This window comes from Paraburkholderia sp. A1RI_3L, assembly GCF_048957895.1.
Taxonomy (GTDB): Bacteria; Pseudomonadota; Gammaproteobacteria; order Burkholderiales; family Burkholderiaceae; genus Paraburkholderia; species Paraburkholderia kururiensis.
On record NZ_JARCHA010000001.1, the window covers coordinates 853,765 to 909,746 of the forward strand.

Below are 55,982 nucleotides of genomic sequence, written 5' to 3' on the forward strand. Positions count from 1 at the left end.
TCAGTCGACGGCAGGGTCAAGAACGTCGATGATGCGCGGCGCAGGATTCCGGCGGCGGCTCGATTGCGTCTCAGGCTCGCAAGCTTGGCGCTAACCGCCAGTGAACAAAGGGAGGATACGGTGCGCCACCAAGGAACGCCAGAAATACTTCCACGACCTGATGGGCCACGAACCATTCATCGGAGCGCATCGGGATGTTGCCCGCTCGAAAGACGAGGATCGTGCCATCTGGGCGCACAGGCGAAGGCTTATCGTGGAACCCTCTCCATCGTTCTCCGCCGAATTCGAAGCGCTCGATCATGCAGCTCACTCCGCCGCCGGCCATCTGCACGTAGTTTCCTGCATCGTCAGTCAATGACGCATAAGACGACTTGCCGTAGCTTCGCAGTGACTTGATCTCACGAGCGATCTGTGTGTACGTAGGCGCGATGATGGCCGCTTTGCCCTCGATGTCGAGTCTCATTCGTTGTTCAATCTCTTTTCTTCTCGATCAAATCAAAATCATACCAACGCCCAAACCCAACAGCGAATGACCGCTACCGAGAAAGTCAATGGACCGTTCCGGGTCGTTTCATGCCCATTGCATGAGAGGCCGCCTCCGCGACGATCACCCCGCTCGGTCGTCGGGCGCTGGCCGGCCAGAACGGGAAATTCGAAACCCCACGTAGATTGTCGACAAGCGACCCGATTCGTGCTAGTAGTGCCAAGTTGCGGGAAGCGAAATTTGCGTGCAGTTACGTTTGAAGTCCTTGTGCCGGCCAGAAATCCAAGAACTATGAAAAATTTCAAAGCTCAACTTTACGAAATTTGTGACGAGGTTTCTTCGCAGTTTTCTGGTTGGAGCTTTGTGTCCGGACAGTTCAAAAATCGGACTTTGAAGCACACAGATTTAGTTATACATCCTGGGTTTGGCTTTGAGCACGGAACGACGCCTGTGCAACCAAGCGTGTGTATCGACAACAAACGCGCGCAAAAGTTGTGCAAGTACCTCTTTGGGGTAAACGCGTCTACCTCGATTGTCAATCTCCCGACCGTTTCACATCTGCTCCAGCACACACCAGAAGTACTGGGCCTAGGATTTTGGATTGTGCAGGATCGAGAGGAATTTCTATCGATTGGTCGGCCAAACCAGATCGCTCAGAGCAGAATATTGGATATTGCGCAGGCACGCCCGGCATTGATTGCTATGATCCAAGATGGAATTGCATTCATTGACAACCACTACGAACTTGGTAGTGAGGATGGTCTTTTGAAAGGCTTGCCAGCGAAGTATACGACGCGCCATATCAATTCGCCTTACGATCAGATGGAAAAATTCAAGGGAGTGATGGTTTGTATCGCTCATATTCTCTACGGGGATTTTGATTTTGTTGAGCGCTATCGAAGCTGCGATTTCAACACGCTGTTTCCCAAGCGCACGGACGATCTCGATAAGATCATTGCAAAATTGCCAGATTTCAAGAAGCGTTTCGCCGAGACTGGGGCAGTCATTTAGGGACTGTGAACTCCTCCTAACTGGGCCAGGAGTGTCCGTTATCGGGATTGCTCAGTGTCTTTTGAGGGTCGGGTCACGCCTTTTGCATCGCGCGCACGCCCGCGACGATCGCCGCGCACGGTCGTGGGGCTCTGGTCGGCCACTATGTACCGTTCGACACCCTGAGGTAGATTGTCGCCAGTTACTGTGCAAGGAGCACGACGCATGGATAGTAGGCTTGTGCCCGTTGAACCACTGTCGCAGGTTGCATTTATCCACGACTATTTCCAGCTCGTTTTTCAGGAAGAACGGTTCACCGTCTATAACAAGGCTGCGATTGAAGATGGAGAAAATGTCATCCGGCAAGGAAGCGTAGGCTTCTGTGACAAACTCGTTGAGTTCATAGGCCAGTCCGTGGTCGCTGTCACGAAAACAGATGCTTACGTGCTTTGCCTCCGCTTTTCAGGTGGCGCGACGTTTCGGGTCGAGGCAAACCATGATCCGTCGTGGCCAGAAGCCTTCGACTTCATCGGCAGAAGCCAGTTCTGGCACACCGAACTGAACCGCTGAGTCGCCCCGCTGAACGTCTGCTTTGAAGAAATGCGAGTGGCCGTAACGGGTCGAGTTATGCCTTTTGCATAAAAGGCCGCGCCCGTGCCGATCGCCGCACTTGGACATGGGGCGATGGTCGGCCAGTTTCGGCCGTTCGACATCGTCTCCTGAATCGCTAACAATCAAGGTTTCGAAAACAGGCGGTAACCTAGCCGCCTCGTTTTGACTGGACATGCCGATGAACCGTGACGAGATGGACCGCGCGCTAAAAGCGCGTTTTGTTCCCGCGCTTCGCCAACTAGGGTTCAAAGGTTCTTTGCCCCATTTTCGGCGGCAACGAGATGATCGAGTCGATCTGTTGACAGTGCAGTTCGATCGCCACGGCGGAGGGTTCGTTGTCGAGCTATCTCAATGCGGCCCGGAGGGCATCACAACCCACTGGGGAAAATTCATTTCCGCGAGCACCGTTACGGCGCACGATCTACACCCAAGTCAGCGTCATAGGCTCGGGTCGCTTGGGCCGAATATTGACCATTGGTTTAGATTCGACGACGGCACTCAGCCGATGGCAGTCGCTGACTTACTATGTGCTCACATCGATGAAGCTGAGCGTTGGTGGGCTAGCCGCTAACCTAGCCTTCGAGGCGGTCAGGACTCTTCGGCCGCCTGCTGTCGGGTACCGGGCGGCGATCTTCGGAAGAGATGGCGCAGTGGTCAGTGGAGCGCGCATGAAGTGCGACCACGCCCCCGCGCGCATGTAAGTAGGGTGCTTCGCACCGGCAATACCGGCATCGGTCTGGCCGGCTGAGCCTGCCGGCAGACGTGGCGTGCCCGGCGATGGCACGAGGGCGAGCCGGCTAGCGGCGATCAGGCAACGGCGGTTGCTCAACGGAGCAGTAGTAACTGAGCGATGTCGTCGGCTCGCGACCGCTTAGTATGATCTCCCCCTGCACCCCCTCTGACTTCGCCATAGATATGTAACCTAACGACAGACAAAGCCACAACACCTAACGACACGTTCATCGAGGAAGAGCACGCCGAGGTGCGCGAGCGTAATTTCGCCGGGCTGCGGTGGATTGCGTCCTCCCACGAGCGCTGCCGCGCTCGACGAGTGATGTGGTGCGCGAAACGGGCGCTGCCGCCATTGCTGCGGCGAGAAGCCGACCATGCTCGACGACATGAGGGCGGCCGAACTGAGCGCTTCTTCGTCCGTCATGGGCGGCAGGAGTCCCGGCAAGCGTGCGGCCAGCATCGATTTGCCGGCCCCCGGCGGCCCGATCATCAACATATGGTGGCCGCCCGCAGCGGCCACTTCGAGCGCGCGTCGCGCGCCCCGCTGGCCGATCACGTCGGCCATGTCGGGTACGGCGCGGCAAGGCGTATCGGGCAGCGTCGGCGTATCGACGGGGGAAAGGCGGGCGTCGGCCGCTCCAGCCAGGTGTGCGCAGAGCGACGGCAGGTCCGCGGCTCCGAATACTGCGACGCCCGGTACGAGGGCGGCTTCGGCCGCGTTTGCCGCAGGCAGGTAGAGTTCGGGCGTCCGGCCCTCGGCATTGGCGCTGCCGCGCGCGGTGCCGCATGCCATCGCGAACGCGCCGCGCATGGGCCTCAGCGCGCCGGTAAGCGAGAGTTCCCCGGCGAATTCGCGCCCGGCCAGCGATTCCCCAGGAATCTGACCGCTCGCCGCCAGAATGCCGAGCGCGACGGGCAAGTCGAAGCGCCCCGATTCCTTGGGCAGGTCGGCGGGAGCCAGGTTGACGGTGATCCGGCGGACCGGAAAGTCGAAACCGCAGTTTTGAAGCGCGGCGCGAACACGCTCGCGGCTTTCGCGGACTTCGAGGTCGGGCAGGCCGACCATGGAGAACGAGGGTAATCCGTTGGCGAGGTGAACCTCGACCGTGACTTCGGGCGCGCGGCCAGCAGCCGGCGCGCGGCTGCGCACCACGGCAAGCGACATGTTTTCCTCCCGGTGAAGCAGCCCGGCGGCGGACGCCCGGGCTACCTCGAAACGCTGATGACTCTACGGCTCGCTTGCCGTGGCTCGGGTCTCGACTCGCGAGACCTTACGAGGACTGTGCCGTAGCGAGCTTCTGCTCGAGTTCGGCGACGCGCCGCTCCAGTTCTTCGAGCCGCGAGCGCGTGCGCACGAGCACCTGAGTCTGCGTATCGAATTCCTCGCGCGTGACGAGGTCGAGCTTCGAGAAGCCCTGCGAGAGCATTGCCTTGACGTTGCGCTCCATGTCCTTCGCGGGCGAGTTCTTCAGCAACTCCCCAATACGTGCCTGCAGATCGTTGAAGACGTCGTTCGGCTGTTTCATTTCAAACCCCTTTCTGCACAGAGACTGTGCAAGTTTCGTTGTGACTGTGCTGAGCGGCGCGCAATGAACAATTTTGGTGCGTGAAACACGAGTCACCTCACATTCATGGGCGCCTTTGGTGCGGGCGCTGCCCGGCCAACCGTGCGGACACTCTAGCAACGATCGCGTCGTGGCGCCACCCAGCGCGGCCCACGTTAGCCGTCAGGCCAGGGGCCTTGTTGCGGCGGGCGCAGAGGTGCGTTGGCCATGCGGCTATGCAAATTGGCATGGGAGTTGCTGTTACTGCCCCGCGCACCGAAAGCCGGCTCGCCGGCGGTGCATCGACGCGGTTGGGGAGTACCGCATGTCGACGGACAGGGCACGAAAAACGGGTTACGCAAAGGGTTACGCAACTTCAGCGAGGATTTCAATGAAACTCATTACCGCAATCATCAAGCCGTTCAAGCTCGATGAGGCGCGCGAAGCCTTGTCGGCCATCGGCGTCTCCGGGATCACGGTCACGGAAGTGAAGGGCTTCGGACGGCAGAAGGGGCACACGGAGCTTTATCGCGGCGCCGAATACGTCGTGGACTTTCTGCCCAAGGTGAAGATCGAGGCGGCAGTTTCCGACGACATCGTCGACCAGGCGATCGAGGCGCTGGAGCGTGCCGCGCGTACGGGCAAGATCGGCGACGGCAAGATCTTCGTCACGCCGATCGAACAAGTGATCCGGATCCGCACCGGCGAAACGGGCGCGGACGCCCTGTAAGAATACAGAGACAAGAGGAAACGAAGATGCGCAAAGTATTGATGTCATTGTTCATGGCCGGCTCGCTGCTGGCGGGCGGTATCGGCGCTGCACTGGCCGATGACGCGTCCGCGCCGGCGGCCGCTTCCGCTGCTGCATCGGAGCCGGCCGCAAGTGCCGCGCCCGACGCATCGGCGGCGGCTCCGGCGTCGGCACCTGCTGCAGACGCATCCGCAGCACCGGCGGCCAGCGCCGCCGCAGCACCCGACGCGTCGGCCGCTTCGGCCGCCGCTGCGGCTCCGGCCGCGCCCACCGCGCCGTTCTCGGTCGATTCGTCGAAGATCAATTCCGGCGACACCGCGTGGATGCTGACCTCCACCGCGCTCGTGCTGTTCATGACGATTCCGGGTCTCGCGCTCTTCTACGGCGGCATGGTCCGCAAGAAGAACGTGCTCGCGACGATCATGCAGAGCTTCGCGATCACCTGCCTCATCACGGTGATCTGGACGGTGATCGGCTACAGCCTCGCGTTCACGCCGGGCAACTCGTTCATCGGCGGCTTCTCGCGCGTCTTCCTCGCCGGCATGAACTACATCAAGGGCGACAAGGCGACGACGCTCACGGTGAGCCACCTCGCGACCACCATCCCGGAGACGGTCTACTTCGTCTACCAGATGACGTTCGCGATCATCACCCCGGCGCTCATCACCGGCGCGTTCGCGGACCGCATGAAGTTCTCGGCGATGCTCGTGTTCATGGCGCTGTGGTCGATCCTCGTCTACTCGCCGATCGCGCACATGGTCTGGGAACCGACCGGCTGGCTCGCATCGGCAGGCATTCTGGACTTCGCAGGCGGCACGGTGGTGCATATCAACGCCGGTATCGCCGGTCTCGTGTGTGCGCTCGTGCTGGGCAAGCGCGTGGGCTATGGCCGCGACGTGATGGCTCCGCACAACCTGACGCTGACGCTGATGGGTGCCGCGATGTTGTGGGTGGGCTGGTTCGGCTTCAACGCGGGTTCGGCAGTGGCGGCGGATGGCCGTGCCGGTTTCGCAATGCTCACGACGCAAGTGGCGACGGCATTCGCCGCGCTGGGCTGGATGTTTGCCGAGTGGATCGCCAAGGGCAAGCCCTCGGCGCTGGGTATCGCGTCGGGCGCCGTGGCGGGTCTGGTGGCTGTTACGCCGGCCTCGGGCTTCGTGGGTGTGGGCGGTGCGATCGTGATCGGCATCGCGGCTGGCGTGATCTGCTTCTGGTCGGCCACGTGGCTCAAGGGCAAGTTCGGCTATGACGACTCGCTCGACTGCTTCGGCGTGCACGGCGTGGGCGGTATCGTCGGCGCAATCCTGACCGGCGTGTTCGCGGTCAAGGACATCGGCGGCGCCGACGGCAGCGTGGTTCTGCAGCTCAAGGGCGTGCTCACCACCGTGATCTACAGCGGCGTGCTGAGCTTCATCCTGCTGAAGGTGATCGACATGGTGATCGGCCTGCGCGTCACGGAAGAAGAAGAGCGCGAAGGTCTTGACGTGGTGCTGCACGGCGAGCACGTCGAATAAACAGATTCGGGGCGGCCGCCCGGCCGCCCTCACGGAGTAACAAGCGCAGCGACTTTGGCCCGCCTTATGGCGGGCTTTTTTCTGCCTGCGCGTTTTTGCTCTTCGCTTCGGGATGCAGGCAATGAGGCGCCGCGCGCCTGCTTCCTTCCCCCTTCTGCCTATCAGGGCTATAGCCACAATGCATGCGCCCCCCGCTTGCCAACGGAGAAAGCGGCCCCAAATGCACAAGGCATTTGCTCTACAATCTTTTTTCTCCCGTCAGCGAGTGATCAATGGTTCCGCATCTAGTTACGGCGTTAAACGGCCCGCTGCTCGATCTCGAGCGGAAGATCCTCGACGCCACGCCGGCGATCGAACGCTGGTTCCGGCTCGAATGGCAGGAGCACACGCCGCCGTTCTACTGTTCGGTCGATCTGCGCAACGCGGGCTTCAAGCTCGCGCCGGTCGACACCAACCTCTTTCCGGGCGCCTTCAACTGCCTGCCGCAGGAAGTGCTGCCGCTTGCCGTGCAGGCCGCCATGGCGGCCATCGAAAAGATCTGTCCGGACGCGAAAAACCTGCTCGTGATTCCGGAGCGCCACACGCGCAACGCGTTTTATCTGGAGAATGTGGCGCGGCTCGCCACCATCATGCGCCAGGCGGGACTCAACGTCCGCTTCGGCACGCTCGACGAAACCATTGCCGGCCCCGTCACGATCACGCTGTCTGACGGCCAGAAGATCGTGCTGGAGCCGCTCGAGCGCACGCCGCGGCGGCTGGGGCTGAAGAACTTCGATCCGTGCTCGATCCTGCTCAACAACGATCTCTCCGGCGGCATTCCGCCCGTGCTCGAAAACCTGCATGAGCAGTATCTGCTGCCGCCGCTGCACGCCGCGTGGGCGGTGCGCCGCAAGTCGACCCACTTCTCGTGCTACGACGACGTGGCCAAGAAGTTCGCGAAGATGGTCGAGATCGATCCGTGGATGATCAACCCGTACTTCGCGCACGTCACGGGCGTGGATTTCGAACTCCGCACGGGCGAAGAAGCGCTGGCCGATGCGATCGACGGCGTGCTCAAGAAGATCGCGCGCAAGTACCGCGAGTACGGCATCTCCGAGCGCCCTTACGTGGTGATCAAGTCCGACGCGGGCACCTACGGCATGGGCGTGATGACGGTTCACGACGCCTCGGAGGTCGCGGCGCTTTCCAAGCGCGAGCGCACCAAGATGGCGGCGACGAAGGAAGGGCTGGAAGTGCACGACGTGATCGTGCAGGAAGGCGTCTACACCTTCGAGCACGTGGGCGACGAGGTGGCCGAGCCCGTGGTCTACATGATCGACCGGTATGTGGTGGGCGGTTTCTACCGTGCGCACGGCAGCCGTGAGCGCGACCAGAACCTCAACGCGCCGGGTATGCACTTCGTGCCGCTCGGTTTCGAACACACCGCGCTGCCCGACGCCCATGCGAAGCCGGGCGCGGCGCCGCCGAACCGCTTCTACATGTACGGCGTGGTGGCGCGGCTGGGGCTGCTCGCCGCGTCGGTGGAACTCGAGAAGACCGACCCGGAAGCCATTCAGGTGTAGCGCGAGGCGCGTCGCCGAGTTTGGGCGGCACGGCCGACGGCGCTCCTCACGGTCAACGCAAGTGAGGCGCCGCGCCACCGCGCCGCGGCCGCATGCTGGCGAGGTGCGCAGCGCGGCTGTCTGGCGCGGTACCGGGCGCCGCAGCGCCCATCAAAACATCAGGGAATTCATGAACATCCTTTTTATCGCCGACCCGCTGGACCGCTTCAAGATCTACAAGGATTCGACCTACGCGATGATGGCCGAGGCGGCGCGCCGTGGCCACACGCTCTACGCGTGCGAACCGAAGCACCTGGGCTGGGCGATGGGCGCTGTCGAGGCGACGGTGCGACGCTTTCAGATCATCGGCGACGGCGAGGACTTGCATCGTCATCCGTGGTACGCCGCTGAGGCGCCCGTGGCGCGTGAACTCACCGGCTTCGACGCCATTCTGATGCGCAAAGACCCGCCGTTCGACATGGAGTACGTCACGTCGACGTGGCTACTCGAAATCGCCGAGCGAGCCGGTGCGCGTGTGTTCAACCGGCCGCAGGCGATTCGTGATCACTCGGAGAAACTGGCGATCGGCGAATTTCCGCAGTTCGTGGCGCCGACGCTGGTGACGCGCGACGCGGACCGGTTGCGCGCGTTCCACGCCGAGCACGGCGACGTGATCCTGAAGCCGCTCGACGGCATGGGTGGCATGGGCGTATTTCGCGTGAAGCCGGATGGCATGAACCTGGGCTCCATTATCGAAATGCTGAGCCACGATGGCGCGCGTTCGGTGATGGCGCAGAAGTTCATCCCCGAAATCAAGGACGGCGACAAGCGCATTCTGCTGATCGGCGGCGAGCCCGTGCCGTATTCGCTCGCGCGCATCCCGCAAGGCAACGAGGTGCGCGGCAATCTCGCCGCGGGCGGGCTGGGCCGCGCGCAGCCGCTTACGGCGCGCGACCGCGAGATCGCCGGGACGCTGGCCCCGGTGCTTGCCGCGCGCGGGCTGTTGCTCGTGGGACTGGATGCCATCGGCGACTGGCTCACCGAGGTCAACGTGACGAGTCCTACGTGCTTTCGCGAAATCATGGAGCAGACGGGTTTCGATGTGGCCGCCATGTTCATCGACGCGCTGGAGCGTGTGGTCGCCTGAGCGCGGCCGCCCTGCGCGATACGGCGCAGGGCGGATGCGATGCAGGTGCGAGCCAGGAGCCAGGGCGGGCAGATGTTTGTTCAAAGAGCGAAAATGACCCTGCTACAATGCGCGCTCGCGCGGCGGGACAGTGGAAAAAACGCTGTCTATACAAAGGCTTTCAAACAGCCGACCGCGTGGTCCGACCCTTGCATCTCATGCGGATGCGAAGCTGAAAGGTCGGAGGTTTCGGTCCGGGCCGCGCTCCAGGGCCGTTATTTGCAGCAAGGCTGATATGGCAGGCATTCTGATCATCGCGCATGCTCCGTTCGCTACCGCGCTTCGCGAGTGTGTTGCTCACATTTACGGCGGGTTGCCCGCACGCATCGGTGTCATCGATGTGTTGCCGGACAGCGACCCCGCGCAGGTGGTGGCGCACGCCAACGCCGAGATCGACCGTCTCAGGGAAGAAAACGGCGCCCTTGTGCTGACCGACATGTTCGGCGCCACGCCGTCCAACATCGCGGCACGGCTTGCCACGCTCCCGCAGGTGCGGGTGCTGGCCGGCGTCAATCTGCCGATGCTCGTGCGCGCCGTCTGCTATCGAGCCACGCCGCTCGATACGCTCGTCGACAAGGCGCTCGCCGGTGCGACCAAAGGGGTTCAAGAGATCGTTCCTGGCGCGCCTGCGGTATCTGCTGCCGCAGCGGCTTCGGACTGTCTGACCGAAGCGGCCGTCACGCCCTGTGCGGCGCTGCCGAATAACGAGACTGTGAAGCCGGCTGGAGCGTAACGAAGCATAGACGAGCGCCTGACTTCACTACCTGTCTGTCCTACCAACCAGCGTTTCGGACCCACCCATGCTGCAACAAGAAACCACCATCGTGAACAAGCTCGGCCTGCATGCTCGCGCTTCGGCCAAACTGACGCAACTTGCCGGCAACTTCCAGGCGGAGATCTGGATGAGTCGCAACGGCCGGCGCATCAACGCGAAGAGCATCATGGGGGTGATGATGCTGGCGGCGGGCATTGGCAGCCAGGTGCTGATCGAAACCGAAGGTCCGGACGAGCAGGACGCGATGGACGCACTGCTGAAACTGATCGCCGATAAATTCGGCGAAGGCCAGTAAGCGCGCGACGCAATCCCGATGCGTGAAAACGCCGCGGCTTGCCGCGGCGTTTTTTGTTTGGCATGCCGAAAGCGGCTTGCGTACGGCATCGCGGCGGGTGGCGACCATGCTGCGCCGCACACCATCGATACGCGTTACGGAATTTATAATCACTATCGGGGTCCGAGGCATTGCAGCGGTTTGCCGCGGCATCACACAACTAGAGGAGGTGCGCGTGTCGTTCACGCTGCATGGAATTCCCGTGTCACGCGGTATCGCCATCGGGCGGGCCTATCTCATCGCCCCGGCTGCACTCGACGTCGACCACTATCTGATCGAGCCTTCCCAGATCGAAGGGGAGGTCGAGCGCTTTCGTACGGCGCAGGGCACAGTCCACGAGGAACTGGAGGCGCTGCGCGCCGACCTGGCTGCGGACGCGCCCAGCGAAATGGGCGCCTTCCTCAACGTTCACACGATGATCCTGAACGACGCGATGCTCGTGCAGGAGACCATCGACCTCATCCGCACGCGTCGCTACAACGTGGAGTGGGCGCTGACTGAGCAGTTGGAACGTCTGTCGCGCCATTTCGACGACATCGAAGACGAGTACCTGCGCGAGCGCAAGGCCGACATCGAGCAGGTCGTGGAGCGCGTCTTGAAGGCGCTGGCCGGTGGTTCACAGTCGGCGCTGGATGGCGTGCACGGCAGCTGCGACGAGATGATCGTCGTGGCGCACGACATCGCGCCTGCGGACATGTTGCAGTTCAAGACGCAAACTTTCCAGGGCTTCGTCACCGACCTGGGCGGACGCACCTCGCATACGGCAATCGTGGCACGCAGCCTTGGCATTCCCGCTGCGGTGGGCGTGCAGCAGGCGAGCACGTTGATCCGCCAGGATGACCTCATCATCGTGGACGGCGATCACGGCATCGTGATCGTCGACCCGGCGCCCATCGTGCTGGAGGAGTACACGTACCGGCAGAGCGAAAAGGCGCTCGAGCGCAAGAAGCTGCAGCGGCTCAAGTTTTCGCCCACGCAAACGCTGTGCGGCACGAAGATCGAGCTGTGCGCGAACATCGAATTGCCCGAAGACGCGCGTGCGGCGCTCGAAGCCGGCGCAACGGGCGTGGGGCTCTTTCGCACCGAGTTCCTGTTCATGAATCACAAGGAACAACTGCCCGAGGAAGAAGAGCAGTTCGCGGCGTACCGCCACGCGGTCGAACTCATGAACGGCTTGCCGGTGACGATTCGCACCATCGACGTGGGCGCCGACAAACCGCTCGACGCGGCGGCCGAAAGCTACGAAACCGCGCCGAATCCTGCGCTGGGATTGCGCGCCATTCGCTGGAGCCTCTCCGAGCCGCAAATGTTCCTGACGCAGTTGCGCGCGATTCTGCGTGCGTCGGCATTCGGCTCGGTGAAAATTCTGATTCCGATGCTCGCGCACGCGCAGGAGATCGACCAGACGCTCGACCTGATCCGCGAAGCGAAGCGCCAACTCGACGATGCCGGCCTCGCCTACGATCCGAACGTGCGCGTGGGCGCGATGATCGAGATTCCCGCGGCCGCGATCGCGTTGCCGCTGTTCCTGAAGCGCCTCGATTTCCTCTCGATCGGCACCAACGACCTGATTCAGTACACGCTGGCCATCGACCGCGCGGACAACTCTGTCGCGCATCTCTACGATCCGCTGCATCCCGCGGTATTGCATCTGATCGCGTTCACGCTGCGCGAGGCGAAGCGGGCAGGCGTACCCGTTTCGGTGTGCGGAGAGATGGCCGGGGACCCGGCGTTGACGCGTCTGTTGCTGGGCATGGGGCTCACCGAGTTCTCGATGCATCCGAGTCAGCTGTTGGTCGTGAAGCAGGAAATTCTGCGCTCGCACCTGAAGACGCTCGAAAAGCCGGTGGCCGACGTGCTCGCCGCGTTCGAGCCGGAAGAAGTGCAGGCCGCGCTCAAGCGCGTGGCGCAAGCCTGATCGAAGGGCTACTCATGCGGCCGGCACGTGCACGCCGGCTGCGCCTCACTCGCGATGCGCTTTGCCGCATACCGGGCAATCCGGCTGGCGCGCAATGCGCATCGTGTTCCATTCCATGTGCAGCGAGTCGAGCATCATGAGCCGCCCGACGAGCGGCGTGCCGATCTTCGCGATCACGCGCAGCGCTTCGGCTGCCTGCATGGTGCCGATGATGCCGACGGTGGGTGCGAACACGCCCATCGTCGAACACGCGACTTCCTCGAACGGCTGGTCTTCCGGAAACACGCAGGCGTAGCAGGGCGAAGCCGGATCGCGGAAATCGAACGTACTGATCTGGCCGTCGAAGCGCAACGCCGCGCCGGAGACGAGCGGCACGCCGTGGGCGACGCACGCGCGGTTGATCGCGTGACGCGTGGCGAAGTTGTCGGTGCAGTCGAGCACGACGGTGGCGGTCGGCACGGTGGCATCGAGCCATGCCGCGTCCACGCGTGCCGCGACCATGTCCACCTTCACATCCGGATTGATGCGCGCGAGCGTCTCGCGCCCCGACTCCACCTTCTTGCGGCCAATCGATGTGGTGGCGTGGAGAATCTGCCGCTGGAGATTGGTGAGGTCGACGGTGTCGTCGTCCACGAGCGTAAGGCGGCCGACGCCGGATGCCGCGAGGTACATGGCAGCGGGCGAACCCAGACCGCCGGCGCCCACCACAATGGCGTGCGCGTCCAGAAAGCGCTGCTGCGCTTCGATACCGAGTTCGTCGACGAGGATATGGCGGGAATAGCGAAGGAGCTGATCGTCGTTCATGGCAGGCGCGGGTTGAGGCGTCGCGTGGGTGCGGAGGATGCCGGTCGGGCGGACGGTCCGTGTGTTGTCGCTATTCTAGCCGCGCAAACAACTGAGCCTTCGCAGCGCGTGCTGCGAAGGCTCAGTTAGAAAGCGACTGATTGAAGCGGCTTGCGACCTTACTTCGGGCTGCGGCCTTACTTAGCGGCCGGTGCGGAGGCCGCACCCGGCGCCGACGCGCCCGGCGCGGCGGAGGCGCCCGGCGTGACCGGCAGCGCAGGCTTGACCGAAACAGGCGCCGAAGCGGACTGCGGCGGCTTGTTCTGCGCGAGGCGCCGCTCCATCGGCGACTTCGATTCGACAACCGGCTTGCCTTCCAGCTTGTTCAAAGCCTGCTGGAGCATGAAGTCGTCAGCGGAACCGAACTCGACCGGCTTGCGCTCGCGATCCTTCTCGCGTTGTTCCGGCGTCTTCTTGTCGTTCTGTTCTTCGAGCATGCGCAGTTCGTCCATGCGCATCTGCTCGCGCTGCTCCTGTTCCTTCTTCTCGTTCGGGTCCTGCGTGTTCGCGAGGTGGTTCGAGTAATCGACTTCACGCGTGACGAGTGCGTCGTCCGGATCGCCGTCGGCGTACTGATCGACCGGGATGTCAGGACGAATGCCCTTGTTCTGGATCGAGCGGCCGCTCGGCGTGTAGTAGTACGCGGTGGTCAGGCGCAGGGCCGTGTCGGCCGTCATAGGACGCACCGTCTGCACCGAGCCCTTGCCGAACGTGGTCTTGCCGACAAGCAGCGCACGATGCTGATCTTGCAGCGCGCCCGCCACGATTTCGGACGCCGACGCGGAGTACGCGTTGGTCAGCACGATCATCGGTACCGTCTTGAAGATGGGCGGCAGATTCTTGAGCGGGTCGCCGTCGAAGGACGGCAGCCGATAGTTGTCGTAGGTGTCGCGGTAGATCTGCTTGGAATCCGGAATCTGGCCGTTGGTGGAGACCACCACCGAATCCGGCGGCAGGAACGCGCCCGCCACGCCTACCGCGCTCTGCAGCAGGCCGCCGCCGTTGTTGCGCAGGTCGAGGATGAGGCCCTTCAGATTCGGTTGCTGACGCGCGATGTCCTGCAGCCGCGCCGCGAGATCGGGCGTGGTGCGTTCCTGGAAGCTCGTGATGCGGATGTACGCGTAGCCCGGCGCCAGAATCTTCATCTTCACGCTCTGGACCTTGATGATCGCGCGCGTAACGGTGAGCGGGAAGGTGCGGTCGTCGGTCTTGCGGAAGATGGTGAGCGTGACCTTTGTGCCCGGCTCGCCGCGCATTTGCTTGACAGCGTTGTCGAGTGTCATGCCGCGCACCGGCTTGTCGTTGATGCGCGTGATCAGGTCGCCCGGACGAATGCCGGCGCGAAACGCGGGCGTGTCTTCGATGGGCGAGATCACCTTGATGAGACCGTCTTCCTGCGAAATTTCGATGCCGAGACCGGCGAAGCGACCCTTGGTCTGCTCCTGGAGTTCGGCGTAGTCCGTCTTGTCCAGATACGACGAGTGCGGGTCGAGGCTCGACACCATGCCCTTGATGGCGGCGGTGAGCAGCTTCTTGTCGTCGACCGGCTCGACGTATTCATGCTTGATTTGCCCGAAGACTTCGGCGAAGAGCCGCAGCTGGTCGAGCGGCAACGGCGCGCTCGCGGGTTGCTCGGCCGACACGGAGAACTGCAGGGTTGCAAAAACGCCGGTGGCAAGGCCCGCGGCGATCAGGCCGATGTTTTTCAGGTTCTTTCGCATAGAGTCTGTTGCGGTCAGAAGCGCGTGGCAACGTCAAAGGGGAGAGCGACGGACAAGTATAACTGCACACCGCTACGCACTGTGCAGATGGCGGCGCGACGCCAATGGGACTTCGACAGGGGCCAGGCGGGCAGGTTCAAGGCGCGCCGGAGTGGACGGTATGCGCGGGCGGTGCAGTGCAACATCAAGGCAGAGGCCGACGCCACGCAGTAGCGAGACAACGGTGGGCGGCGATCGTATGCTCTTCGATCGCCGCCGGAAACTGGCTTGCGTCAGCCTTTCTTGCCCTGATTCGCGACCGCGGCTTGCGCCTTCGCGATGGCTTCGGCGTCGCCGAGGTAATAGTGCTGGATCGGCTTCAGGTTCTCGTCGAGTTCGTACACGAGCGGCACGCCGTTCGGAATGTTGAGGCCGACGATGTCGGTGTCCGAAATATTGTCGAGATACTTCACGAGCGCGCGGATCGAGTTGCCGTGCGCCGCGATCAGCACCTTGCGGTCCGAGCGCACGGCCGGCGCGATCGATTCGTTCCACATGGGCAGCACGCGTGCCACCGTGTCCTTCAGGCATTCGGTGAGCGGCAACTGCTCGCGCGGGACCTTCGCGTAGCGCGGGTCGTTGTAGGACGTGCGGTCGTCGGATGCGTCCAGCGCGGGCGGCGGCGTGTCGTAGCTGCGGCGCCAGACGAGCACCTGCTCGTCGCCATACTTCGCCGCGGTTTCGGCCTTGTTGAGACCGGACAGCGCGCCGTAGTGGCGTTCGTTGAGGCGCCACGAATGCACCACCGGGATGTACATCAGGTCCATCTGATCCTGCACGTGCCACAGCGTGCGGATGGCGCGCTTCAACACGGAGGTGTAGGCGATGTCGAAGGTATAGCCGGCTTCCTTCAGAAGCAGGCCGGCCTGCTGCGCTTCGCGGGCGCCCTGTTCGGTGAGGTCGACGTCGACCCAGCCTGTGAAGCGGTTTTCCTTGTTCCACGTCGATTCGCCGTGGCGGATGAGAACGAGTTTGTACATGGAGTGTGTGCCGGTCGGTAGTAAGGAAGCGGTAAATGGGTGCCGCGCGAGTTGCGGTGCGGGGGGGCCGCAAGCGTGTCGGTAGAAGGCCCTGCCGGAGCGGCGCAGGTTGCGTCGCCCTCGCGTCAAACGGTTATTTTATAATGACCGGATTGCCCGTTTCCGGATTCCCTTTCTCGTGACGTTCTTCTCCAATTACATCAACCTTGTACTCATTGCGATCGTCCTCATTTCCGGAGGGTTGCTCCTGTGGCCTTCGATCAGGCGGGGCGGGCGCGGCGGAGTCTCCGCCGCCGAGGCAACCCAGCTGATCAACCGGCGCAACGCGATCGTGGTGGACGTGCGGGCAGCCGACGAATTCGCCAAAGGCCATCTGCCTTCAGCGCGTCATGTCGAACTTGCCGAGCTGCAGGCAAAGGTCGCCCAGATCGCGAAGAACAAGAGCACCCCGGTGCTGCTCGTCTGTCAGACGGGGCAGCGGGCGAACAACGCGGCGCGTATCGTGCGCGACGCGGGTTACGCCGAGGTCCATGTGCTGGAGGGCGGCATCAACGCCTGGCAGCAGGCCGGCATGCCGGTCGTCAAACAAGGAGTCGCGAAGTGAACAAGGTTCTCATGTACAGCACGCAGGTGTGTCCGTATTGCCAGATGGCCGAACGTCTTTTAAAGTCGCGCGGCGTCGAGCATATCGAAAAGGTGCTGATCGACAAGGATCCGTCCCGTCGCGAGGAAATGATGACGCGCACCGGGCGCCGCACGGTTCCCCAGGTGTTCATCGGGGAAACGCATGTCGGCGGTTACGACGACCTTTCCGCGCTGGATCGCGCTGGCGGCCTGACGCCGCTGCTCGAAGCGGCCTGAGCCGAAGCGGGGCGCAAGGCAGCGCACGGCGCCTCGTGCGCATGCGCCCGCCCCGGCCGCTCGTGTCGAGCGCATGCGCCCGCCATATTTGCCGACTTGAGCGCCACAACCACACGCACGGCGGGCTAAAGCCCGCCGCCATCCGTTAATCAGGGAGCCCGCATTACCATGTCCGACGAGAACAACCAGCCGTTTTTCAACATCCAGCGCATCTACCTGAAGGATCTGTCGCTCGAGCAGCCGAATTCGCCCGCGATCTTCCTCGAACAGGAGATGCCCTCGGTCGAAGTCGAAGTCGACGTGAACGCCGCGCGTCTCGCAGACGCCGTGTTCGAAGTCGCGGTGACCGGTACGGTGACGGCCAAGGTCAACGACAAGGTCGCCTTCCTGATCGAAGCGAAGCAGGCCGGCATTTTCGACATCCGCAACATTCCGGCTGAGCAGATCGATCCGCTCGTCGGCATTGCATGCCCCACGATCATCTTCCCGTACCTGCGCTCCAACATCGCCGACGCGATCACGCGCGCGGGCTTCCCGCCCATCCATCTGGCCGAGATCAACTTCCAGGCGCTCTATGAGCAGCGCCTCGCGCAGATCTCGCAAGGGGACGGCGGCGCGCAGCAAAGCAACGCCACGCATTAATCTTCCTTGACGGTGCCGGGTATGAAGGTTGCCGTTCTCGGCGCCGGCGCATGGGGCACCGCGGTTGCCGCCCATCTGGCCGCGCGGCATGACACGGTGCTCTGGGCGCGCGACAGCGCGCTCGTTGCCGAACTCTCCACGACGTATGAAAACGCCCGCTATCTGGCGGGCGTGACCTTGCCGCAGAGCCTGCGTTACGACGCAGATCTGGCGGCGGTGCTCGACCACGCGCGCGACGACGCCTCGCTCGTCGTGCTTGCGGCGCCTGTCGCCGGGCTGCGCGGCCTGCTTCGCTCGATGCGCGACGGCGGCAAGGTGCCCGCGCATTTCGTGTGGCTGTGCAAGGGCTTCGAGTCCGATACGCAGCTCATGCCGCATCAGGTGGTGGGCCAGGAATTGCCCGATCATGCGAGCAACGGGGTGCTTTCGGGACCGAGCTTCGCGCGCGAAGTGGTGGAGGGTTTGCCGGTCGCGCTGACGGTGGCGAGCGCGTCGGCGGTGTGCCGCGAGCGTACGGTCGCAGCGTTTCATCATCGCGCCATGCGCATCTACACGGGCGACGACGTGGTGGGCGTGGAAGTGGGCGGCGCAGTGAAGAACGTGCTCGCGATTGCGACAGGCATTTCCGATGGCCTTGGGCTCGGGCTCAACGCGCGCGCGGCGCTCATTACGCGAGGTCTCGCGGAAATGTCGCGGCTTGGCGTGACGCTGGGCGGCCGGGCCGAAACGTTCACGGGTCTCACCGGACTCGGCGACCTGATTCTCACCGCAACGGGCGATCTCTCGCGCAATCGAACGGTGGGCATGCAGTTGGCCTCGGGCCGCACGCTCGACGACATTCTTGCCGCACTCGGCCACGTGGCCGAAGGCGTGCGTTGCGCGAAGGCGGTGCTTGCGCTCGCGCAGGCGCATGGCATCGAAATGCCCATTACGCAGGCCGTCTGCGCGGTGCTGTTCGAAGGCGTCGCGCCGCGCGATGCCGTGAGCGCTCTACTCAGGCGCGACTCCAAGGCCGAGTAGGCTCGACTCCGCTTTCGTTCAACGTCCTGCAATCGTGACGGGGTGCATTTCGCGCTCAGCTCACGCGCGCTTCACTCTCCTCCTTCGAATCCCGCTTGCCGCCACGCTTCGAACACGACCACGGCGACCGTGTTCGAGAGGTTCAGGCTGCGATTGCCGGGCCGCATCGGCAGCCTCACGCGTTGCTCCGCGGGGAAATGAGCGAGCACGGCATCGGGCAGGCCACGCGTCTCCGCTCCGAATACGAACCAGTCGCCTGGCTGAAACTGGTGCGAGTGAAACCGCCCTGAGCCGCGCGTCGTGAACGCGAACATGCGGGACGGGGCGGGCGACTCTGCTGCAATGAAGGCTTCCCAGTTCGCGTGCACGCGCATCTGGGCGTACTCGTGATAGTCGAGCCCCGCGCGACGCATCTTCGCGTCGTCGAGCGGAAAGCCGAGCGGTTCGATGAGATGCAGTGTCGCGCCTGTGTTCGCGCAAAGGCGGATCACGTTGCCGGTATTCGGGGGGATTTCAGGTTCGACGAGAACGACGTTGAACATATCGGAATGAATGGAAGACGGACAGCTAGTTTTTCGGCGTGCGCAGCGCGACGAAGTTCGTGACGCGGCGTGCGCCGGCGTCCTTGAGTATGCGTGCGAGCGCTTCGAGCGTTGCGCCGGAGGTCATCACGTCGTCGACGATGCCGACGTGCAACCCTGCTACGGGACTCGCAAGCGCAAACGCATGTCGCAAGTTGTGGCGGCGCGCTTCGAGGTCGAGTTGCGACTGCGGCGCTGTATGGACGACGCGATTGACGAGCCGCGCATCGCTGCGTACACCGAGCGCTTTGGCAAGCGGCCTTGCCATCTCCCAGGCCTGGTTGTAGCCACGCGTGGCAAGTCGTTTGCGCGACAGCGGTACGGCGGCGATCACGTCGGGAAGCTGGGCGGCGTCCACTGCGTCGCTTGCTGTCCGGGCCAGCCGTCGCGCGAATTCGCCGGCCAGTGCAAGGCGAGCGTTGAACTTGAGGCCGCGCGCGAGCGTATCGAGTGGTGGACGGTAGTCGGCGAGGGCAAAGGTCGCCTCGAAGGGCGGCGGCGAGGCCGTGCAGTCGGCGCAGCGGTAGGGCGTCGCGCCCGCCCGCCGTGGCCGGCGCACCGTTCTCGCGGTGGGCAGCGGTATCGCGCATGCCGCGCAGCGCAGGCGCGACTCGTTCCAGTAAGCCTCGTCGCAGCCCGCACAAAACACCTGCTGCGACATATTGCCGCATAACGCGCACAGATTCGGCAATGCGAACTGCGTAACGCGCGGCAACCATCGCCGGGCTTCCAGGTCCGCGGTCGTCCATAACCGATTCGCAAACCGGGCGACGCGGTTCTTCATGATCGGCACGAGGGGAGCAAAAGACGGGGCAGGCATGTCAAGGCCGCGCCGCGCGGGCGGCTACGCTGAATCGAGGGGAGCGACCGAGTATACTTTGCGCTCTTCTCCAATACGACCGCCATGTCCCCGTCTCCCGCAAAATCCAGCCGTCCGGCCTATGACGCCCGGCTGCTGCGGCGGATCTTCGACCGCCGCGCCGCGACCTTCAGCGACGTCGCGTTCCTTCCGCGGGAAATCGCCCAGCGTATGCACGAGCGGCTCGACTACATCAAGGCGAGCCCGGCCAGCGTGCTGGATGCGGGCTGCGGCGCGGGCGACGACCTTCCGGCACTTCGCGAGCGTTTTCCCGAGGCGCCGGTATTCGGCACCGACCTTTCGCACGGCATGCTGCTGCGCGCCCTGCGCCACGAGACCGCCGACACGAGCTGGCGGCGGTTTCTGCCGGCCGTGCTCGGCAAGACGCTGGGCACGCGGGGCCCGCGCTTCGCGCAAGCCGACTTCGGCGCACTCCCTTTTGCATCGGGCGCGTTCGACTTCGTCTGGTCGAATCTGGCGCTGCACTGGCATTCGCGTCCCGACCTCGTTTTCCCTGAGTGGCAGCGCGTCCTCAAGGTGAATGGCTTGCTCATGTTCAGCACGCTCGGCCCCGATACGCTCAAGGAACTGCGCGGCGCGTGGGCTGAAGTGGACGCGGCGCACGGTATTGCCACGCGCGCGCATGTGATCGACTTCGTCGACATGCACGATCTGGGCGACATGCTCGTGGAAAGCGGCTTCGAGATTCCCGTGATGGACCAGGAGACCTTGACCATCACCTACCGTTCGCCCGAGTCGCTCTTGAAGGACGTGCGCCGCTGGGGCGCCTACCCGTTTGGTCGCGATGCCGCGTCGTCGCGCATTTCGCGGCGCCTCATGAAGGCGCTGTACGCGGCGCTCGAAGCGCGCCGGCGCGAGGACGGCACGATCCCGCTCACCTTCGAGGTGATCTACGGACACGCGTGGAAAGCGGTGCCCCGGACCACGCCCGAAGGGCACGGCATCGTGCGCATCGAGGACATCGGACGCGGGCCGACGAGGAACCGGTAACGCGGTAAAGCGCCGGTTCGTTATGGCGGGAATCAGTGTTGCAAAGCGCGCCATGAACCTGCGACAAAAGGGCGCAGAGGCTTGTCGCATCTGGCTCCGAGGCCCGTGGCGCCTTGCTTGTGGCCGCCAGGGATCGCGCCTATAATGCGTCAGTTTGTCGCTCAGGGTCCCCACTTCTGAAGCGGCAGACCCAACGCTGAAGAGTGCCGAAGGCTCACATGGAAGAGCCGTTTAGCGGCAGCGGCGTGAGCAGGAGGCGACGATGCAGGTGTGCGATCTGCTGGCGAATCCGGAGACGGTTCTTCTCAAGGACTGGACGATCAGGCGCAACTGCTCGGTGTCGCCTCGGCAGTTCGTGGGTTTCTATGTATCGCTCGCGCTCGTGTCTTCGGCGATCGCCATCATGCTGCTCGTGAAGGGCGTCTGGCTGGTATTGCCGTTCACCGGTCTCGAGCTGCTGGTTGTCGGTGTCGCGTTCGTCGTGTACGCGCGCCATGCAGTCGATTACGAACGCATCAGGCTGTATCCGCACCGGCTGGTGGTCGAGCAGGTCAGCGCCGACGAGCTCACGCAGTTCGAGTTCAATCCCCGCTGGGTGCGAGTCGAAACAGGCGCCACGCCGCGCGAACCGGTCAAGCTGGTATCGCGGGGGCAGACGGTCGCAGTCGGCGTGCATCTTGCGCAATATCGGCGCGCGCAGTTTGCCGAAGAACTGCGCAGGTGGCTTGCCGGTTGCGGCTAGCAGCCGGTTGCGAAGCGCCGCCGCGCGAGGCAAGGGGATGCGCGGCGATGGCCTTGCGGCGGGGCGAGGGTTTGAATGGAAATTTTGGGTAAGGAAGCTATGAAAACAATCAAGCGAGCCCTCATGGGCGTGCTGGCGTGTAGCGGACTCTTGTTCGCCGGCGCCGCCCTGGCAGTTGGTGATAGTCCCGGCGGCCCCGCCGTCAACGAGATCAATCTCCAGCCGCCTGTGACACGGATCGCAGAGGAGCTCTACAGCCTCCACACGATGATGTTGATCCTGTGTACCGCGATCTTCATCGCCGTGTTCGGCGTGATGTTCTATTCGGTCTTCGCGCATCGCAAGTCGAAAGGACACAAGGCCGCCAATTTCCACGAAAGCACCACCGTCGAAATCATCTGGACGATCGTGCCGTTCATCATCGTCGTGCTGATGGCGCTGCCCGCCACCCGCACCGTCGTCGCGATGAAAGACACCACCAACGCCGACCTCACCGTGAAGGTCACCGGCTACCAGTGGAAGTGGGGCTACGACTACATCAAGGGTCCGGGCGAGGGCATCAGCTTCCTGTCCACGCTGACCACCCCGCGTGCCGAAGTGAACGGCCAGACGCCGATTAACGACACCTACCTGCAGGAAGTCGACAATCCGCTCGTCGTGCCCGTCAACAAGAAGATCCGCATCATCACCACCGCCAACGACGTCGTGCACTCGTGGTACGTGCCCGCATTCGGCGTGAAGCAGGATGCGATTCCGGGATTCGTGCGCGACACATGGTTCAAGGCCGAGAAGGTGGGCACCTATCGCGGCTTCTGTACCGAACTGTGCGGCAAGGAACACGCGTTCATGCCGGTCGTCGTCGAGGTGCTCTCGGATGACGATTACGCGAAGTGGGTCGACGTGCAGAAGAAGAAAATGTCCGCCTCTGCCGACGATCCCAACAAGACCTACACCATGGCCGAACTCATGGAGCGCGGCGCGAAGGTCTACGCGGCGAACTGCGCGGTGTGCCACCAGCCGACCGGCAAGGGCGCGGGCGCATTCCCGGCGCTCGACGGCAGCAAGATCGCCAACGGTCCGCTCGCCCAGCACGTGAGCCTCGTGCTGAAGGGCAAGAACGCGATGCCCTCGTGGGCGCCGACGCTGAATGACGTCGAGATCGCTTCGGTCATCACCTATGAACGCAACTCGTGGGGCAACCACACGGGCGACGTGCTGCAACCGCGCCAGGTCGCGGACGCGCGCAACGGCAAGCTGCCCGAAGGCGGCGACCATCTGACGGGCGCGGCGGCAAGCGACGCGCAACCGGCATCGGCCGCGTCGGACGGCGCAGCCGCACCGCAAGCCAGCCTGCCCGCAAGCGTCTACTTCGAAACCGGCAAGAGCGATCTGCCGGCCGACGCGAAGGCGGCCATCCAGGCCGCGGCCGACTACGCGAAGGCGCACCCGGATGCGAAGTTCACGCTGTCGGGCTACACCGACGCGAGCGGCTCCGCGGATTCGAACGCCGAACTCGCCAAGACGCGCGCCCAGGCCGTGCGCGATGCGCTGAAGGCGGCCGGCATCGCCGAAGACCACATCATCTTGAAGAAGCCGGAGACCATCACCGGCGGCAGCAACGCGAAAGAAGCCCGGCGTGTCGAAATCAGCCCGGCGGCCTGACGTGCCACTCGGACCGCAGCAGTATTCGTTTTAGGAGATTGTCATGTCTAGCATCGGACACGATGTAGTCGGAGGCCACGAGCACGTGCACGGCGACCATGCGCACGAGACGCCGCACGGCTGGCGCCGCTGGCTCTTCGCGACCAACCACAAGGACATCGGGACGCTGTACCTGATCTTCTCGTTCGTCATGTTCCTCTCGGGGGGCGTGATGGCGCTGATGATCCGTGCCGAACTGTTCGAACCGGGCCTGCAGATCATGCGGCCGGAGTTCTTCAACCAGCTGACCACCATGCACGGCCTCATCATGGTGTTCGGCGCGATCATGCCGGCGTTCGTCGGCTTCGCGAACTGGATGATTCCGCTGCAGATCGGCGCATCGGACATGGCCTTCGCACGCATGAACAACTTCAGCTTCTGGCTGCTGCCTGTGGCGGCGGTGCTACTGGTGGGTTCGTTCTTCGCGCCGGGTGGCGCAACGGCTGCGGGCTGGACGCTCTACGCGCCGCTCTCCACGCAGATGGGCCCGGGCATGGACTTCGCCATCTTCGCGATCCACATCATGGGTGCGTCGTCGATCATGGGCGGCATCAACATCATCGTGACGATCCTGAATCTGCGCGCGCCGGGCATGACGCTCATGAAGATGCCGATGTTCGCGTGGACGTGGCTCATCACCGCCTACCTGCTGATCGCCGTGATGCCGGTGCTCGCGGGCGCGATCACGATGGTGCTGTTCGACCGCCACTTCGGCACGTCGTTCTTCAACGCGGCAGGCGGCGGCGACCCGGTGATGTACCAGCACATCTTCTGGTTCTTCGGGCACCCCGAGGTGTACATCATGATTCTGCCGGCGTTCGGGATCGTGTCGCAGGTGATCCCGGCGTTTTCGCGCAAGCCGCTGTTCGGCTATAGCTCGATGGTCTATGCAACGGCGTCCATCGCGATCCTGTCGTTCATGGTCTGGGCGCACCACATGTTCGCAACGGGCATGCCGGTCACCGGCCAGCTGTTCTTCATGTACGCGACGATGCTGATCGCGGTGCCGACCGGCGTGAAGGTGTTCAACTGGGTTGCCACGATGTGGCGCGGTTCGCTCACGTTCGAAACCCCGATGCTGTTCGCGATCGGCTTCCTGTTCGTGTTCACGATGGGCGGCTTTACGGGCCTGATGCTTTCCATGGCGCCGCTCGACATCCAGTACCACGGTACCTATTTCGTGGTGGCGCACTTCCACTACGTGCTGGTAGCGGGGTCGCTCTTCGCGCTCTTTGCGGGGTGGTACTACTGGTCGCCGAAGTGGACCGGCTGGATGTACAACGAGACCCGCGGCAAGATCCACTTCTGGGCGTCGATGATCTTCTTCAACGTCACGTTCTTCCCGATGCACTTCGTGGGCCTCGCCGGCATGCCGCGCCGCTATGCGGACTACCCGGCGCAGTTCACGGACTGGAACCAGGTCGCGACGATCGGCGCATTCGGCTTCGGCCTCGCGCAGGTGTACTTCCTGTTTGCGGTCGTGCTGCCCGCGTATCGCGGCGGCGGTGAGCTGGAAAAGGCGGCGGACAAGCCGTGGGATGGCGCAACGGGCCTCGAGTGGACGGTCCCGAGCCCGGCACCGTTCCATACGTTCGAAAATCCGCCGACGGTCGAATAGTCGAATAACCCGCCCGACTGCGGCAACAAAGGCAGCAACGTTCCCTGATCTCACGCCCCTGGTAGGTGACGAGATCAGGGAGCGTGAAGTCTCCCAAATTCACGCATGACCCGGAATCCAGAAAAAAGACGTACGCCCGAGCAGATTCGCGCAGCCAACCTGCGACTCGGCATGATCCTGCTTGCTATCGTCGCCGTCTTTTTTGTGGGTGCCGTCATCAAGCAGTGGCTGTTTAGCTGACGCCGGCCTGATGGTTTGTTGAGGAAGTTAGATGTCGACGCAGCCGCGCCCTGAAGCAGATTCACCGGCCAAATCCCGGGCGGATCGCTCGTTCAACCGTTCGATGCTGGTCAAGCTCGTCGTGGTGGCGTGCCTGATGTTCGGCTTCGGTTTTGCGCTCGTGCCGATGTATCGCGCGATCTGCCAGATCACCGGCATCAACAACCTCGTGCAGCGCGATGCGACGGCGCGCGAGGCGAAGAATACGCAGGTCGACATGAGCCGCACGGTGTCGATCGAGTTCGATGCGAACGCGCGCGGCCCGCTTGGCTTCAAGCCGGAGCAGCACAGTCTCGACGTGCATCCGGGCGAAGTCACGACGGTGATGTACGAGGTGTCGAACGAGCAGGCGCGCATCGTGAAGGCCCAGGCCATTCCGAGCTACGCGCCCAAGGTTGCGACGGAGTACTTCCGGAAGATCGAATGCTTCTGCTTTACCCAGCAGACGCTGCAGGCCAACGAAACGAAACGGATGCCGGTGGTATTCGTGGTTGACCCGAAGTTGCCGAAAGATGTGAAGACCATCACGCTGTCGTACACGTTCTTCGAGCTGAACACGCCCGCGCCGGCAACGGACGCGGCAACGCAGCAGACCGGTGCGGCGGCCGCGGGTGCGGTTCGCAACCCGGCTTGACGAACATAATGGCAGAGCAAGGGGAGCGAGGAGCCATGAACGCCGACGGCGGCAAAGGCAGAGACAACAACGGCGGCCAGAAGAGCTCGCTGGGCCAGGTGATCAAGGCTGTGGCATGGTCGTTCCTGGGCGTGCGCAAGCGCCGCGACCTCGAGGCCGATGCGGCGCAGCTGAACCCGCTGCACCTGATCATCGCGGGCGTGATCGGCGCGGCGATCTTCATCGGGGTGCTGATCCTGGTGGTGCACCTCGTGGTGGGCTGACGCGACTATCGCGCATCGGCCAGCAGGGCAGCGGCAGGAAGGTGGGCGCAGCAGGGAAGCAAGCCGATGCGGCGGCCACGCCGCGCCGGAGAAGATACAGCCGGAGATTCCGGAACAACTGGACTGAAGTGGAGAATCAAGAATGAGCGGTCAAAACGAGAGCCCGTACTATTTCGTACCGCATCCGTCGCGGCATCCGATCAGCGCGTCCATCGGGCTGCTCGTGATGCTTTCGTCGCTCGCGGCATGGGTGAATGGCGAGTCGTGGGCGCCCATCACGGCGGCGGCGGGCCTGCTGTGGCTGCTCTTCACGCTGTGGCACTGGTTCGGCGACGCCATTGCCGAGTCCGAAGGCGGAATGTACGGCAAGCGCGTCGACAGCTCGTACCGCTGGAGCATGAGCTGGTTCATCTTTTCCGAAGTCATGTTCTTCGGCGCGTTCTTCGGTGCGCTCTTCTACGCGCGCGAAATCGCAATGCACCAGCTGGCGAGCCTCGACTACAAGCTGATCTGGCCGGACTTCTCGGCAGTGTGGCCGAACAACGGCCCGGCTTCGCTCGTGTCCGCCTACAAGTCGATGACGCCGTGGCCGGTGCCCACCATCAACACGGCGCTGCTGCTCTCGTCGGGCGCGACGCTGACGGTCTCGCACCACGCGCTGCGCGACAACCACCGCACGAAGGCGATTGCGTGGCTTGCCGCAACGCTCACGCTCGGTATCTGCTTCCTGTTCCTGCAGGGCTTCGAATACTTCCACGCGTACAACGAACTGAACCTCACGCTGTCGTCGGGCGTGTACGGCTCCACGTTTTTCCTGCTCACCGGCTTCCACGGCTTCCACGTGTTCCTGGGCGGCACGATGCTGGCGGTGGTGATGATCCGCCTGATCCGCGGTCACTTCACGGCGGACCACCACTTCGCGTTCGAAGGCGCGGCGTGGTACTGGCACTTCGTCGACGTGGTCTGGCTGGGTCTCTACGTGGTCGTCTACTGGCTGTAAGGCGGGCCTGCCAGTACGCGCGAAACGACACGCTGCGGACCAGAGCTCGAACGAGCCATCCAACGCCGCCTTCGACGCAGGTCAAGGCGGCGTTTTGTTTCCAGCGTGAGGGAACGCGCGATTGCGCGCTTCAGCGGCCGTAAGGAATGCCGGTGGACTGGATCCAGCCCATCCAGTGTGCGAACAGGATGAACAGGAACAGCGAGATCGACAGTCCCACGCGCGCGGCGAGCGACCAGACCATCCGCTTCGTGCGGCCCCGGTCGTGCATCATGAAATACAGCGCCGAGATCATGCTGGCAATGATGAGTGCGAAGGCGATGGGAACGAGAATGTGCATGGAACCTGCTGAAATCCGGCGAGATAGAGGAAATAGCGTAATTATCGCACCCCGACCGGTGTTGCGTCCGTGCCGCGGGTTGGGCAAGGGCAGCCCGCGATGAAGATTCGCTGGTTCCCCGCGCTGCTGATCCTGATCGTGGTCGCCGTGACCGTGAGGCTCGGATTCTGGCAGCGCGACCGCGCGCATCAGAAGGAGGCGCTCGAAGCGCGCATCACTCAGTTCGAGAACGCCCCGGCTCAAACCATTGGTTCTCAGCCTGTGGCGCTGAAGGACATCGAGTTCCATCGCGTGCGGGCCACGGGCACCTTTGAGCCGGAGCGGGCGGTCTATCTCGACAACCGGCCGTATAACGATCAGCCGGGCTTCTACGTCGTCATGCCGCTCAAGCTCGCAGATGGCCGGTATGTGCTCGTGAACCGCGGCTGGCTGCCGCGCAACATGCAGGATCGCACGGCGATCGCGCCCTACCAGACGCCCAAGGGCGAAGTGCAGGTGGAAGGCATCGCGCGAGCCGACGCGTCGCGTGCGTTCGAGCTTGGCCAGGGCGGGTCGGCGGCTCATCAGCCGATTCGCCAGAATCTCGACGTCGCTTCGTATGCAACCGAAACCGGCCTGCCGCTGCAGCCCTTCGTCATTCAGCAGACGAACGATACGCACGACGGCCTCGTGCGCGACTGGCCCGTGCCCACGATGGGCGTGGAGCGCAACTATGGCTACATGTTCCAGTGGTGGGGCATGGCCGCTGCGGCGCTCGGGTTCGGTCTATATGCCGCGCGACGCGCCGCGAAGAAGCCGCGCGCGTCCGAAACGTCCGAGGCTTAACGCGCAGGGCGCGCTGCCACCATCCCTATCGCACGCCGCCGGGCCATGCCCCGACGCGTACGACTGAAAGAAAGAGGTTCTTGTCGTGTCGATGCAAACTACTTCTTCCCGCGGACCGGATCGGCCGACAGCGGGCACCCCGCAGTCGAATCGCCCAGGCGCCGGAAGCGCCCCGACGGGCGGCGGCCGCGGATCGTGGGAACGCGGCCGCTGGGTCGTCCTGCTGATTGCGCTCGTGTGCGCGGCGCCCGTGATTGCGTCGTATCTCACGTATTACGTCTTCAAGCCGAAGGGCGGCACGTCGAGCTACGGCACGCTGATCGAACCGCAGCGCCCGATTCCCGAGTCGCTCGTCGTGACGGGCGAAGACGGCAAGCCCATGAAGCTCGCCTCGCTGCGCGGCCGCTGGTTGCTGATTTCCGTGGACCGTAGCGCCTGCGACAAAGCCTGCGTCACGAAGCTCTACTTCATGCGCCAGGTGCGCGCGACGCAGGCCGGCGAACGTGAGCGCATCGTCAACGTGTGGCTGCGCACCGATACGCAGCAGGTGCCCGCGGCGGTGCTGGGCGCGTACGACGACACCGAGATGCTGATTGCCGATCCGTTCGCGGTCTCGGCGTGGTTGCCGGTGGACGCCGGCACCACGGTGACCGACCACATCTACATGGTCGACCCGAACGGCAACCTGATGATGCGTTTCCCGAAGGACCCCGACCCGAGCAAGATCAAAGGAGACGTCACCAAACTGCTCAAGTGGTCGAGTATCGGTTGATACTGGCGGGTTTGCGTGCAATGGCCCGCAACGGCGTACACGCGGCTGGCGTGTGAATGGAAAGAGAGAAGAGATGTTCGTACTGCAACTGGGGCTGATTGGCTTGTGCATCGCGCTACTGCCGCTCTCATGGGTCTGGGTGAAAGCAGACGACAGCCGGTTCCGCAAGCTCGTCTGGGTCACCACGTTCCTGACGCTGGATCTCGTCATGTTCGGCGGCTTCACGCGCCTGACCGATTCCGGCCTCGGCTGTCCCGACTGGCCCGGCTGCTACGGCACTTCTTCGCCGTTCATCGCGCACGCGGCCATCGCGGCGGCGCATCAAGCCATGCCCACCGGCCCCGTGAGCATGACCAAGGCGTGGATTGAGATGATCCACCGCTATTTCGCCATGGCGATCGGCGTGCTCATCATTGCCCAGACCGTGATTGCGTGGGCGGCGCGTATCCGCCGCAGGCCGCTGCACGTGTCGCCGTGGTGGCCCACGGCGCTGTTGTTGCTGATCGTGGTGCAAGGCGCATTCGGCGCATGGACCGTCACGATGAAGCTGCAGCCCATCATCGTCACGACGCATTTGCTGCTTGGCCTTGCGTTGCTTGGCACGTTGGGCTGGCTCGCAGCGCGCATCACACCGTTGCCCGCCCACGAGCCGGAGGCGGCGCGCTGGCGTATCGCCGCGCTGGCCGGCCTCGCGCTGCTTGTCGTCCAGATTGCGCTGGGCGGCTGGGTGAGCACGAATTATGCGGTACTTGCCTGCACCGACTTCCCGACCTGCAATGGCGCGTGGATTCCGCCCATGGACTTCGCCCACGGCTTTCACCTGTGGCGTGCCCTTGGCATGACCGGCGACGGCGAGGCGATTACCCAGGACGCGCTCGTCGCGATCCACTGGACGCATCGCACCTTTGCGCTGGTGGTCGTCGCTTATCTGGTGTGGTTGGCGTTGAAATTGCGCCGTTTCGAGTCGCTAGTGCGGCCCGCCAACGGCGTGTTGCTCGTGGTGGTGATCCAGTTTGTCACCGGACTGTCGAACATCGTGTTGCAGTGGCCGCTGCCCGTCGCGGTGGCCCATAACGGAGGCGCGGCGATCCTGCTGCTGCTGCTCGTCATGCTAAACTTTCGAATCGCTTCAAGCCGTCCCGGCCGCACGGTCGAACTCGCGCGCGACGCCGCGCCAGCGTGATTCCCTCTATGGACAGCACAACTCTCTCCCAGACGCCCGGTAACCGCATTTCGCAGTACATCGCGCTCACGAAGCCGCGGGTCACGCAGCTTGCGGTGTTCTGCGCGGTTATCGGCATGTTCCTCGCCACGCCGGGCATGGTGCCGTGGACCGTGCTGATCGGGGGCACGATCGGTATCTGGCTCACGGCCGGCGCCGCTTTCGCCATCAATTGCCTGATGGAGCAGAAGGTCGACGCGATGATGCGCCGTACCGCCTGGCGCCCGTCAGCGCGCGGCGAGATCACCACGGTGCAGATCCTGCTCTTTTCGGCCGTACTGGGCGGTCTCGGCATGTGGACGCTCTATACGTTCACCAATGCGCTCACCATGTGGCTCACGTTTGCCACGTTCGTGGGCTATGCCGTTATCTATACGCTGCTGCTCAAGCCCGCTACGCCGCAGAACATCGTGATCGGCGGCGCCTCGGGCGCCATGCCGCCCGCGCTCGGCTGGGCCGCGGTCACGGGCGCGGTGCCGGGCGACGCCTGGATTCTCGTGCTCATCATCTTCGTGTGGACGCCGCCGCATTTCTGGTCGCTCGCGCTCTACCGCCGCACGGACTACGAAAAGGCCGGCCTGCCGATGCTGCCCAACACGCACGGCGAGCAGTACACGCGGCTGCACATCTTCCTCTACACCGTGATTCTCTTCGCGGTCACGTTGATGCCGTTTATCTCCGGCATGAGCGGCGCCGTGTATCTGGCCGCTGCGGTGCTGCTGGGCGCGGTGTTTCTCGGCTACGCATGGAAGATCTATCGCGAGTATTCGGATGCGCTCGCACGCAAGACCTTCCGTTACTCCATCGTTTATCTCTCGCTGCTGTTCGTCGCGCTGCTGGTCGATCACTACGTGCGCACGCTCATTGGCGCATAAGACCATGCAGAACTCTCCGCTCGCACGCGCGTCGCGCGTGGCGCTGGCCGCGCTCGTTGCGTGTGCCTTGGGTAGCGCGGCGCTTCTTTCGGGCTGCGGCAAGCAGCAGCCCGCGTTCCAGAATCTCGATCTCACGGGCAACAAGCAGTTCGGCTCGGATTTCGCGCTGCCCGACACCAGCGGCAAAACGCGCACGCTCGCGGACTACAAGGGCAAAGCCGTGGTGCTGTTCTTCGGCTATACGCACTGCCCCGACGTGTGCCCCACCACGATGGCGGAGCTTTCCCAGGCACTCCAGCAAATGGATCCCGACGACGCGAAGCGCGTGCAGGTGGTGTTCGTGACCGTAGATCCGGAGCGCGACACGCCCGCGCTGCTGTCGCAATACGTGCAGGCGTTCAATCCGACGTTCGTCGCGCTGCGTCCCGCCAACGACGCGCAGCTGCAAAAGATCACCAAAGACTTCCGCGTGTACTACGCGAAGGTGCCGGGCAAGACGCCCGACAGCTACACCATGGACCACACCGCCGCGAGCTACGTGTTCGATCCCGACGGCAAGCTGCGCCTTTTCGCCCGCGACGGGCAGGGCGCCCAGCCGTGGGTGCACGATCTCAAGCTCCTGCTCGATTGAACTGACGCAGCGTTATTGAAGCGGCTTCGTTAAGCCCGCTTGCACGACGCCCGTGCCGACCTCAAGCCGGAATCGGAAAATTGAGGCCCGGCGCGAGGCGTGTGGCCTTGAACTCCGTAACGTCGTAAGTCGCCAGATCCTGCTGCGCGAACGGGTCGGTAGCCAGAATGGCGTCGAGCTTCTCGCGCTCGATACGCACCGCCAGAATGACGCCGCCCTTGCGCGGTACCGTAGGCCCCGCTGCGATGAACACGCCCGCGTCGAACTGCTTCGCGAGAAACGCCCGATGGGCTTCGAGCGCGTCGTCGATGCGTTCGAGCGGCGCCGTGTAGGTGAGCGAGATGACGTACATGAGTGCCTCGTCTTTGTGTGTGTGAAGTCTTCGTGAAGCGCGTGGGCGCGCGTGAAGGCTCATTATCGCAGCCGTGTTCGATGCCTGCTTCCGGGTGAGCGCACGCGGGTCCGGCGAGACGGGCACGGCGCCTCGCCCGTTCCTGGCTCGGGACCTTCCTTACACTTTCTCTCAAGTTGACTCTTTTGGGTGCCGTTATACCTGCGGCAATCGTTTGCGTTTGCCCGCAGGCGCATCGCGCAAGAAAACACCTACAAGAAGAGACCAACGCTATGAGCAGGATGAGTCTGAACCGCAAGCTGTGGTTGTCGCTCGCATTCGTTTGGCTGGGGCTGCTGGGGGTGGGCCTCTGGAGCGCGGTGGAAACCCGTGGAACGATGCTCGCCGAGCGCAAGGCCGGCATGGCGAATCTCGTGGACGCGGCGCAAGGCGTCGTGAACGGCTATTACGCACTCGCTCAGGCGGGCAAGATGAGCGAAGCCGACGCCCAGCGCGAGGCGCTCGCGCGGCTCGCCACCATGCGCTACGGCGACGCCGGCTACGTTTTCGTGATGGATTCGAAGCCCGTCGTGCTCATGCACCCCACGTTGCCGCAGATGGTCGGCAAAGCGGCGGGCGACTTCAAGGACCCGGACGGCAAGCTCGTCTACGTCTCGATCGTGGATGCGGCCAAAGCAACGGGTCGCGGCTTCACCGAGTATCGCGGGCGCCTGCCGCACAGCGAAACCGCGCTGCCGAAAATCGGCTACGTCGTGCGTTTCGCGCCGTGGGACTGGAACATTTCGACCGCCGTGTTCGTGCGCGACATCGACACTACTTACTACGAGACGCTGCTCACGCATCTGGGCGCGATTGTCGTGATCGGCGTGGCGATCTCGCTCGCCATGCTGGTGGTGATCCGCAGTGTCCGAAAGAGCCTGGGCGGCGAGCCCGAAGACGCGTTGCGTCTCGCCAGGCACATTGCGCGCGGCGATCTCTCGCAGTCTGTCCAGGTTCGCAACGGCGACTCCAGCAGCATGATGGCCGCGATGCGCGACATGCAGGACCGGCTGCAACGCACCATCGGCGAAATCCAGTACTCCGCCGAATCGATTGCGGCCGCAACCGAACAGATTGCGGCTGGCAACGGCGACCTCTCGCAGCGCACCGAGCAGCAGGCCGCGTCGCTAGAGGAAACCGCGGCGAGCATGGAGCAGCTCACCGCCACGGTGAAGCAGAACGCCGACAACGCGCGCCAGGCGAGCGGACTCGCGAACAACGCCTCCGAAATCGCGACGAAGGGCCACGACGTGGTGAGCCGCGTGATCGGGACGATGGGCGAGATCAACGACAGCTCGCGCCAGATTGCCGACATCATCGGCGTGATCGAAGGCATCGCGTTTCAGACCAACATCCTCGCGCTCAACGCGGCGGTGGAAGCCGCCCGCGCGGGCGAGCAGGGACGCGGGTTTGCCGTCGTGGCCGGCGAGGTGCGCAGCCTCGCGCAGCGCTCGGCAACTGCGGCGAAGGAGATCAAGCAGTTGATCGACGCCTCGGTGGAGCGCGTGAACAACGGGTCGTCGCTCGTCGAACAGGCGGGCGCGACGATGGGCGAGATTCTCCAGGCCGTGCGTCGCGTGACGGACATCATGGGTGAGATCGCGGCTGCCTCCGAGGAACAGAGCAGCGGCATCAGCCAGGTGGGCCGCGCCGTGACGCAGATGGACGAGGTCACGCAGCAAAATGCCGCGCTCGTGGAAGAGGCGACGGCTGCCGCGGCGTCGTTGCAGGATCAGGCGGCAAGGCTGCGCGAGGCGGTGAGCGCGTTCCGCGTGGACGGCGCCGCCGCGGCGAGCGGGCTGGTATCGAGCGTGGACGTTGCGCCGACGCGGGACAGCGCCAAAGCCGTGAACGCGAAGGCAGCCGCGCCGGCTCGTGCTGCGTCGCCTGCGGTGAAGAGCGCTGCGGCTGGCGGTTCTGCCTCGGCCGGCAAGGCTGCGGCAACGTCTTCCGCTGCTTCGGCCGCTTCGAACGTTGCGACGGCTGGCGCGGCATCGGGTCGCAGCGAGCATGGGCAGCCCGCGAAGGCGCGGACGGCCGCCTCGGCCGGTGCTGCTGAATCCGCTTCCGCTACGAAACCGCCCGTCGCCGAGACTGCCGCGGTTAAGCCTGCCGCTACGCCGGCGGCCGCCGCGACCGTCACTCCCCGCGCTACGTCGAGAGCCGCCGCGGTCCCCGCAGACGACGACTGGACGACGTTCTGACCGAAGCTTCGCTCGTCCGTCGCGCCACCGTGTCCGGCGCGACGGCGCCGGGCGTGCCTTGCGTTTTGTCTTGGCCACACGGCACCGCATCGCGCGGCGCATACCAGTATTCGATTCCGTTATTTCTCAATGCTCCCGGCATATGAGACCATTTATGTCGCCGCCGGTATGGCATCAGGCCTGCCGGCGCGACAGAACCCGGAATCACGTCAGTCGAACTTTCCCATGCAGCGCAGAAATCTCCTCAAGCTCTTTTCCGCCGCCGTCGCGGCAACCGCGTTCGCCGCCAGCTTCGGCGCACGCGCCGACGAAAGCGTCATCAAGGTCGGTACCATCAGCGGGCCCGATGCGCAGATCTGGTCGGTCGTCCAGAAAGTGGCGAAGCGCGAAGGCCTCAACGTCAAGGTCATCGAGTTCAACGACTACGTTCAGCCGAACGCCGCGCTCGACGCGGGCGACCTCGACGCTAACAGCTTCCAGCACCAGCCGTATCTCGACAGCCAGGTCAAGCAGCGCGGCTACAAGATCGTGAGCGCGGGGCTGACCTACATCTCGCCGCTCGGCGTCTACTCGAAGAAGCTGAAGTCGCTGAAGGACCTGCCGCAAGGCGCGAAGGTCGCGGTGCCCAACGACCCGTCCAACGAGAACCGCGCGCTGCTGTTGTTGCAGGCACAGGGCGTAATCAAGCTGCGCGCCGGTGCCGGCGCGAGCGGCAGCAACGCGACGCCGCTCGACATCGCGGAAAATCCGAAGAAGGTGAAGCTCGTTGAGCTCGATGCCGCGCAACTGCCGCGCTCGCTCGCCGACGTCGATGCCGCGGCGATCAACACGAACTACGCCCTCGCCGCAGGCCTGCAGCCGACGAAAGACGCCATCGCGCTCGAAGACGTGCACAGCCCGTACGCGAACCTGATCGCCGTGCGCACGCAGGACAAGGACAAGCCGTGGGTGAAGAAGCTGGTGGCGGCTTACCAGTCCGAAGACGTGCGCCAGTTCATCAAGACGCAGTTCAAGGGATCGGTTGTGCCCTCGTTCTAAAGCGGCTCAGCCAGCTTTTGCGCGCCACGACGCCACGGCTTGCCGTGGCGTTTTGTTTTGCCCGGCTGCTTTGGCGCGAACGTGCGAGCGCCGGACAACGCTCACGCATCTCGGGCACACCGCTTCGCCCCGACGCTGCTAGCATGTCGCGCGACGCCGCCTGAAGCGACGTGCCCCAGGCGTCGCACCGAACGTGACCGCATCCCGACCGACATGGACGACCGCATGCCCTCCGTTTCCCGCCCTGCCGTGCCCACGCGCCCGTCCGTATTCGAGATCTTCGCGATCTTCCTTCGGCTCGGGCTCACGTGTTTCGGCGGACCGATCGCACATCTCGGCTTCTTTCGCGAGGAATTCGTGCGCCGCCGCGCGTGGCTCACCGACGCCGCGTTCGCCGATATCGTCGCGCTCTGCCAGTTCATGCCGGGCCCCTCGAGCAGCCAGGTGGGTATTGCGCTCGGGCTGCGCCAGGGCGGCATAGCGGGCGCGATTGCCGCATGGACGGGCTTCACGCTGCCGTCCGCGGCGCTGCTCTGTGCGTTCGGTCTTCTCGTCGGGCGGCACGGAGCGACGGCGCAATCCGGCTGGCTGCACGGACTGAGCCTCGTTGCCGTCGCTGTCGTGGCGCAGGCGCTGTGGGGCATGCTGCGTACCCTCGCGCCCGACCGTCCGCGTGTGGCGATTGCCGTCGTATCCACGGTCGTCATGCTGGCGTTCACGACACCGCTCGCGCAACTTGCGGTGCTCGCATTCGGAGCGCTGGCGGGCTGGTTGCTGCGTGGCCGCTTGCCGGAGGTCACCGAGCACAGCGAAACGATCGGCGCAGGCGGCCGCGTGCACGCCGTGCTGATGATCGGACTCTTTGTCCTCTTGCTGCTCGGGCTACCGGCACTCGCGGCGGTCTTCGGCAACTATCCTCTGCATCTGTTCGCGAGTTTCTTCCGTGTGGGCTCGCTCGTGTTCGGCGGCGGTCACGTCGTGCTGCCGCTGCTCGAACAGGTGGTGGTGCCGCCGCATTGGGTCACGCCGGAAGCGTTCATTGCCGGCTACGGCGCCGCGCAGGCCGTGCCCGGTCCGCTCTTCACGTTCGCGGCGTTTCTTGGCGCGGTATCGAATCAGCAGCCCGCAGGCGTGGTGGGCTCGGCCATTGCGGTTGTCGCTATTTTTCTGCCGTCGTTTCTGCTGGTGATCGGCGTGATGCCTCTGTGGGAGCGGCTGCGGGGCCTCGCCGCGTGCCGCTACGCGCTGATGGGCGTGAATGCCGCCGTGGTGGGGTTGCTGGCCGCGGCGTTCTATTCGCCGCTCTGCGTGAACGCGCTGCGCCACCCGGCGGACATCGCATTCGCCCTCGTGGCGCTCGCGCTGCTGATGGCGGCGCGCTTGCCACCCTGGCTCGTGGTGGCGTTCTCCGCGCTCGCAGGGTATCTGATTTTCTAAAGGACGACTGAGCGCAGCGAACACGTGCGCTCAGTTCACGTCGCCTCACGACAGCGTGAGCTCCCACCGTTCAACGGTGAGCGGATGCCCGAAGCGATGTGCCTCCTTGCTGGTCGCGCAGTGGAAGCCCATGCGCGCCGCGAGCCGCCGCGCGTCGGCCATCACCGTCGCGAGCGAGAGCGAGAGCGCGCCGTAGCGCGCGTCCTTTGCGAAGCGCACGCATTCCTCCAGCAGTTGTGCGCCGATGCCAAGGCACCGCATGTCGGGCTCCACATAGAACATGCGCACGCTCGCAATTTCCTGCGAGCGCGCGGCGATGAGCGCCGACCCCACCGTCATGCCGTCTTGCTCGGCGATCCAGCATGCCTCGCGCTGCGCGTCGTGCGTCTGCGTGAAGGTGGCAACGGTGCGCGCGAGCAGTGCCTCGAAGCGGGCGTCCCAGCCATGGGCGGCGGCCGCGAGTTGCGCCTGACGGTGCACCAGCCAGCTCGCCTCGCCTGCCTTCGGGGCGCGCAGCTTCACGAGGCCCCGCCGCGGACGGTCATCGAGCAGCCGTTCAATCAGCTTCATCGCGCCGATCAACTGCTGCTGCGACCCTTGCGGCAGCCGAGCCAGCACCGCGCGAACTTCGGCGACAGCGGCTTTCTCCAGCGGTTCGTATTCGGCGCGGCCCTGTTCCGTGAGCGAGAGCAGCGACTGGCGCGCATCGAATTCTGAGGGCCGGCGCGTCAGCAGATTGCGCCGCTCGAAGCTTGTCAGGATGCGGCTCAGGTAGCCGGTGTCGAGACCCAGATTGCGGGCGAGTGCCGCCGCCGTGTTCGCGCGGCCGCGCGACAGCTCGTTGAGAATGCGCACCTCCGTCAGCGAGAAGGCGCTCTTTTGCAGATGCTCGTGAAGGGCGCCGATGTGGCGCGTGTAAAAACGATTGAAGTGGCGGACGGCCTCCGCGCGCCTCAACGCATCAGATTCAGTCAACTCCGGCTCCCCGTGTTCTTCGTCTTTGCCTGCGATGCACCACTATAGGGGCCGCCTGTCGATATGGGAACGGGTTGTGTGCGCCGCATGCAAGCTTGCGGGCGACCAAGTGGTATCAAAGCGGTATGCGTAAAGCGCGACACGGGGGCGCCGCCAGGGTAAATCCCGATGCCGCAGAAACGCGCCGCAAGCCTTGGGAGAAGCGCGCAAACGACCGCCAGTCAAGGCTTGAGCACCGATCGGCAGGCATGGAACCAGTTCGTTGACTGGTATTATTGTGGTTATATAATGGGCTCGGCTTGAAGAACCCCCCCAACCGTTCCTTCCCCGCCCGAGCCCTCAATGGAAACCCGCTGGTCCGCGCTGATGCCCGATGCGCGCAACGTCACACCGTTGTACCTGCAGCTGGCGCGCAATCTGGCGACGGCGATCCAATGCGGCGTCTGGTCTGCGGGCGAGGCGCTGCCTTCGGAACGTACGCTCTGCGATGCAATCGGCGTGTCGCGCATCACCGCGCGCAAGGCGATTGCGCTGCTCGTGGAGCAAGGTCTGATTCGCCGCGCGCGCGGTGCCGGCAGTTTCATCACGCCGCGTGTGGAAGATCCGCTTTCGCGCCTCACCGGCTTCACCAAGAAGATGCAGCAGCGCGGCTTCACGCCCGATTCCATCTGGCTCGAGCGCGACGTTCGCGCTGCCACGCGCGACGAGATCGTGCATCTCGGGCTGTCGCCTGGCGCGTCGGTGGCGAACCTGCGACGCCTGCGTCGCGCGGACGGCATCGTAATGGCCGTCGAGCACTCGGCGTTGCCGGTTTCGATCGTGCCCGACCCGCATGCAATCGGCGTGTCGCTCTACAGCCACCTCGAGGAGCGCGGCGTGCCGGTGGTCCGCGCGCTGCAGCACTTTCGCGCGGTGAACGCCACGAGCGAAATCGCCGCGCTAATGGAGATCGAGCCGCGCGCGGCCCTGCTGGTCATTCAGCGCGTGGGTTTCAGCGCGGATCAGCGGGCCATCGAACTCACGGACACCTACTGCCGGGACGGTTACTACGATTTCGTGGCCGAACTGCTCCAGTAACGGGAACACGAACGGCGCCACGCGAATCAGTCATGAACGTCTCTCTCGTATCACCTGAGGTATCACCCAAGGCTTCGGCCGAAGCATCACCAGGAACACACATGCTGACCGGAAACATACTGACCCCCGACGGCTGGATTCACGGCACGCTCGAAACGGCCAACGGCCGCATCACGTCGCTTGCCGGCGAGCGCGTCGACCCGGCGACCAACGACGCGCCCTACATCCTGCCCGGCTTCATCGACCTGCACGTGCACGGCGGCGGTGGCGCCGACGTCATGGAAGCCGGCAACGCGATCGAAACCATTGCGCGCACCCACGCGAAATACGGCACGACGAGCCTGCTCGCCACTACGATGACGGCCCCGCGCGAGGAACTGATGAACGTCGTGGCGGGGCTCGGCAACGTGGCGCGCAGCCGCACGCCAGGCGGCGCGCGCGTGCTCGGCGTGCACCTGGAAGGGCCGTACATCAATCCCGGCAAGCTGGGCGCGCAGCCGGACGCCGCGGTGTCCGCCGTGCTCGACGAAGTGCTCAAGTACCTTTCCATCGCGCCCATTCGCGTGGTGACGGTGGCGCCCGAAATCGCAGGCCACATCGAGATCATTTCGGAGATGGCAGCGCGCGGCGTGCGCGTGCAACTGGGTCACTCGCTCGCGACTTACGACGATGCCGTGACCGCGCTCAAGCACGGCGCACGCGGCTTCACGCATCTCTTCAACGCGATGTCGCCGATGCATCACCGCAACCCGGGTCTCGTGGGCGCAGCACTTGCGCACGCCGAATACGCCGAGATCATTCCCGACCTGCTGCACGTGCACCCTGGCGCGATTCGCGCCGCACTGCGCGCCATTCCGCGCCTCTACGTGGTGACGGACAGCACCTCGGCCACCGGCATGCCCGACGGCGAGTACCGCCTTGGCAGCCAGCACGTCACGAAGTGCCTCGGCGGCGTGCGTCTTGCCGACGGCACGCTCGCCGGCAGCACGCTCACCATGGATGTCGCGCTGCGCAATCTCGTTTCGCTCGGCCTGCCGATTGCGGACGTATCGAACCGCATGTCGCGCTACGCCGCCGACTACCTCGGCATCGAAGACCGCGGCCGTCTCGCACGCGGCGCGTGGGCCGACATCGTCGTATTCGACCGCGAACTGGCGCTGACGGCGACCTACGTCGAAGGAGAATCGATTGTCGAATATGCTTAAAGAGGCTCTCGCGTCCGCGGACGCGGTGGCCGCTCAACTCGCCGACACCTCGCGCATCGAGGCATTGGCAGCGAGGCTCGAAGAGAAGCCGCGCCATGTCGCGCTCACCGTGGCGCGCGGCAGCTCGGACCACGCGGCGAGCTATTTCGCGAGCCTCACGATGAGTCGCATCGGCGTGCCGGTGGCGTCGCTGCCCATGTCGATCGCCACGCTGCAGCAAGCGCCGCTGCGTGTGCGCGATGCCTTCGCGCTCGCGTTCTCGCAGTCGGGCAAGAGCCCCGATCTGGTGGGCACCATGGCCGCGTTGCGTGCCGCGGGCGCGTTGACCGTGGCGGCTGTGAACGTGTCCGATTCACCGTTGGCCGAGGCCTGCGAATACGAGTTGCCGCTGCTTGCCGGCCCCGAACTGAGCGTGGCCGCGACGAAGAGCTATATCGCGATGCTTTCGCTTTCGGCGCAACTCGTCGCGCACTGGCAGCGCGACGCAGCGCTGGTGGCCGCGCTGCGCTCGCTACCCGACGTGCTCGCGCGCGCGGGCACGCTCGACTGGTCGAAGGCCGTGGACGAACTGCGCGACGTCTCGCAGATGATCGTGATCGGTCGCGGCACGGGGCTTGCCATCGCGCAGGAAGCGGCGCTCAAACTTAAGGAAACGTCGGGCATTCAGGCCGAGGCGTTTTCGAGCGCCGAAGTGCGGCACGGTCCGATGGAGATCATCGACCGCGACTATCCGCTGCTCGTGTTCGCGCCGCGCGGCCCCGAGCAGACCGGGCTCGTGCAGCTCGCGCGCGACATGCGCTCGCGCGGCGCGCGCGTGCTGCTCGCGGCGCCCGCCGATGCGGCCGACGCTGCCGACGTGACCTTGCCGCTCGAACCGGCCGCCGATGCCGCGCTGGACCCGATCCCCGCCATTCTTTCCTTCTATGTGATGGCCGCCGGCCTTGCCGCCGCGCGCGGGCGCAATCCCGATACGCCGCGCCATCTGCATAAAGTCACCGAAACACATTAAGCGAGAGTCCTGATGGAACGTGTCGTGGAGTCGCATCTGATGAATCCTGCCCAGGGTCAGTTTGTCCTTCTGGCGCCGCTGACCGGCCCGGTCGTGGCGCTGGCCGATGTTCCCGACCCCGTGTTCGCCGAAGGCATGTTCGGCGACGGCATCGGCATCGATCCGCTCGAAGGGCGGCTCGTCGCGCCGTGCGACGGCGTCGTGGCGCACCTCGCGCGCACCGGCCATGCGCTCACCATTCGCACCACGCAGGGCGCGGAAGTGCTGCTGCACATCGGCATCGATACGGTCGCGCTGAACGGCGAAGGCTTCACGCCGAAGGTCGCGGAAGGCGCGAGCGTGCGTGCGGGCGACGTGCTCATCGAGTTCGATCAGGACTTCATTGCTCGCATGGCGCCGAGCCTCGTTTCCGTGGTGGCCATCGCGAATTCGGATGCGTTCGAAGTGGTGGATCGCGCGCGACGCGGCGTGGTGAAGGCCGGCACGAGTGAACTGCTCGTGCTGCGTGCGCGTGGAGCGGGCGAGGGCGCGGCGAGTGCGCAAACGTCGGCGAGTGCCGCGACGCAAACTCAGGCCGCATCGCACACTGAAGCAACGGCCTGCGCGAGCGAAGCGCGCCGCACCGTGACGCTCGCCCACGCGGGCGGCCTGCACGCGCGGCCCGCGGCCCGCGTGCGCGAAGCCGTGCGCGGTCTGGAGGCGCGCGTGGAAGTGCACTTCGGCGCACGCAAGGCGCCGATCGAAAGCGTGGTCGGGTTGCTGGCGCTCGGTGCAGGCGAGGGCGCGACGGTGGAACTCGTCGCGACGGGTCGCGATGCGGCGAAGGCGGTAGACGCCGTGGCGAACGAACTGCTGCGCGAGGCGCACGGCGAGGTCGAAGAGACGCGTGCGCGCGATGCCTCGCCCGCGCCACACGAAGTGCCGCGCGAGCCTGCGTCGGCACTGCCTGCCAACACGCTTGCGGGCGTGTGCGCATCGCCCGGTGTCGCGCTCGGCAAGCTCGTGCGCTGGGACAACGTCGAAGTCGAACCCGTCGAGCAGGCGGCCGGCACGCCCGCCTCTGAAAGCCGGTTGCTGGACAAGGCGCTCGCAGCCGTGGACGCCGAACTCGACACCACCGTGCGCGAAGCCTCGCAGCGCGGCGCAGTAGGCGAAGCCGGCATCTTCGCGGTGCATCGCGTGTTGCTGGAAGACCCCACGCTGCTCGACGCCGCGCGCGATCTCATCAGCCTCGGCAAGAGCGCGGGTTTCGCATGGCGCGCAGCCATTCGCGCGCAGATCGCCGTGCTCGCCGACGTGAAGGATTCGCTGCTCGCCGAGCGCGCCGCGGATCTGCGCGATATCGAAAAGCGCGTGCTGCGCGCGCTGGGCGGCTCCAGTGGCGCCAATCGCACGCTGAGCACGCTGCCCGACGAGGCCGTGCTCGCCGCCGACGAGTTCACGCCGTCGGACCTCTCGTCGCTCGATCGCAGCCGCGTCACGGCGCTCGTGATGGCGCGCGGCGGCGCGACCTCGCACGCGGCCATCATCGCGCGGCAGACCGGCATTCCGGCGCTCGTCGCCGTGGGCAGCGCGCTGCATGCGATTGCCGAAGGCACGCAGGTCGTCGTGGATGCAAGCGCGGGGCGCCTCGAATATGCGCCGGGTGAACAGGAGATCGAACGTGCGCGGCGTGAGCGCGACCGGCTGGACGAACTGCGCGAAACGAACCGGCGCATGTCGGGTGAGGCGGCAGCCACGCGTGACGGCCGCGCAATCGAAGTGGCCGCGAACATCGCCACGCTCGACGACGCGAAGACCGCTGTCGAGAACGGCGCCGACGCCGTGGGCCTGCTGCGCACGGAACTGCTGTTCATTCACCGTCCGGCGGCGCCTACGATGGACGAGCATCGGCAAAGCTATCAGGCCATTACGGACGCGCTCGCGGGCCGCACCGCGATCATCCGCACGCTCGACGTGGGCGCGGACAAGGAAGTGGATTACCTGACGCTGCCGCCCGAACCGAACCCGGCGCTCGGCCTGCGCGGCATTCGCCTCGCCCAGGTGCGCCCGGACCTGCTCGACGATCAACTGCGCGGCCTGCTCGCCGTGCAGCCCGCGGGCGCCGTGCGCATCCTGCTGCCGATGGTGACGGACGCGGGCGAACTGGTGCGGCTGCGCGCGCGTATCGACGAACTTGCGCGCGAGCAGGGCCGCACCGATCGCATCGAAGTGGGCGTGATGATCGAGGTGCCGTCCGCGGCGCTGCTCGCCGATCAACTGGCGCGCCACGCGGACTTCCTCTCGATCGGCACCAACGATCTCACGCAATACACGCTCGCCATGGACCGTTGCCGGCCCGATCTCGCGGCGCAGGCCGACGGGCTGCATCCGGCGGTGCTGCGTCTTGTCGGCATCGCGGTTCAGGGCGCGGAAAAGCACGGCAAGTGGGTGGGCGTGTGTGGCGCGCTGGCGGGCGAGCCGCTCGCCGTGCCGCTGCTCGTGGGCCTTGGCGTCACGGAGCTTTCGGTCGATCCCGTCAGTGTGCCGGCCATCAAGGCGCGCGTGCGCAATCTCGATTACCCGCTGTGCCGTCAGCGCGCCCAGGATGCGCTGGCGCTCGACTCGGCACAGGCCGTGCGGGCCATGAGCCGCGAAACCTGGCCGCTGGACTGAACTCGTCGCGAGCACGACGAGCAGTCCGCGGCACGGATTTGCACCACGTAACACATGATGTAACGCATCAGCATCAACCAGGGCATCAAACCCACTTCAACTTCACGCGATTTCACACGAGACAAGAGACCAGGAGGTGACTCAATGGATGGCAATCCGTTTCTGAAAGTGCAGCGGCTCGGGCGAGCGCTGATGCTGCCCATCGCGGTGCTGCCGGTAGCCGGCATTCTGCTGCGGCTCGGCCAGCCCGATGTCTTCAACATCAAGATGATCGCGGACGCGGGCGGCGCGATCTTCGACAACCTGCCGCTGCTGTTCGCCATCGGCGTGGCGGTCGGCTTCGCGAAGGACAACAACGGCGTCGCGGCACTCGCGGGCGCAATCGGCTATCTGGTCGAGATCGCCGTGATGAAGGACATCAACGACAAGCTCAACATGGGTGTGCTGTCGGGCATCATCGCGGGCCTCGTGGCGGGGCTGCTCTACAACCGCTACAAGGACATCAAGCTGCCCGACTACCTCGCGTTCTTCGGTGGCAAGCGATTCGTGCCGATCATCACGGGTCTCGTGTGCGTGGGGCTCGGCATTGTGTTCGGCTACGCGTGGCAGCCGGTGCAGGCGGCTATCGATCTGGCCGGCCACTGGCTCACCACGGCGGGCGCCGTCGGCACGTTCGTGTTCGGCGTGCTGAACCGGCTGCTGCTCGTCACGGGCCTGCATCACATCCTCAATTCGCTCGCGTGGTTCGTGTTCGGCACGTTCACGCCGCCCGGCGGCGGCGCGGCCGTTACCGGCGACCTGCACCGCTTCTTTGCGGGCGACCCGAGCGCGGGCGGCTTCATGTCGGGCTTCTTCCCGATCATGATGTTCGGCCTGCCGGCAGCGTGCCTTGCGATGCTGCACGAAGCGCCGAAGGAACGCCGCGCGGCGGTGGGCGGCCTGCTGTTTTCGATGGCGCTCACGTCGTTCCTCACGGGCGTGACCGAGCCCATCGAGTTCAGCTTCATGTTCCTTGCGCCGGTGCTGTACGCGATCCACGCGGTGCTGACCGGGCTTTCGCTCGCTATCTGCTCGCTGCTGGGCATCAAGCTGGGCTTCACGTTCTCGGCGGGCGCCATCGATTACGTGCTGAACTACGGGCTCTCCACGAAGGGCTGGGAAGCCATTCCGCTCGGGCTCGTCTACGGCGCGCTCTACTACGGGCTGTTCCGCTTCTTCATCCGCAAGTTCAACATGGCTACGCCGGGCCGCGAGCCCGCTGCCGAACAGGCGCAGGTGGATTCGTTCGTTGCAGGCGGCTTCGTTGCGCCTGCGGCGGGCGCGGCGGTGTCGCGTGCGTCGCGCTATATCGCGGCGCTGGGCGGCGCGGCCAACCTGAAAGTGGTGGATGCCTGCACGACGCGCCTGCGTCTTTCCGTGGCGGACCCGGCGAAGGTGTCCGAAGCTGACTTGAAGACGATCGGCGCGCGCGGCGTGCTCAAGCGCGGCGGCGACAGCGTGCAGGTGATCATCGGCCCGGAGGCCGACATCATTGCGGACGAGATGCGCGCGGAGATGGCGTCGGCGGGCGCGGGTGGCGTGGCGAGTGTGGCGAGTGCGCAGAAGGCGGTTGCGGCCAATGCATCGGGCCCTGCGTCGTCGGATGCGGAAGCCGGCCCGCTCGATCCCGATCCTGCGCGCTGGCTCGCGGTGTTCGGTGGCGCGACCAACGTCGTTTCGCTCGAAGCCGTTGCGACGACCCGTTTGCGTGTGGTCGTGCGCGATCCTTCTGCGGTCGACCGCCAGCGGCTCGCGGCGCTCGACGTGGCCTGGGTGTCCGCGGACACCTTCCATATCGTCGCGGGCTTCGCGGCGCAACGCTACGCGCAGTTGTTGTCGGCGCGGCTCTTGCCCGCAAGCGGCGGGGCGGCGGCGCAGCCGGCCTGACGGGTTGCACGTGAGTTGCCGCATGTGAGACGTCGCGAAGCAATCGCATAAGCGGCACGCACCTGCATCGCGACGCCCCAAAAGCAAACAGCACCCGCGGGTGCTGTTTGTCTTTGTGAAGCGAAGGCGCGCTTACTTGCCGTTCGCGGCGCGGCGCTCCTTCTGTTGCGTGTCGTAGAGCACGCCGCCCGCTGCCGCGAACAGCACGATCATGATCGTGCCGATCAGCCACGAGAAGTACCACGCGCCGTAAGCGCCCACCACGACGCCAATCACGATGGCGATCACGACGAGCACGGCGAGGATCAGAAAGTGGAACAGGGTTTTCATCGCGAATTCCTCAATATGCGTGCGGATCGGTTTCGATTTGGTCCGCCTTGACCTTGCCGCGCATCACGTGGAACGCCCAGCTCGTGTAGCCGAGCACGATCGGCACGAACACCACGGTCCAGCCGGTCATCCAGGTGAGTGTCGTTTGGCTCGAGACCGAGTTCCAGACAGTGAGACTTTGGTTAGGCATGCTGGACGACGGCATCAGGAACGGGAAGAGCGCCGTGCCGGCCGTGCCGATCACGCCGATCCATGCAATCGCGCCGAGCCACCACGCGAGCGTCGAGCGGCCCGCGCGCAGCGAGAGCAGGCCGAGAATCAGGCCCACATAGCCGAGTGCCGGCACGATCCACAGAATCGGGTAGCTCTTGAAGTTGCCGAGCCAGGCTCCTGCGGCCAGTTCGACCACCTGTTGTTGCAATGGCGTTTGCGCGAGCGCCGGGCTGACCGAATGCACGAGACGGTAGCCCTGCATCTGCGAGACCCACACGCCGCACACCGAGAACACCACGACCGCGAGAATCACGGCGACGGTCGCCACGCTCTTCGCGCGTTGCTGGACCGCGCCTTCGGCACGACCCACGAGCATGGCTGCGCCCATGTACAGCGACATCGCCAGCGAGAGCACGCCGCACAGCACCGCGAACGGGTTGAAGAGCGTAATGAAGCTGCCCGTGTAGTACGAGGTGAGGTCCCAGTTGAAGTGGAACGGCACGCCCACGAACATGTTGCCCACGCCCGCGCCGTACACGATCATCGGCACGACGCCGCTTGCCACCAGCGCCCAGTCCCATGCGCCGCGCCACGTGGGCGAGTCGATCTTGCTGCGGTACTCGAAGCCGATGGGACGCATGATCATGGTCCACAGCAGGAGCAGCATCACGATGTAGAGGCCGGAGAACGCGGTGGCGTAGATAAGCGGGAACGCCGCGAAGATCGCGCCGCCGCCCAGGATGAACCACACCTGGTTGCCGTCCCAGTGCGGGGCGATCGTGTTGATCGCGACGCGCCGTTCAACGTCGGTGCGGCCGACGAAGCGCAGTTGCGCGCCCACGCCCATGTCCATGCCGACCATCGTCGCAAGCCCGATGAGCAGCACGCCGAGCAGCAGCCACCAGAGCACTTTGAGGATTAGATAGAGTTCCATGGTCTTGTTCCTTGCGGATCACCGCGCGGTGTCGTTGGCGAATGCCGGGGTGAGGATGGTGGGCGTGGCGCCCGGTTCAGCATGGTCTTCGTCCGGACCCTTGCGGATGAACTTCACCATCAGGTAGGCCTCGACGGCGATGAAGATCGAGTAGAGCAGCACGAAGCCGATCAGCGAGAACGTCATGTAGCCCACGCTATGGCTCGATGCGGACATCCAGGTGGGCAGCAGGCCGAACACCGTCCACGGCTGACGACCGATTTCCGCCGTGAGCCAGCCCATTTCGCAGGCGAGGAACGGCACCGGGATCATCCACGGCGCGAGCTTCAGGAACCACTGTTGACGGCCCACGTCGCCGCGCAGCGAGAGGATCACGGCGATCACGAAGTAGGCGAGCATCAAGAGGCCCAGCGCCACCATCAGGCGGAACACCCAGAACATCCAGAACACGTTCGGCACGACCGACTGCGATGCCTTGGCGATGTCGGCGTCCGTGGCGTTGGCGGTGTCTTGACCTGCTGCGTAGCGCTTCACGAGGAAGCCGTAGCCGAGGTCGGCCTTGTGCGCGTTGAACTGCGCGAGCGCGGCGGGATCGGTCGGATTGCTGCTCAGCACCTTCAGCGCGTTGACGGCGGGAATGCCGTTCTTGATGCGCTTGGCGGCGTCCGCGACGATCTGGTCCACACCGGGGACCGGCGTGTCCATGGTGTGCGTCATGAGCGGCGTGAGCACGTACGGCACCTGCAACGCCCACGTGTTCTTGCGCGTCTCGTTGTCAGGCCAGGCCGCGATGTTGAACGGCGCCGGCGCCGGTTCGGTCTGCCACATGGCTTCCATCGAGGCGAGCTTCGAAGGCTGCGCCTGCGCGGCCACGAAGCCGAGCGCGTCGCCCAGCGTCAGCACACCCGCAACCGACAGCACGCCGAAGATGCTCGCCATCTGGAACGAGCGCTTGGCGAGTTCCACGTGACGCTTGCGCGCGAGGTAATACGCGCTCACGGCGGTCACGAAGATCGCCGCGGTCACGTAGCCCGCCACGCTGGTGTGGACGAACTTCGTTTGCGCGTCGTTGCTGAAGATCAACGCTCCGAAGTTGGTCAGCTCCATGCGCATCGTGACGGGATTGAACGTGGCGCCCACGGGGTTCTGCATGAAGCCGTTGGCGACCAGAATCCAGAGCGCGGAGAAGTTCGAGCCGAATGCCACGAGATACGTGACCATCAGGTGCTTGCCTTTGGAAAGCTGCTTCCAGCCGAACACCATGAGGCCGATGAAGGTCGATTCCATGAAGAACGCCATCAGGCCTTCGATGGCGAGCGGCGCACCGAAGATGTCGCCGACGAAGCCCGAGTAGAACGACCAGTTCGTGCCGAACTCGAACTCCATCGTGAGACCCGTCGCAACGCCGAGCGCGAAGTTGATGAGGAACAGCTTTCCCCAAAATTCCGTCATCTGCCGGTAGATGGGTTTGCCGGTGATCACGTAGACGGTTTCCATGGCCGCCAACATGAACGACATCCCCAACGTCAGCGGGACGAACAGAAAGTGGTAAAGCGCGGTGGCGGCGAACTGGATTCGCGATAGCTCAACCACGGTATCGTTGATCATTTGACACTCCAGTCAAGGCGATTTGAAGCGGTTGCGGGGTGGGCTGCTGTGTGGGAGCGCCTCAACGTGAAGCGCTGCCGCGTGTGGCTACTGTCGCGTGTGGCATAAGGTCGCGAACGTGCCATGCCTACCCTCTGGTCTTGTTTCTATGACGAGCAGAGTCATCTTTGTGCGACTTCCCGCCGGCCGTGCGTGTGGGTCGGATCGCTTGGCCGCGCCTGCTGTAGCAGGCGGTCGCGCGGTCCGATGCCGTGTCCACCTCAGCAATTTCCCTAACGCTGGTGTGGACATATCGATGGTAAGAAGTTCGCGATGCCGGGTTTTTGTCGCAGGTCAAAACAGCCGTCTCATGCGGCGCGCATGTCAGACGTCTTGCCCGGCTGGCTGAACGCTGTCGTTGCGCAGGAGCGTGGAGAAGGCGCCGTCGCGCGCGAGCAGGGTTTGCGCGGCGCCCTGTTCGACGATGCGCCCTTCGTCCAGCACGATCACCTCGTCCACCAGCCCGGCGAGCGCAGACAGCCGGTGCGTGATGAGCAGCACCGTGCGGCCTTCCATGAGCTGCATGATCGAGCGCAGCAAATCGGCTTCGGTAGCCGTGTCGAGGCCTTCCGTGGGTTCGTCGAGAATCAGGATGGGCGCGTCGCGCAGCAGGCCGCGCGCGACCGCAAGGCGCCGCGCCTGGCCGCCGGACAAGCGGGTGCCCGCCTCGCCGATCTCGGTGTCGAGCCCCTGCGGCAAGCTCTGGATGAAGTCGTGCAACTGGGCCGCCCGACAGGCGGCTTCGAGCGCGGCTTCGTCGGCGTCGGGCCGGGCGAGCAGCAGGTTTTCGCGGATCGTCGCGTTGAAGAGATAGGTGTCCTGCGCGACGACGGCGATGCGTGCGCGCAGATCCGTGGCAGCGGCCTCGCGCAGCTCGACGCCGCCCAACGTAATGCTGCCTTGCTGGTAGTCCCAGAAGCGCAACAGCAGGTTCGCGATGCTGGTCTTGCCCGCGCCGCTGCCGCCCACGATGGCGAGCCGCCGTCCCGCGGGCAGATCGAACGACACGTCGTGGAGCACGGCGTGATCCGCGTCGGGATAGCGCATGCCGACGTGGCTGAATCGCAGGTCGTTGCTCGCGGCGAGCGGCGTGGCGGTTTCGGGGTCGTGCACGGCGGGTTGCGCGTCGACGAGCGCGAAGATGCGCCGCGCGGCGGCGAGGCTTTCGCCAAGCATCTGCATGGCGAGCGGCAGCGGAACCACCGCCTCGAAACTGGCGAGCACGAAGAGCGCGAGCATCGCGAGGTCGGCCGGCGGCAGTGTGCCTGCGCTGACGCGCGGAATGGCAATCAAGAGCGCGCCCCACATCGCAAGCGACGCCGCTGCGGAGAGGGCCGCCTGTGCGATGGCCTTGATGTCGTTGAGCTTCACCTGCGTATCGAGCAGGGCGCCGGAGAGCTGCTCGATACGTTGTGCGTGACCTTCTGCCGCACCGTACACGCGTAGCTCGGCGAGTCCCTGGAGGTCGTCGACGATGGCGTCCTGCAACTGCGCGCGTTGGGCGATGCCTGTCGCGGCCGGGCCGCTCGCACGCCGATAGACCAGCGCCGGCAGCACGACGCCCGCGAGGGCGAGGAAGACGAGTGTGACGAACGCCACTGCCACGTCGAATGCCGCCATCGTCGCGACGATCAAAAGGGCGCCGAGCGCGCCTGTTGCCATCGGCAGGATCACGCGCAGGTAGACGTGGTTCAGGCTTTCGATGTCGGCGTGGATGCGCGTGAGCAGATCGGCGCCGCGCGTGTGTTGCAGACACGCCGGCGCGAGCGGTTCGATGCGCTCGTAGAACCAGACGCGCAGCTTCGCGAGCAGACGGAAGGTGGCTTCGTGCGTGACGAGCCGTTCGATGTAGCGGCCGCCCGTGCGCACGATGGCGCAGGCGCGAATGAGGGCAGCGGGCGTGAAGTAGTCGAAGACGATGTGATTGATGCCGGCGAGCGCCATCGAAGCGATGAACCAGCCGGAAATCGCCATGAGCGCGACGTTGCCGATCAGCGTGACGAACGACACGGCGATGCCGGCCGCCATCCATTTCCAGTACGGACGGAAAAGCGTGACGAGGCGCGCGAGATCGGCGCGGGCGGTGTTGCTCGCATTGTCGACGTCGCTGCTGTTGGTGCTGTTTGTGACGTGCATGCGCGGGGCCATCGTATTGGGTGTTTTCGTCGTCATGGCTTCACCCCGCGGCAGGATGCGGCGTTGCGGCCGATGTACGGCCAGTTCTGTCAACGCCAGCGCCGATCAACTTGCGGTACAGCCCGTCCTCGCCGATCAACGCCTCGTGCGTCCCGCTTTGCGCGACCTTGCCGCCGTCCAGCACCACGATGTGGTCCGCCAGTCGCGCGGTGGCGGGCCGGTGCGCCACGAGCAGCACCGTGCGGCCACGCGCGAGCCGGCGCAGGGCTTCGTGAATGTGCGCCTGCGTTGCGGAATCCAGATGGGCCGTGGGTTCGTCGAGCAGCAGTACGGGCGCGTCCTTGAGGAAGGCGCGTGCCAGCGCGAGGCGCTGGATCTGCCCGCCGGAAAGGCCCGCGCCGCGTTCGCCGAGCGGCGTGTCGTAGCCGTTCGGGAGCGCCATGATGAAGTCGTCGGCGCCTGCCTGTTGCGCGGCGGCGCGCACGGCGTCGAACGATGCAGCGGGATTTGCGATCTGGATGTTGTCGCGCACGCTGCCGAGGAACACGTGCGCGCGTTGCGGCACCCACGCGACCTGTGCGAGCCAGCTTGCCGGATCGACCTCGGCGAGCGACTGTCCGTTGACGCGGATGCTGCCTTGCTGGTTCGCCACGAAGCCGAGCAGCAGGTTCAGCACCGTGCTCTTGCCTGCCCCGCTCGGGCCGACGAGCGCCGTGATGCGTCCGGGTTCGAGCGCGAAGCTCACGCGGTCCAGCGCCGGCTGGTTCGCGTCATAGGCGAAGGAGACCGCGTCGAATGCGATGCCGTACTGCTGCGCGGCGGCGAGCGGCGTGCGTGCAGCGTGAGTTTGCGGCTGCGGCGTATCGAGAATGGCCGCGATGTGCTCGACGGCGCCGATCGCTTCCATGCGCGCGTGATAGTGCGTGCCGAGCGTACGCAGCGGCAGATAGAACTCGGGCGCGAGCAGCAGAACGAGGAACGCCGGCTGGAAATGCACCTTGCCGTACAGCAGGTTGAAACCGATCAGCACGGCCACCATCGCGATGCTCACCGTCGACAGAAATTCCAGCACAACCGCGGAGAGGAACGCGATGCGCAGCACCTGCATCGTGCTCTGCCGATACGTTTCCGAGAGGCGGGCCACCACTTGCGCTTCGCGCCGGCTCGCGTTGAAGAGCTTGAGCGTGGTGAGGCCCTGAAGCGTGTCGAGAAACCGTGCGGCGAGGCGCGTCAACTGATGCCATTGGCGCTGGTTCATTTCGACCGAACGCTTGCCCACCAGAATCATGAACACGGGAATCAGCGGCGCGGTGAGCGTGAGAACGAGCCCGGAGACCCAGTCGATGGGAAACACGACCACGAGAATCGCGATGGGCAGCATCGACGTGAGCGCGCGATTGGGCAGCCAGCGGGCGTAATAGCCCTCGAGCGCGTCGATGCCGGTGACCGCGCGGCTTGCGAGCGCGCCCGTTGCTTCGCCCTTGAGCCACGCCGGGCCGAGCGCGTGAATCTTGCGCACGAGTTCGGCGCGCAGTTCGCCGCGTACCCTGGCGGCGGCGCGCAAGGCGAGGCGCTCCGAAGCCAGCGTGAACGCGAAGCGTGCCGCGAACACGGGCAACATGGCGGCGAGCGCAATCCACACGTCGGCGAGCGCGGCGCCTTGGACCACGACAGCGTTGACTGTCCATGCAAGCAGCGCGGACGACACGATCACGAGCAAACCGGCGGCAAGGCCGGCGGCCACGGCGAGACGAAGGCCGCCGCGCGCGGAGCCGGTGCGGCGCGCGAGCCAGGCATCTAGAGTCTTGTTCAGGTGCGGTGAGGCGGGCGTCATAGAGAAGCGGGAAGAGCGCGCCGGGCGGCGAAGGGTGCGCGGTCCGGCATGCGGTGGGGTGATGGTGCTTTTTTTAACCCGAACCCCGTTCTGAAGCGTGATTTAGGTCAAGCGGCCTTCAGTTCGCGCTTGCAAGGCGTCGGCGCAGAGGCGGACGCAGATTCTATCGTCGCCGGGTCGCCATTTCCGGGTTGTGATGATTTGTCGCAGAAAGGCGGGAGGCCGGCGCGAAGGCGCAAAAAAGCCCGCTGCCTGTTCGGGGCAGCGGGCCTGGAGAGGGAGCGATGGAAGGGCGGCAACCGCGGATGGCCGCGGCCGCCGTCACGTCCAGTTACGCGTATTCGGCCAGCGCGGTGCGCATCTTCTTCATCGCGCTTGCTTCGATCTGACGGATGCGCTCGGCCGACACGCCGAACTCGTCCGCAAGCTCGTGCAGCGTGGAGCCGCCCGAGCCGTCGTCGGCCACGTTGAGCCAGCGCGCTTCGATGATGCGGCGGCTGCGTGCATCGAGCGCTTCGAGCGCGCTCGCAATGCCGTCCGTCTGCAGGCGATCGTGCTGCTTCGCGGCGATGACCGCGGTCGGCTCGCTATGCGAATCCGCCAGCCAGGCGATAGGCGCGTACGATTCCTCGCCGTCTTCCACCTGGCCTTCCAGCGCGACGTCGCCACCGGAGAGGCGCGTTTCCATCTCGACCACTTCCTCGCGCTTCACGTTCAGTTCCTGCGCGAGGCCTTCGATCTCTTCCGGCGTGAACGCCTGCACGCCCTGCTTGTGGCTGCGCAGGTTGAAGAACAGCTTGCGCTGCGCCTTGGTGGTGGCGACCTTCACCATCCGCCAGTTGCGCAGGATGTACTCGTGGATCTCGGCCTTGATCCAGTGGATGGCGTACGAGACGAGCCGCACGTTCTGCTCCGGATCGAACCGCTTGACCGCCTTCATCAGGCCGATGTTGCCTTCCTGGATCAGGTCGGCATGCGGCAGCCCGTAGCCGAGGTAATTACGTGCGATGGACACCACGAGGCGCAGGTGCGACAGCACCAGCTTGCGTGCGGCGTCGAGGTTGTTGTGCTGACGGTAGTCGGTGGCAAACTGACGCTCTTCCTGGGGCGTCAGCATGGGAATCCGGTTCACCGCCTGAATGTAGGCGTCGATGTTGCCCAGCTGGCCGGGCAGAAGCGTGAACTGCGCGAGCGCCAGCGAACCTGCCGGAGCGGCCTTGGCCGACGACGGGCTCAGAGTACTCGGAAGGGTCATTGCGTTGCTCACGGATGGGAACTCCTCTGGGGTTCTTGCAAAGTCAGACTTCGACTGTACGGTGCATGTTAGCACTCTGGTTTACCGAGTGCTAATTCTTGGATAGATTCCAGGGCCGGAGGTTCCCGGAATGCTATCGAAATTCGTCTTTTAATAGTGTGACGCCCCGTGGGCAGAATTGTCAGGCCGCGCGTAGAATTCTCGCGGAAGCCAGCAGCGCCGCAAAAAGCGGTCGATTTTTCCGGAATTTGAAGGAGTTATTTGCTGCGAAGAGCGATGAGGGACAGGTTCGGTTTTTGCTAATCTGCTGGCCTATGTTGGGACGATCGCTCGTCGATCAAGATCAAAATCCGACTAACAGGGTGTTCGATGATCAGAGAAAACTGGGCGTGGCGCGGCCGGGTCGCACAGGCAGCGCTGGCGGCGGCGCTGGTGGGTCTGTCCGGCAGCGCGGCGGCGGACCAATTCGGTATCCAGGTGACGGGCGCGGTGGCCGATCACCATGTCCGCAAGCTGGATCTGGGGTTTGTCTGGGATCCGAACATCACGTGGTGGGAAATCGGCGGCTGGCACTTCACGGTGCTGGGCGAGGCTCACGCGGCGTGGTGGCATACCGACGAAGGCAACGTGCACAACAACATCGGCGAGTTCGGTGTGGGGCCGGTGCTCCGGTTCGTGAAGAGTTCGGGCTGGGTGCGGCCGTTCGTGGAAGCCGGCGTCGGCGTGCGGCTGCTCACCAGTCCCACGATCTCGACCTCCTATACGCTTTCCACGGCCTTCCAGTTCGCCGACATGGTGGGCGTAGGGGCGCAGTTCGGCAACCATCAGCAGTACCAGGCCGGCTATCGCTTCCAGCATGTATCGAACGCCGGTATCAAAGAGCCCAATCCTGGTATAAATTTCAGCCAGCTATACCTGCAGTACAACTTCTGAATCGTGGCTGCTCTCGCGGCGGCCGGCCGATGCATAAGGGGCGCAAGCGATGGCGGCAAAAGTGATCGAGGCGATTCGCGCGCTGGAGCGCGACCGCTTTCGCGCGATGGTGGACGGTGACGGACCGTTGCTCAGCGCGCTGCTTTCGGACAACGTGATCTACGTTCACACGAACGGCAAGCGCGAAACGAAGCAGCAGTTCATCGACGCGATCACGGCCGGCCGCCGCCGCTATCGCCAGATCGAAATCCAGTCGCAGGACGTGCTGCCGGTGGGTCGCGAGACCTGCGTGGTCAGCGGCCGCGCGCTTATCGAAATGGAAGCGAACAACGGCGCGCTGCTGTTTCCCATCGCGTACACGGCGATCCAGGTGCAGGAGGATGGCCACTGGCGTCTCGTTGCCTGGCAGGCGACGCGCTGCGCGATCGAATGACGGCGCCGTTGCGGCGCCGCTTCTCCTTTTCCTCTCTCAAGCCGCTGCGCGCCGGTCGACGTCCGGCCACGCGGCACGGTTGACGGCGCTTACCACGGCGTCGGCCACGGCGGTCGCGGCATCCTCGGCAACGCCTACGCCGTGGCGTACCGCCTGTGCACCCACGCGGCAGCCCACGAACACGGCTGTCCGGCCGTCGGCGGTGCGTGCCGTTTCGTGAGACGTGATTTCTACGGCTTCGCCCGATGCGCCGGCCATCGCCCGAACAATGGCCTGGGCGTGAGCTTCGAGCGCGTTCGCGTCGTGCGGGGCCGCCGAGTCCGCGGCTGAAGCAGCCATCGGCGCAATGGGCGCAAGCGGCACCGCGAGATCGCGCTCGTTCCAGCGCAGCTTGCCGGCGCTGATGCGGCGCGCCGGGCCCTGCGTCTCGAAGTATTCGCGCGTGAAGAGCACACAGATCGACTCACCGGACATCTCCGCGCCCGACGAATCCGTGGCCGCCTGCACCGC

The 55,982-nt window shown here is 64.8% G+C and carries 54 protein-coding genes and 1 pseudogene (1 of these 55 running past the window's edge); 37 read left to right on the forward strand and 18 right to left on the reverse strand.

Annotated features, from left to right (window positions below; genetic code table 11):
* Positions 1–70: 70 nt before the first annotated feature.
* A complete protein-coding gene (locus tag PXJ20_RS04005) occupies positions 71–463 on the reverse strand; it encodes a hypothetical protein (RefSeq protein WP_199545374.1) in 393 nt (130 codons plus the stop codon).
* Between the two features lie 312 nt (positions 464–775).
* Between PXJ20_RS04005 and PXJ20_RS04010 the strand changes: the two genes are divergently transcribed.
* The 3 genes from PXJ20_RS04010 to PXJ20_RS04020 all read left to right on the forward strand — a co-directional run bounded on the left by PXJ20_RS04010 (position 776) and on the right by PXJ20_RS04020 (position 2,657).
* On the forward strand, positions 776–1,495 hold the full coding sequence (locus PXJ20_RS04010) for a hypothetical protein (protein WP_421030222.1): 720 nt from the start codon (positions 776–778) through the stop codon (positions 1,493–1,495).
* A gap of 204 nt (positions 1,496–1,699) precedes the next feature.
* Positions 1,700–2,044, forward strand: a complete 345-nt coding sequence (locus PXJ20_RS04015) for a hypothetical protein (protein ID WP_199541773.1) — start codon at positions 1,700–1,702, stop codon at positions 2,042–2,044.
* 235 nt (positions 2,045–2,279) lie between these two features.
* The gene (locus PXJ20_RS04020; protein ID WP_233411591.1) at positions 2,280–2,657 is read left to right on the forward strand and encodes a DUF4304 domain-containing protein; all 378 of its coding nucleotides are present in this window, start codon (positions 2,280–2,282) and stop codon (positions 2,655–2,657) included.
* Between the two features lie 387 nt (positions 2,658–3,044).
* Here PXJ20_RS04020 and PXJ20_RS04025 read toward each other — a convergent pair.
* Positions 3,045–3,983 (reverse strand): annotated as a pseudogene (locus tag PXJ20_RS04025) (YifB family Mg chelatase-like AAA ATPase); the annotation flags it as partial.
* A 106-nt stretch (positions 3,984–4,089) separates the two neighbouring features.
* Positions 4,090–4,344 (reverse strand): accessory factor UbiK family protein, encoded by a 255-nt coding sequence (locus PXJ20_RS04030; RefSeq protein ID WP_017772582.1) that lies wholly within the window; start codon positions 4,342–4,344, stop codon positions 4,090–4,092.
* Positions 4,345–4,753: 409 nt separating this feature from the next.
* Here PXJ20_RS04030 and PXJ20_RS04035 point away from each other — a divergent pair, with 409 nt between their 5' ends.
* The 7 genes from PXJ20_RS04035 to ptsP (PXJ20_RS04065) all read left to right on the forward strand — a co-directional run bounded on the left by PXJ20_RS04035 (position 4,754) and on the right by ptsP (PXJ20_RS04065) (position 12,381).
* Entirely contained in the window at positions 4,754–5,092 is a 339-nt protein-coding gene (locus PXJ20_RS04035) for a P-II family nitrogen regulator (RefSeq protein WP_006048089.1), read from the forward strand.
* A gap of 26 nt (positions 5,093–5,118) precedes the next feature.
* Entirely contained in the window at positions 5,119–6,627 is a 1,509-nt protein-coding gene (locus PXJ20_RS04040; protein WP_126877699.1) for an ammonium transporter, read from the forward strand.
* A 272-nt stretch (positions 6,628–6,899) separates the two neighbouring features.
* Positions 6,900–8,189 (forward strand): glutamate--cysteine ligase, encoded by a 1,290-nt coding sequence (gshA, locus tag PXJ20_RS04045; protein WP_017772583.1) that lies wholly within the window; start codon positions 6,900–6,902, stop codon positions 8,187–8,189.
* A gap of 169 nt (positions 8,190–8,358) precedes the next feature.
* Positions 8,359–9,315: a glutathione synthase gene (gene gshB / locus PXJ20_RS04050; protein ID WP_413212952.1), complete on the forward strand. Its 957-nt coding sequence runs from the start codon at positions 8,359–8,361 to the stop codon at positions 9,313–9,315.
* 274 nt (positions 9,316–9,589) lie between these two features.
* Positions 9,590–10,087 (forward strand): PTS sugar transporter subunit IIA, encoded by a 498-nt coding sequence (locus PXJ20_RS04055; protein ID WP_421030223.1) that lies wholly within the window; start codon positions 9,590–9,592, stop codon positions 10,085–10,087.
* A 67-nt stretch (positions 10,088–10,154) separates the two neighbouring features.
* Complete coding sequence (locus tag PXJ20_RS04060; RefSeq protein WP_017772586.1) at positions 10,155–10,424, forward strand: HPr family phosphocarrier protein; 270 nt, start codon at positions 10,155–10,157, stop codon at positions 10,422–10,424.
* Positions 10,425–10,638: 214 nt separating this feature from the next.
* Positions 10,639–12,381 carry a phosphoenolpyruvate--protein phosphotransferase gene (gene ptsP / locus PXJ20_RS04065; protein ID WP_017772587.1) on the forward strand — a complete coding sequence of 581 codons (1,743 nt, stop codon included), beginning with the start codon at positions 10,639–10,641 and terminating at the stop codon, positions 12,379–12,381.
* Between the two features lie 45 nt (positions 12,382–12,426).
* Here the strand turns inward: ptsP (PXJ20_RS04065) and PXJ20_RS04070 are convergent, their stop codons facing one another.
* The 3 genes from PXJ20_RS04070 to gpmA all read right to left on the reverse strand — a co-directional run bounded on the left by PXJ20_RS04070 (position 12,427) and on the right by gpmA (position 15,964).
* Complete coding sequence (locus PXJ20_RS04070) at positions 12,427–13,185, reverse strand: HesA/MoeB/ThiF family protein (RefSeq protein ID WP_017772588.1); 759 nt, start codon at positions 13,183–13,185, stop codon at positions 12,427–12,429.
* A gap of 176 nt (positions 13,186–13,361) precedes the next feature.
* Positions 13,362–14,945, reverse strand: coding sequence for a S41 family peptidase (locus PXJ20_RS04075; protein ID WP_421030224.1), 1,584 nt, complete (start codon positions 14,943–14,945; stop codon positions 13,362–13,364).
* Between the two features lie 272 nt (positions 14,946–15,217).
* Entirely contained in the window at positions 15,218–15,964 is a 747-nt protein-coding gene (gene gpmA / locus PXJ20_RS04080; protein WP_017772590.1) for a 2,3-diphosphoglycerate-dependent phosphoglycerate mutase, read from the reverse strand.
* A gap of 178 nt (positions 15,965–16,142) precedes the next feature.
* Here gpmA and PXJ20_RS04085 point away from each other — a divergent pair, with 178 nt between their 5' ends.
* From PXJ20_RS04085 to PXJ20_RS04100, 4 genes are all read left to right on the forward strand, one after another.
* Positions 16,143–16,568 carry a rhodanese-like domain-containing protein gene (locus tag PXJ20_RS04085; RefSeq protein ID WP_126877720.1) on the forward strand — a complete coding sequence of 142 codons (426 nt, stop codon included), beginning with the start codon at positions 16,143–16,145 and terminating at the stop codon, positions 16,566–16,568.
* The gene (gene grxC, locus PXJ20_RS04090) at positions 16,565–16,825 is read left to right on the forward strand and encodes a glutaredoxin 3 (protein WP_017772592.1); all 261 of its coding nucleotides are present in this window, start codon (positions 16,565–16,567) and stop codon (positions 16,823–16,825) included. The genes PXJ20_RS04085 and grxC overlap by 4 nt, the downstream gene beginning before the upstream one ends.
* Before the next feature lie 168 nt (positions 16,826–16,993).
* Complete coding sequence (secB, locus tag PXJ20_RS04095) at positions 16,994–17,467, forward strand: protein-export chaperone SecB (protein ID WP_017772593.1); 474 nt, start codon at positions 16,994–16,996, stop codon at positions 17,465–17,467.
* A gap of 21 nt (positions 17,468–17,488) precedes the next feature.
* Positions 17,489–18,487 (forward strand): NAD(P)H-dependent glycerol-3-phosphate dehydrogenase, encoded by a 999-nt coding sequence (locus PXJ20_RS04100; protein WP_421030225.1) that lies wholly within the window; start codon positions 17,489–17,491, stop codon positions 18,485–18,487.
* Between the two features lie 71 nt (positions 18,488–18,558).
* Here the strand turns inward: PXJ20_RS04100 and trmL are convergent, their stop codons facing one another.
* Entirely contained in the window at positions 18,559–19,029 is a 471-nt protein-coding gene (gene trmL / locus PXJ20_RS04105; RefSeq protein ID WP_421030226.1) for a tRNA (uridine(34)/cytosine(34)/5-carboxymethylaminomethyluridine(34)-2'-O)-methyltransferase TrmL, read from the reverse strand.
* Between the two features lie 25 nt (positions 19,030–19,054).
* Entirely contained in the window at positions 19,055–19,729 is a 675-nt protein-coding gene (locus PXJ20_RS04110; RefSeq protein WP_421030971.1) for a ComF family protein, read from the reverse strand.
* A 243-nt stretch (positions 19,730–19,972) separates the two neighbouring features.
* Here PXJ20_RS04110 and PXJ20_RS04115 point away from each other — a divergent pair, with 243 nt between their 5' ends.
* From PXJ20_RS04115 to PXJ20_RS04150, 8 genes are all read left to right on the forward strand, one after another.
* Positions 19,973–20,938: a methyltransferase domain-containing protein gene (locus PXJ20_RS04115; protein ID WP_421030227.1), complete on the forward strand. Its 966-nt coding sequence runs from the start codon at positions 19,973–19,975 to the stop codon at positions 20,936–20,938.
* Positions 20,939–21,200: 262 nt separating this feature from the next.
* Positions 21,201–21,680: a DUF2244 domain-containing protein gene (locus tag PXJ20_RS04120; protein ID WP_421030228.1), complete on the forward strand. Its 480-nt coding sequence runs from the start codon at positions 21,201–21,203 to the stop codon at positions 21,678–21,680.
* A gap of 75 nt (positions 21,681–21,755) precedes the next feature.
* Positions 21,756–23,342: a cytochrome c oxidase subunit II gene (gene coxB, locus PXJ20_RS04125; RefSeq protein ID WP_126877691.1), complete on the forward strand. Its 1,587-nt coding sequence runs from the start codon at positions 21,756–21,758 to the stop codon at positions 23,340–23,342.
* Between the two features lie 43 nt (positions 23,343–23,385).
* Positions 23,386–24,999: a cytochrome c oxidase subunit I gene (ctaD, locus tag PXJ20_RS04130; RefSeq protein WP_026121002.1), complete on the forward strand. Its 1,614-nt coding sequence runs from the start codon at positions 23,386–23,388 to the stop codon at positions 24,997–24,999.
* Positions 25,000–25,104: 105 nt separating this feature from the next.
* A complete protein-coding gene (locus PXJ20_RS04135) occupies positions 25,105–25,239 on the forward strand; it encodes a cytochrome oxidase small assembly protein (RefSeq protein ID WP_017772601.1) in 135 nt (44 codons plus the stop codon).
* A 31-nt stretch (positions 25,240–25,270) separates the two neighbouring features.
* Complete coding sequence (locus tag PXJ20_RS04140) at positions 25,271–25,912, forward strand: cytochrome c oxidase assembly protein (RefSeq protein ID WP_421030229.1); 642 nt, start codon at positions 25,271–25,273, stop codon at positions 25,910–25,912.
* 35 nt (positions 25,913–25,947) lie between these two features.
* Positions 25,948–26,175, forward strand: a complete 228-nt coding sequence (locus PXJ20_RS04145; RefSeq protein WP_126877689.1) for a DUF2970 domain-containing protein — start codon at positions 25,948–25,950, stop codon at positions 26,173–26,175.
* A 142-nt stretch (positions 26,176–26,317) separates the two neighbouring features.
* Positions 26,318–27,175: a cytochrome c oxidase subunit 3 gene (locus PXJ20_RS04150; RefSeq protein WP_017772604.1), complete on the forward strand. Its 858-nt coding sequence runs from the start codon at positions 26,318–26,320 to the stop codon at positions 27,173–27,175.
* Between the two features lie 130 nt (positions 27,176–27,305).
* Here PXJ20_RS04150 and PXJ20_RS04155 read toward each other — a convergent pair whose 3' ends face one another.
* A complete protein-coding gene (locus PXJ20_RS04155) occupies positions 27,306–27,515 on the reverse strand; it encodes a twin transmembrane helix small protein (protein WP_017772605.1) in 210 nt (69 codons plus the stop codon).
* Between the two features lie 99 nt (positions 27,516–27,614).
* On the opposite strand from PXJ20_RS04155, the gene PXJ20_RS04160 reads away from it, so the two are divergent.
* From PXJ20_RS04160 to PXJ20_RS04180, 5 genes are all read left to right on the forward strand, one after another.
* On the forward strand, positions 27,615–28,340 hold the full coding sequence (locus PXJ20_RS04160) for an SURF1 family protein (RefSeq protein WP_421030230.1): 726 nt from the start codon (positions 27,615–27,617) through the stop codon (positions 28,338–28,340).
* 91 nt (positions 28,341–28,431) lie between these two features.
* Entirely contained in the window at positions 28,432–29,112 is a 681-nt protein-coding gene (locus PXJ20_RS04165; RefSeq protein ID WP_421030972.1) for an SCO family protein, read from the forward strand.
* A gap of 73 nt (positions 29,113–29,185) precedes the next feature.
* Positions 29,186–30,295, forward strand: a complete 1,110-nt coding sequence (locus tag PXJ20_RS04170) for a COX15/CtaA family protein (RefSeq protein ID WP_126877687.1) — start codon at positions 29,186–29,188, stop codon at positions 30,293–30,295.
* An 8-nt stretch (positions 30,296–30,303) separates the two neighbouring features.
* Positions 30,304–31,209: a heme o synthase gene (gene cyoE, locus PXJ20_RS04175; RefSeq protein ID WP_017772609.1), complete on the forward strand. Its 906-nt coding sequence runs from the start codon at positions 30,304–30,306 to the stop codon at positions 31,207–31,209.
* 4 nt (positions 31,210–31,213) lie between these two features.
* Positions 31,214–31,840 (forward strand): SCO family protein, encoded by a 627-nt coding sequence (locus PXJ20_RS04180; protein WP_421030231.1) that lies wholly within the window; start codon positions 31,214–31,216, stop codon positions 31,838–31,840.
* 61 nt (positions 31,841–31,901) lie between these two features.
* Here the strand turns inward: PXJ20_RS04180 and PXJ20_RS04185 are convergent, their stop codons facing one another.
* The gene (locus PXJ20_RS04185; protein ID WP_126877685.1) at positions 31,902–32,192 is read right to left on the reverse strand and encodes a YciI family protein; all 291 of its coding nucleotides are present in this window, start codon (positions 32,190–32,192) and stop codon (positions 31,902–31,904) included.
* A 272-nt stretch (positions 32,193–32,464) separates the two neighbouring features.
* On the opposite strand from PXJ20_RS04185, the gene PXJ20_RS04190 reads away from it, so the two are divergent.
* From PXJ20_RS04190 to chrA, 3 genes are all read left to right on the forward strand, one after another.
* Positions 32,465–34,435, forward strand: coding sequence for a methyl-accepting chemotaxis protein (locus PXJ20_RS04190; protein ID WP_421030232.1), 1,971 nt, complete (start codon positions 32,465–32,467; stop codon positions 34,433–34,435).
* A 225-nt stretch (positions 34,436–34,660) separates the two neighbouring features.
* Positions 34,661–35,473 carry a MetQ/NlpA family ABC transporter substrate-binding protein gene (locus tag PXJ20_RS04195; RefSeq protein WP_042299402.1) on the forward strand — a complete coding sequence of 271 codons (813 nt, stop codon included), beginning with the start codon at positions 34,661–34,663 and terminating at the stop codon, positions 35,471–35,473.
* A 225-nt stretch (positions 35,474–35,698) separates the two neighbouring features.
* Positions 35,699–36,910 carry a chromate efflux transporter gene (chrA, locus tag PXJ20_RS04200; protein WP_421030233.1) on the forward strand — a complete coding sequence of 404 codons (1,212 nt, stop codon included), beginning with the start codon at positions 35,699–35,701 and terminating at the stop codon, positions 36,908–36,910.
* A 45-nt stretch (positions 36,911–36,955) separates the two neighbouring features.
* Here chrA and PXJ20_RS04205 read toward each other — a convergent pair whose 3' ends face one another.
* A complete protein-coding gene (locus PXJ20_RS04205) occupies positions 36,956–37,885 on the reverse strand; it encodes a bifunctional helix-turn-helix transcriptional regulator/GNAT family N-acetyltransferase (protein ID WP_413212961.1) in 930 nt (309 codons plus the stop codon).
* A 342-nt stretch (positions 37,886–38,227) separates the two neighbouring features.
* On the opposite strand from PXJ20_RS04205, the gene PXJ20_RS04210 reads away from it, so the two are divergent.
* From PXJ20_RS04210 to nagE, 5 genes are all read left to right on the forward strand, one after another.
* Positions 38,228–38,962, forward strand: a complete 735-nt coding sequence (locus PXJ20_RS04210) for a GntR family transcriptional regulator (RefSeq protein WP_017772616.1) — start codon at positions 38,228–38,230, stop codon at positions 38,960–38,962.
* 101 nt (positions 38,963–39,063) lie between these two features.
* Positions 39,064–40,167 carry an N-acetylglucosamine-6-phosphate deacetylase gene (gene nagA / locus PXJ20_RS04215; RefSeq protein ID WP_421030234.1) on the forward strand — a complete coding sequence of 368 codons (1,104 nt, stop codon included), beginning with the start codon at positions 39,064–39,066 and terminating at the stop codon, positions 40,165–40,167.
* Positions 40,160–41,176 (forward strand): SIS domain-containing protein, encoded by a 1,017-nt coding sequence (locus PXJ20_RS04220; protein ID WP_277598177.1) that lies wholly within the window; start codon positions 40,160–40,162, stop codon positions 41,174–41,176. Before nagA ends, PXJ20_RS04220 begins: the two co-directional genes overlap by 8 nt.
* A 12-nt stretch (positions 41,177–41,188) precedes the next feature.
* On the forward strand, positions 41,189–43,831 hold the full coding sequence (ptsP, locus tag PXJ20_RS04225) for a phosphoenolpyruvate--protein phosphotransferase (RefSeq protein WP_421030235.1): 2,643 nt from the start codon (positions 41,189–41,191) through the stop codon (positions 43,829–43,831).
* 144 nt (positions 43,832–43,975) lie between these two features.
* Positions 43,976–45,757, forward strand: a complete 1,782-nt coding sequence (gene nagE, locus PXJ20_RS04230) for an N-acetylglucosamine-specific PTS transporter subunit IIBC (RefSeq protein ID WP_421030236.1) — start codon at positions 43,976–43,978, stop codon at positions 45,755–45,757.
* Between the two features lie 132 nt (positions 45,758–45,889).
* Here the strand turns inward: nagE and PXJ20_RS04235 are convergent, their stop codons facing one another.
* From PXJ20_RS04235 to rpoH, 6 genes are all read right to left on the reverse strand, one after another.
* On the reverse strand, positions 45,890–46,087 hold the full coding sequence (locus PXJ20_RS04235) for a hypothetical protein (RefSeq protein ID WP_017772621.1): 198 nt from the start codon (positions 46,085–46,087) through the stop codon (positions 45,890–45,892).
* A gap of 10 nt (positions 46,088–46,097) precedes the next feature.
* Complete coding sequence (gene cydB, locus PXJ20_RS04240) at positions 46,098–47,234, reverse strand: cytochrome d ubiquinol oxidase subunit II (RefSeq protein WP_017772622.1); 1,137 nt, start codon at positions 47,232–47,234, stop codon at positions 46,098–46,100.
* 18 nt (positions 47,235–47,252) lie between these two features.
* The gene (locus PXJ20_RS04245; RefSeq protein WP_126877678.1) at positions 47,253–48,842 is read right to left on the reverse strand and encodes a cytochrome ubiquinol oxidase subunit I; all 1,590 of its coding nucleotides are present in this window, start codon (positions 48,840–48,842) and stop codon (positions 47,253–47,255) included.
* A gap of 363 nt (positions 48,843–49,205) precedes the next feature.
* Complete coding sequence (gene cydC / locus PXJ20_RS04250; RefSeq protein WP_421030237.1) at positions 49,206–51,053, reverse strand: thiol reductant ABC exporter subunit CydC; 1,848 nt, start codon at positions 51,051–51,053, stop codon at positions 49,206–49,208.
* 4 nt (positions 51,054–51,057) lie between these two features.
* On the reverse strand, positions 51,058–52,851 hold the full coding sequence (cydD, locus tag PXJ20_RS04255; protein ID WP_421030238.1) for a thiol reductant ABC exporter subunit CydD: 1,794 nt from the start codon (positions 52,849–52,851) through the stop codon (positions 51,058–51,060).
* 331 nt (positions 52,852–53,182) lie between these two features.
* On the reverse strand, positions 53,183–54,118 hold the full coding sequence (gene rpoH, locus PXJ20_RS04260; protein ID WP_026121009.1) for an RNA polymerase sigma factor RpoH: 936 nt from the start codon (positions 54,116–54,118) through the stop codon (positions 53,183–53,185).
* Between the two features lie 357 nt (positions 54,119–54,475).
* Here rpoH and PXJ20_RS04265 point away from each other — a divergent pair, with 357 nt between their 5' ends.
* Together PXJ20_RS04265 and PXJ20_RS04270 are read left to right on the forward strand one after the other, a co-directional pair.
* The gene (locus PXJ20_RS04265; RefSeq protein WP_199541752.1) at positions 54,476–55,039 is read left to right on the forward strand and encodes an acyloxyacyl hydrolase; all 564 of its coding nucleotides are present in this window, start codon (positions 54,476–54,478) and stop codon (positions 55,037–55,039) included.
* A 49-nt stretch (positions 55,040–55,088) separates the two neighbouring features.
* A complete protein-coding gene (locus PXJ20_RS04270) occupies positions 55,089–55,472 on the forward strand; it encodes a nuclear transport factor 2 family protein (protein WP_017772628.1) in 384 nt (127 codons plus the stop codon).
* 36 nt (positions 55,473–55,508) lie between these two features.
* On the opposite strand, the gene leuA is transcribed toward PXJ20_RS04270, so the two are convergent.
* A protein-coding gene (leuA, locus tag PXJ20_RS04275; protein ID WP_421030239.1) for a 2-isopropylmalate synthase crosses the window boundary here: on the reverse strand, positions 55,509–55,982 show its end. Its footprint extends 1,224 nt past the window's final position; 474 of the gene's 1,698 nt are visible here — the last part of the coding sequence; its start codon lies beyond the right edge, outside the window; the stop codon is at positions 55,509–55,511.

Excerpts from the sequence above, each read along its gene's own strand:
- PXJ20_RS04165 (WP_421030972.1), top strand. The coding sequence starts at position 28,432 with ATGCAAACTACTTCTTCCCGCGGACCGGATCGGCCGACAGCGGGCACC.
- coxB (WP_126877691.1), top strand. The coding sequence starts at position 21,756 with ATGGAAATTTTGGGTAAGGAAGCTATGAAAACAATCAAGCGAGCCCTC.
- PXJ20_RS04160 (WP_421030230.1), top strand. The coding sequence starts at position 27,615 with ATGAAGATTCGCTGGTTCCCCGCGCTGCTGATCCTGATCGTGGTCGCC.
- cydC (WP_421030237.1), bottom strand. The coding sequence starts at position 51,053 with ATGACGACGAAAACACCCAATACGATGGCCCCGCGCATGCACGTCACA.
- PXJ20_RS04265 (WP_199541752.1), top strand. The coding sequence starts at position 54,476 with ATGATCAGAGAAAACTGGGCGTGGCGCGGCCGGGTCGCACAGGCAGCG.
- nagA (WP_421030234.1), top strand. The coding sequence starts at position 39,064 with ATGCTGACCGGAAACATACTGACCCCCGACGGCTGGATTCACGGCACG.
- PXJ20_RS04245 (WP_126877678.1), bottom strand. The coding sequence starts at position 48,842 with ATGATCAACGATACCGTGGTTGAGCTATCGCGAATCCAGTTCGCCGCC.
- gpmA (WP_017772590.1), bottom strand. The coding sequence starts at position 15,964 with ATGTACAAACTCGTTCTCATCCGCCACGGCGAATCGACGTGGAACAAG.
- PXJ20_RS04120 (WP_421030228.1), top strand. The coding sequence starts at position 21,201 with ATGCAGGTGTGCGATCTGCTGGCGAATCCGGAGACGGTTCTTCTCAAG.
- PXJ20_RS04235 (WP_017772621.1), bottom strand. The coding sequence starts at position 46,087 with ATGAAAACCCTGTTCCACTTTCTGATCCTCGCCGTGCTCGTCGTGATC.
- PXJ20_RS04220 (WP_277598177.1), top strand. The coding sequence starts at position 40,160 with ATGCTTAAAGAGGCTCTCGCGTCCGCGGACGCGGTGGCCGCTCAACTC.
- PXJ20_RS04150 (WP_017772604.1), top strand. The coding sequence starts at position 26,318 with ATGAGCGGTCAAAACGAGAGCCCGTACTATTTCGTACCGCATCCGTCG.
- PXJ20_RS04210 (WP_017772616.1), top strand. The coding sequence starts at position 38,228 with ATGGAAACCCGCTGGTCCGCGCTGATGCCCGATGCGCGCAACGTCACA.
- PXJ20_RS04270 (WP_017772628.1), top strand. The coding sequence starts at position 55,089 with ATGGCGGCAAAAGTGATCGAGGCGATTCGCGCGCTGGAGCGCGACCGC.
- PXJ20_RS04040 (WP_126877699.1), top strand. The coding sequence starts at position 5,119 with ATGCGCAAAGTATTGATGTCATTGTTCATGGCCGGCTCGCTGCTGGCG.
- PXJ20_RS04135 (WP_017772601.1), top strand. The coding sequence starts at position 25,105 with ATGACCCGGAATCCAGAAAAAAGACGTACGCCCGAGCAGATTCGCGCA.
- PXJ20_RS04005 (WP_199545374.1), bottom strand. The coding sequence starts at position 463 with ATGAGACTCGACATCGAGGGCAAAGCGGCCATCATCGCGCCTACGTAC.
- secB (WP_017772593.1), top strand. The coding sequence starts at position 16,994 with ATGTCCGACGAGAACAACCAGCCGTTTTTCAACATCCAGCGCATCTAC.
- PXJ20_RS04145 (WP_126877689.1), top strand. The coding sequence starts at position 25,948 with ATGAACGCCGACGGCGGCAAAGGCAGAGACAACAACGGCGGCCAGAAG.
- PXJ20_RS04190 (WP_421030232.1), top strand. The coding sequence starts at position 32,465 with ATGAGCAGGATGAGTCTGAACCGCAAGCTGTGGTTGTCGCTCGCATTC.
- PXJ20_RS04060 (WP_017772586.1), top strand. The coding sequence starts at position 10,155 with ATGCTGCAACAAGAAACCACCATCGTGAACAAGCTCGGCCTGCATGCT.
- PXJ20_RS04070 (WP_017772588.1), bottom strand. The coding sequence starts at position 13,185 with ATGAACGACGATCAGCTCCTTCGCTATTCCCGCCATATCCTCGTCGAC.
- cydB (WP_017772622.1), bottom strand. The coding sequence starts at position 47,234 with ATGGAACTCTATCTAATCCTCAAAGTGCTCTGGTGGCTGCTGCTCGGC.
- PXJ20_RS04035 (WP_006048089.1), top strand. The coding sequence starts at position 4,754 with ATGAAACTCATTACCGCAATCATCAAGCCGTTCAAGCTCGATGAGGCG.
- PXJ20_RS04140 (WP_421030229.1), top strand. The coding sequence starts at position 25,271 with ATGTCGACGCAGCCGCGCCCTGAAGCAGATTCACCGGCCAAATCCCGG.
- PXJ20_RS04100 (WP_421030225.1), top strand. The coding sequence starts at position 17,489 with ATGAAGGTTGCCGTTCTCGGCGCCGGCGCATGGGGCACCGCGGTTGCC.
- nagE (WP_421030236.1), top strand. The coding sequence starts at position 43,976 with ATGGATGGCAATCCGTTTCTGAAAGTGCAGCGGCTCGGGCGAGCGCTG.
- PXJ20_RS04180 (WP_421030231.1), top strand. The coding sequence starts at position 31,214 with ATGCAGAACTCTCCGCTCGCACGCGCGTCGCGCGTGGCGCTGGCCGCG.
- gshB (WP_413212952.1), top strand. The coding sequence starts at position 8,359 with ATGAACATCCTTTTTATCGCCGACCCGCTGGACCGCTTCAAGATCTAC.
- PXJ20_RS04075 (WP_421030224.1), bottom strand. The coding sequence starts at position 14,945 with ATGCGAAAGAACCTGAAAAACATCGGCCTGATCGCCGCGGGCCTTGCC.
- ptsP (WP_421030235.1), top strand. The coding sequence starts at position 41,189 with ATGGAACGTGTCGTGGAGTCGCATCTGATGAATCCTGCCCAGGGTCAG.
- PXJ20_RS04115 (WP_421030227.1), top strand. The coding sequence starts at position 19,973 with ATGTCCCCGTCTCCCGCAAAATCCAGCCGTCCGGCCTATGACGCCCGG.
- PXJ20_RS04155 (WP_017772605.1), bottom strand. The coding sequence starts at position 27,515 with ATGCACATTCTCGTTCCCATCGCCTTCGCACTCATCATTGCCAGCATG.
- cydD (WP_421030238.1), bottom strand. The coding sequence starts at position 52,851 with ATGACGCCCGCCTCACCGCACCTGAACAAGACTCTAGATGCCTGGCTC.
- gshA (WP_017772583.1), top strand. The coding sequence starts at position 6,900 with ATGGTTCCGCATCTAGTTACGGCGTTAAACGGCCCGCTGCTCGATCTC.
- cyoE (WP_017772609.1), top strand. The coding sequence starts at position 30,304 with ATGGACAGCACAACTCTCTCCCAGACGCCCGGTAACCGCATTTCGCAG.
- PXJ20_RS04030 (WP_017772582.1), bottom strand. The coding sequence starts at position 4,344 with ATGAAACAGCCGAACGACGTCTTCAACGATCTGCAGGCACGTATTGGG.
- PXJ20_RS04110 (WP_421030971.1), bottom strand. The coding sequence starts at position 19,729 with ATGTCGCAGCAGGTGTTTTGTGCGGGCTGCGACGAGGCTTACTGGAAC.
- ctaD (WP_026121002.1), top strand. The coding sequence starts at position 23,386 with ATGTCTAGCATCGGACACGATGTAGTCGGAGGCCACGAGCACGTGCAC.
- trmL (WP_421030226.1), bottom strand. The coding sequence starts at position 19,029 with ATGTTCAACGTCGTTCTCGTCGAACCTGAAATCCCCCCGAATACCGGC.
- PXJ20_RS04010 (WP_421030222.1), top strand. The coding sequence starts at position 776 with ATGAAAAATTTCAAAGCTCAACTTTACGAAATTTGTGACGAGGTTTCT.
- PXJ20_RS04170 (WP_126877687.1), top strand. The coding sequence starts at position 29,186 with ATGTTCGTACTGCAACTGGGGCTGATTGGCTTGTGCATCGCGCTACTG.
- PXJ20_RS04195 (WP_042299402.1), top strand. The coding sequence starts at position 34,661 with ATGCAGCGCAGAAATCTCCTCAAGCTCTTTTCCGCCGCCGTCGCGGCA.
- PXJ20_RS04185 (WP_126877685.1), bottom strand. The coding sequence starts at position 32,192 with ATGTACGTCATCTCGCTCACCTACACGGCGCCGCTCGAACGCATCGAC.
- PXJ20_RS04015 (WP_199541773.1), top strand. The coding sequence starts at position 1,700 with ATGGATAGTAGGCTTGTGCCCGTTGAACCACTGTCGCAGGTTGCATTT.
- chrA (WP_421030233.1), top strand. The coding sequence starts at position 35,699 with ATGCCCTCCGTTTCCCGCCCTGCCGTGCCCACGCGCCCGTCCGTATTC.
- PXJ20_RS04020 (WP_233411591.1), top strand. The coding sequence starts at position 2,280 with ATGGACCGCGCGCTAAAAGCGCGTTTTGTTCCCGCGCTTCGCCAACTA.
- PXJ20_RS04055 (WP_421030223.1), top strand. The coding sequence starts at position 9,590 with ATGGCAGGCATTCTGATCATCGCGCATGCTCCGTTCGCTACCGCGCTT.